Consider the following 57,671-nt stretch of genomic DNA (forward strand, 5'->3'; position numbering starts at 1 on the left):
CTGGTCGGCGGTGGCGATGCCTGGCGCTTTGCCGCCACGTTGAAATCACGCGACATCGCGGTCGTTCTGGGTTCGGCGCACAACGTGCCGATGCGCCGCTGGGAGGGTTACGACACCGTGTACTCGTCGGCCGGCAAGCTCGCCGCGGCCGGTGTTCGCCTCGTCATTGCCAATGATGGCGAAAGCATGGCCTCGTCGAACGAGCGCAACCTGCCCTATCAGGCGGCCAGCTACGCAACGTTCGGCCTCGGTGCCGAAGCGGCCCTGCGTGCAATCACGCTGACCCCGGCGGAAGTGCTCGGCGTGGCCGACCGCATCGGATCGCTCGACATCGGCAAGGATGCCACGCTGTTCGTCGCCGATGGTGACGTCCTCGATGGCCGCACGCGCGTCGAGCGCGCCTGGATCCGTGGGCGCGAAGTCGACCTGACCAGTCGGCACACACGGCTTCACGACAAGTACCAGCGCAAGTACCGCGGTGAAGCCAAGGACTAGGGATGCTCTGTGAGATTCCGACGACTCAGGCCGCGCATTCTTCGCGCGTGCACACGCGGCCGCGCAGCGAATTGCTCTTCGCCCCGGTAATTTCGACATCGATGAATTCGCCGACCAGGCGGGCCGGGCCAGCGAAGTTGACCTTGCGCATGTTTTCGGTCCGGCCGGTCAGTTCGTCGGCGTCGCGCCGGCTCGGACCTTCGACGAGGATTCGCTGCACGCTGCCGACCATGGCGGCGTTGATCGCGCGCGCATGGTTGTCGAGCAGGGCCTGCAGACGCGCAAGCCGATCCTTCTTTTCCTCGGCTGGGGTGTCGTCGGCGAGGTTTGCCGCCGGTGTGCCGGGCCGGGCCGAGTAGATGAAGCTGAAGCTCTGGTCGAAACCGATGTCGGCGACGAGCTTGAGGGTCTTGTCGAAATCGGCTTCGGTTTCCCCGGGAAAACCGACGATGAAGTCCGACGAGATGCAGATGTCCGGCCGCACCGCACGCAGCTTGCGGATGCGCTGCTTGAATTCGAGCACGGTGTAGCCCCGCTTCATCGCCGCCAGGATGCGATCCGAGCCCGACTGCACGGGCAGGTGCAGGAAGTTGGCGAGCTTCGGCACGTTGGCATAAGCCTCGATCAACGAGTCTCCGAATTCCATCGGATGCGAGGTGGTGAAGCGGATCCGGCCGATGCCGTCGATCTCGGCGATCGCGTGGATCAGCAGGCCAAGGTCGGCGCTGCCGCCGCCGTGCATCGCGCCGCGGTACGCATTGACGTTCTGGCCGAGCAGGGTCACTTCGCGCACGCCGCGCTCAGCGAGCAGGGCGACTTCGGTGACGACATCATCGAACGGCCGGCTGATCTCCTCGCCGCGCGTATAGGGCACGACGCAGTACGTGCAGTACTTCGAGCAGCCTTCCATGATCGACACGAAGGCCGTGGGGCCCTCGGCGCGCGGTTCGGGCAGGCGGTCGAACTTCTCGATCTCGGGGAAGCTGATGTCGACCTGCGGCTTGCCGGTCGCCTCACGGGCGGCGATCAGCTCGGGCAGGCGGTGCAGGGTCTGCGGGCCGAACACGAGGTCGACGAACGGGGCGCGCTTGATGATCGCCTCGCCTTCCTGACTGGCGACGCAGCCGCCGACTCCGATGACCACCGGCTTGTCCTTCTTGAGCTGCTTCCAGCGGCCGAGCTGGCTGAACACCTTCTCCTGTGCCTTCTCGCGGATCGAGCAGGTGTTGACCAGAATGACGTCGGCCTCGGCCTCGTTGTCGGTCAGTTCGAGTCCATGGGCGGCATGCAGCACGTCGGCCATCTTCGCCGAGTCGTACTCGTTCATCTGGCAACCGTGGGTCTTGATGTACAGCTTGCCGGCCATGGGGGTGGAGAATCGTGAGCGAACACAGTAGTTTACGCGCTGTCCCCCCGGGCCTGCCAGCGTGCCGTGAGCACCTGGGCGGACATGCAGTCAGCCACGGAACCCCGTCGCCGGATACCGATCCAACACAACCATGTCGCCTGCCACCATCCTGCGCATGATTGTCCTCGCCACCGTTGCACTCGGCGTGGCTGCCGCGCGCGCGGATGTGCTCTACAAGTGCGAAGGGCCCGGCGGCAGCGTTGCCTACACGAACAAGAAGGATTCGTTCCGCGGTTGCACCGCCTTGGGCAGCTATGCCGCGCCGAAGACGCCGGCGCCGCCGGCCAGGTCCGTCGCGGCCGTGCCTGCCAAGGCCTGGGACTACCGTGAGAGCATCGACCCCAAGGCACAGCGGTCCGGCGTGACTTCGACCGCGCCGATGCTGTCCGCGGCGACGTCCACGACGATGCCGGCGCAGCCGGTTGCCGCGGTCGCGCCGCTGGCTACCGGCGAATCCGGCTCGAAGGTCATGACCGGCCCCACCACCTCGAAGATTGCGCCGAAGGTGCTGCGCGGTGCGGTGTATCGCGTCGATCGTGCCAACGGCATCACCGAATACACGAATGTGCGCCCGCGTGACGGCCGCTACGCTCTGCTGTTCAGCTACATCTCGACCTGCGTTGCCTGCGACATCCATTCGAAGATCGACTTCGCCAGCACGCGCCTCAACCTCGAGGCCTACCGTGACGAGATCGCAGGGGCCGCGGCCGAGTTCGGCGTCGATCCCGCATTGTTGCGTGCGGTCATGCACGCGGAATCGGCGTTCAACCCGATGGCGCTGTCGGCCAAGGGCGCTCAGGGGCTCATGCAGCTGATGCCGGGCACGGCGACCGATCTCGGCGTCGATGACGCCTTTGACGTCAGCCAGAACATCCGTGGCGGGGCGATGTACATCGCGCAGATGCTGCGCAGTTTCAACGGCGACGAGCGGCTCGCCACGGCCGCCTATAACGCCGGCCCCGGCGCCGTGCAGAAGTATGGTGACGTGCCGCCGTATGCCGAGACCCAGGTCTATGTGCAGCGCGTGGCGACCCTTCGTGAGCGCTATCGCAAGGCGTTGTAGGGGCGTCGGGGCAGTGGCGGAAAGAAGGTTCTTGTAGGAAACGCCTTCAGGCGTGATTCTTTTTCGTTGTTGCGTTGTACGACCAAGGCATCACGGCTGAAGCCGTTTCCTGCAGCCGTTTCCCACGGTCGTTTCGTGCCGTCGCTGGCCCCCTAGCCCTCGGAGCGTGGCTGGCGTTGGCTGACGATCGCCTCGAAGTCGAACGGGATTCCTGCGCGCAAGCCTTCGACGCGCACGCGCGAGCCCGGTGCGAGTGCGGCCTCGCGGCCGATCAGGTCGGCGCGGTTGCGGATCTCGACGCCGTCGAGGCGCAGCAGGATGTCGCCGGGCTGGATGCCGGCATTGGTGCCGCCGCCTGGCCCGGCTTCGATCACGGTCACGCCGGAGGACATCGCCGCATTCGTCGGCACCAGAGCATTGTCGGCATATTCCAGGCCGAGCGAGCCGCGGATGACCATGCCATGCTCGACGATCTGTTCAAGCACGGTCTTGGCCGTGGCGACCGGAATGGCGAAGCCGATACCCTCGGAAGTCTGCACGGTGCCGCCACGCATGCCGGCGTTGCGGTAGTTCGAGGTGTTGATGCCGACGAGTTCGCCGAGGGCGTTGACCAAGGCGCCGCCTGAGTTGCCGAAGTTGATCGCGGCATCGGTTTGGATGAAGTCCTCGTACTCGGACAGGCGCAGCTGGCGGCCGGTGGCGCTGACAATGCCCATGGTCACGGTCTTGCCGATGCCGAACGGATTGCCGATGGCGAGCACGACGTCGCCGACGGTCACGGCGCCGCGGTCGGCAATGCTGATCGTCGGCAGGTCGCCGGCGTCGATCTTGAGCACGGCCAGGTCGGTCTCCTGGTCGGTGCCGATCACCCGGGCATGCGCGACGCGGTTGTCGAACAGAAGCACCTGGATATCGTCGGCACCGTTGATGACGTGGTTATTGGTCAGCACGTAACCGTCGGTGCTGAAGATGACCCCCGAGCCGAGGCTCTGCTCGCGTTGCGTATACGGCGGGCTGATCGCACGGAACAGCCGTTGGGTCAGCGGGTCAGGGACGATGCGCAGCTGGCGTACGGTGGTGAGCTTGTTGGCGTAGATGTTGACCACGGCCGGCGCGGCGCGGGCGACTGCGTCGGCATACGACACTGGCCCCACGGCGCGAGGCCCGGTCGGTGTCGATGCGGCATCGGTGGCGGTGCCGCGCAGGCGCCCGACCAGTTGCGGGAAGAAGATGCTCGCGACGAAGGCCAGGGCCAGCCCGAGGATGACGAATCGCAGGATGAAGGCGGCGGTTCCGCGGGGTGCGCGTGGCATGGGGAGCAGAGCGATGGCTGGCCGTACGGACGAGGGCGGCGGGTTTGATTGTGCGGTTCGGGGCCGTTCGTTAAACTAGCACGATTTTCGGGCCCGGCTGCCGATCGCCCGAACCGGGATCTTTCGCGAACAGCAACAGTGCTCTGGAGTGCCGGATGGCAAATGACGGCGTCGATAAGGGCCGCCGCAGATTCCTGACCGCGACGACAGCTGTCGTCGGCGGTGTGGGGGTCGTGGCTGCGGCCGTACCTTTCATCAAGTCCTGGCAGCCTAGCGCGCGCGCGCAAACGGCCGGTGCACCGGTCGAGGCGGACATCAGCAAGCTCGAAGACGGGCAGATGCTGATGACCGAATGGCGCGGCCAGCCGATCTGGATCATCCGCCGTACGAAGGCCCAGCTCGACGCCCTGCCGGGCCTCGATCCGCTGCTTCGGGATCCGAAGTCCGAGAATGCGGAGCAGCAGCCGGCCTTCGCGCAGAACGAATATCGTTCGCTGAAGCCGGAGGTCCTCGTCCTGGTCGGCCTGTGTACTCACCTCGGCTGTGCGCCGAAGCTGCATGCCGAGCTCAAGCCCGAGCCGTTCGACGCGGACTGGAAGGGCGGATTCTTCTGTCCATGCCACAAGTCGCGTTTCGACATGGCCGGGCGCGTCTACTCCGGCGTGCCGGCGCCGACGAACCTCGTCGTGCCGCCGTACAAGTTCGTCGATGATGACCACATCATCATCGGCATCAGCGAGGGGGCGGCCTGATCATGAACCGACTGACCCGCGCCATGACCGACCTGCAGGGCTGGTTCAACGACCGGGCGCCCTCGTTCGGTCCGTTCTACCGCAAGCACATGACGGAGTACTACGCTCCGAAGAACTTCAACATCTGGTACATCTTCGGCGTCCTGTCGATGGTGGTGCTGATCAACCAGATCGTCACCGGCATCTTCCTGACGATGCACTACAAGCCGAGCGCGGCGGAAGCCTTTGCATCGGTCGAGTACATCATGCGCGACGTCGACTGGGGCTGGTTGATCCGCTACATGCACTCGACGGGTGCATCGGCGTTCTTCGTGGTCGTCTACATCCACATGTTCCGCGGCGTCATGTACGGCTCGTACAAGAAGCCCCGTGAACTGGTGTGGGTGCTTGGCATGTTGATTTACCTGGTGTTGATGGCCGAAGCCTTCCTCGGCTACGTGTTGCCGTGGGGCCAGATGTCGTTCTGGGGCGCCAAGGTGATCATCTCGCTGTTCGGCGCCATTCCCTATGTCGGTGGGGCGCTGACCGAATGGATCATGGGTGACTACCTGCCTTCCGACGCCACTCTCAACCGCTTCTTCGCCCTGCACGTCGTCGCCCTGCCGCTGGTGCTCCTGCTGCTGGTTGTGCTGCACATCTTCGCCCTGCACGAGGTCGGCTCGAACAACCCCGACGGCGTCGAGATCAAGAAGGGCCCGAAGGGCAACCGCTGGTCGCCGACCGCGCCGGCCGACGGCGTGCCGTTCCACCCGTATTTCACGGTGAAGGACACGTTCTACACGGGCTTCTTCCTGATCATCTGTGCCTTCATCCTGTTCTTCGAGCCGACCGCGGGGGGCTGGTTCCTCGAGCACGACAACTTCGTCGAGGCCAACCGTCTGGTCACGCCCGAACACATCAAGCCGGTCTGGTACTACACGCCGTTCTACGCGATGTTGCGCGTCGTGCCGGACAAGCTGCTCGGTGTCCTGGTGATGTTTGGTGCCATCATCGTGCTGTTCTTCCTGCCTTGGCTCGACCGCGGCAAGGTGAAGTCCTGGCGCTATCGCGGCACCGGATTCCGCGTGGCGATCTTCGTGCTCGGCGTGTGCTTCGTCTGGCTCGGCAAGATCGGCGCCGGCCCAGGTACCGACCCGGTGGAGACGATCGTCGGGCGTGTCCTGACCGTGCTGTACTTCGGGTTCTTCGCCTTCCTGTGGGCCTATACCTATTTCGGCTGGGAGAAAACCAAGCCGGTGCCGGAGCGGGTGACTGGCCATGACTAACAAGACGAGCATGCGGCTGATGCGCCATTCCTTCCTCGCGCTCCTGTTCGTGCTGGCCATGGCGGTCGGTGTTCCGGTCATGGCAGCCTCCGGTGGCTCGCTGCAGCAGGCCAATGCCAGTCTGAGCGACCAGGGGTCGCTGCAGAACGGGGCCAAGCTCTACTTCAACTACTGTTCGGGTTGCCATTCGCTGAAGCTCATGCGCTACTCGCGTATTGCCAGCGACCTCGGTCTGACCGAACAGCAGGTCATGGACAACCTCAACTTCACCGGGGCGAAATTCGGCGATCAGGTGCCGCCGTCGATGGACGTCGAGGATGCCAAGCGTTGGTTCGGTGCCGCGCCGCCCGACCTTTCGCTGATGGCGCGCGCCAAGGGTGTCGACTACATCTACACCTACCTCAAGTCGTTCTACCTTGATCCTTCGCGGCCGCTTGGCTGGAACAACACGACCTTCCCGAACGCCTCCATGCCGAACGCGCTGTGGGAACTCCAGGGCGTGCAGACGGCCGTGTTCAAGCCCGGTGAGAAGGGCGGCGACCCGGTCTTCGAGAAGTTCGAGATGCACCAGCCCGGCCGCCTCGATCCGAAGGCCTTCGACGTCGTGGCTCGTGACATCGCCAATTTCCTGCAGTACGCGGCCGAGCCGGCTGGGCTGGTCCGCAAGCAGGTTGGCGTATGGGTCCTGTTGTTCCTTGGCGTGTTCACCCTGCTGGCCTGGCTGCTCAAGCAGGAATACTGGAAAGACGTTCACTGACAAGCACTTGGCCACGGGTGCAGGGCCGGTATCCGGTTCCCGGTGCATGGCCCGGCGCCCCCGTGTGCCGGCGGGCGCCTCGTGGCGCAAGCGCGCCGTGACGCCATTGCGGGATCGATCCGAGCATCCTAAAGTGTCGCGGAGCGGTGGGAGGGCCGGGGCGAACCCGGTTTCCGTGACGAGCGGCGGCATGACCCGCAGGGGAGAGGTGTTCCGAAATGGCCTTGAGTCAGCGTTCGCGCGCAGTCCTGACCTTGTTCTCGGCCCCGGATTGCGTGCATTGCCACCGGGTCAGGCTCGTGCTCGCCGCCAAGGGCGTCAGCTACGACCATGTGACGGTCGATCTCGACCGTCCACCGGCCGATCTGGTCGAGCTCAATCCGTACAACTCGGTGCCGACCCTGGTCGACCGCGATCTCGTCCTCTACGACACCAATGTCATTTGCGAGTACCTTGACGAGCGCTATCCGCACCCGCCGCTGATGCCGGTCGATCCCCTGTCCCGTGCGCGCCTGCGCCTTGCCGTGGTTCGCCTTGAGAACGACTGGCTGACCTTGGTCGACCAGATCGAGGCCGGTGGCCGTGGTGCCGAAACCGCGCGCAAGGCCTTGCGTGACGAGCTCGTGCGCAACGCCTCGGCATTTCGCGCCTCGAAGTTTTTCCTCAGCCCTGAGATGAGCCTGGCCGATTGCGCGCTTGCGCCGCTGATCTGGCGCTTCGAATCTCTCGGCATCCAGTTGCCGCGTGAAGCACAATCAATCCTCGATTACGGCGAGCGCATCTTCCGCAGTCAGGGTTTCACGCGTAGTCTCACTGCCGAAGAGCGCGCCTTGCGCCATTGAGGGTTTTGCGGTGTCCACGCCTGCCATGACGTCGAACCGCCCGTATCTGCTGCGGGCAATGTTCGACTGGATCAATGACAACGGCATGACGCCTTACATTCTCGTCGATGCCGGAATCGCCGGCGTGATCGTCCCGCAGACTGCGGTCAAGGACGGACGCATCGTCCTCAGCATCGCTCCACGTGCGGTGGCCAGGCTCGACATTGGCAACGAGCGCATCACCTTTCTCGCTCGCTTTGGTGGCGTGAGCCATGGCATCGAGGTGCCTGTGCATGCGGTGCTCGCGATCTACGCGCAGGAGAACGGCCAAGGCATGATGTTTCCGGCCGAGGCCCCGAGTCCGCCGGAACCGCCGCAGATGCCGGACGAAGCACCACCGGGCCGGCCGCGCCTTACCGTCGTCAAGTAGCCGTCGTTCAGGTTGGCGGAAACGCCTGTGATGCAGGGGGAGCCGGGCGTTCGGGTACGGTGTAACCCACCCGCCAGCGTCCGACGAAACTTATCGTGCCCGGATGGCGATCGGTGCCGTCCAGGCTGACCTCGAAGCCGTAGCGGCGAAGCAGGCCCACTCGGCCCTGCCAACGCTGCAACGAAATCCGCCGCAACGACACGGTATGGTCGAGCAGTTGCAACCCGGTTTCGTCGCAGAGGCGACGGCAATGCAGGATGGCCCGCTCGCGTGCGGCCTGTGCATCGAACCACAGTGCCAGCGCGACGCCGGCAGCGAGCATGAACGCCAAGGTCCCGGTCATCCGCCGAGTGTGGTGCCGACACCGTCCGGAGGCAAGGTCATTGCGGGTTCTGCGCGGCGCAGGCGCCACGATTCGATACAATCAGCGAGCAACCGACGGGGAGAGAGTCAGTGACGGCGATCGAGATCCCGGGATATCTGATCCGGCGCGAGATCGGCTCGGGCGGCATGGCCAGCGTCTATCTCGCGCTGCAGACCTCGCTGGAGCGTGATGTCGCACTCAAGGTCATGGCCCCCGCCCTGGCCGCCGATCCAGCCTTCTCGAAGCGCTTCCTGCAGGAAGCACGCATGCTCGCTTCGCTGGCGCATCCGAACATCGTGCAGGTATACGACGTCGGTGTGACCCAGAACCAGCTCAATTACTTCTCGATGCAGCACCTCCCGGGTGGCGATTTCGCCCTGCGCGTCAGGGGCGGCATCAGTGAGAAGGAGCTCGTGCGCATCCTCGAAGGCGTGGCCAACGCGCTCGGCTATGCGCACCAGCGCGGCTACGTGCACCGCGACGTCGCACCCGGCAACATCCTGTTCGATCTCAACGACACACCGGTGCTCACCGATTTCGGCATTGCCCGTGCGGTCAGCCAGGCGGCGCGCATCACCAGTGCGGGCATTTCGGTCGGCACCAGTCACTACATGAGCCCCGAGCAGGCGCGTGGCGGCGACGTCGATGCACGCTCGGACCTCTACGGTCTCGGTGTGCTGACCTGGTTCGGCCTGACCGGGAGGCCGCCATACGAAGGAGCCGACGGCTTCGCCGTCTCGTATGCGCACGTGTTCGAACCGATCCCGCGCCTGCCCGCTGCACAGGCGCATTGGCAGCCGCTGATCGACAAGGCGCTGGCGAAGGACCCCGCGGAGCGCTACCAGACGGCCGACGAATTCGTGCAGGCGCTCGCAGCGATCCAACCGCGTGCACCGACCAATGATGCGGAAGCGCCGACGCGTGTCATCCGGCGCGATGCGCTGGCAGCAGCCACTGCAGCCCGGCCGGCGGAGGCGGCAACGCAGATCGGTGTGCTGCCGACCATCGAGGAATCACGGCTTGCGGCAGGTGCGGGAGCTGGCGGTATGGCTGCACCGGCTGCCGGCCGCCGGTGGTTACCGTGGACGATTGCCGGGGTCGGAGTCCTGTTGGTCGGTCTGGTGCTATATGCCGTGGTCAGCTTGCGCAGCGGCGAACGCCCCGCAGTGGCTGCGACAACGGCGCGGGACGCCACCGTGGTCGCCCCGCCGCCGGCCCGTGAACCGCCAGCGCAGCCGTCAGTGCCAGTCGCCGAGAGTGGCGGGCGGGACTCCGTCGCAAGCGAGGCGTCGACCGGACAGGGCGAGGCCGAAGATGCAGCGGAGGTGCTGGAAAGTGGCCTGGGGACCGACGAAGCCGAGCCATTCGACCTGTCGAAGGTTCCGACCGTGGTCGATCCGGTGGTAGAGCTCGTGCGGTCCGGGCGCGCGGACCTGGCCGCCCAGCGCCTCACCAGCCCGCAGCGCAACAACGCTTTCGAGCGTTTCAGCGTGGCCTTGCGCATCGACGCCAAGTCGAAACCGGCGCGGCAGGGCATCGTCGACGTCGCCCAGGCGTATCTCGGCCTGGCCGAGAAAGCCTGGAAGGATGGCAATGTCCCCGAATTTGGCGGGTACGTGGACAAGGCCATCGAAGTGGCCGGTTCGATCCCCGAAGGCGCCGAGACGGTCGCCGCGGCGAGGGACCGGCGCCGTCGCGAGGTGGAGAAACTCGATGCCGAAGCCCAGGCCGCAGTCGCGAAATGGGACAAGGCGGCGGCACGCGGAGCCTATGAGCGACTGCTCGCCATCGACGCTGGCAATGCGCGTGCCCGAGAAGCACTCAAAGGTGTGGATCGCATCGGTATGCCGGGCTTCGTGTTCCGCGATTCGATGGGCAGCTCGCGTGGTCCGGAACTCATCGTCGTTGGCAGTGGCTGGGCTGTGGCGCGGCGCGAAACGACGAAGGCGGAGTTCGCGCAGTTTTGGCGCAGCGGTGGTGAACGCCAGTTCGCCTCGAAGCTCCCGTCATGCCGTGATCGCGAATCGGTGTTCCGCTCGTCGCGCAAGCGGACCTGGCAAGCCCCCGACATCGTGCAGGACGACACCCATCCTGTGGTCTGCGTGAGTTTTCAGCAGGCGCAGGCCTACGTCGACTGGCTCAGTCGCGAAACCGGCCAGCGCTATCGCCTGCCCAAGCCGAGCGAGTGGGAGCAGCTTGCTCGGCAGGTGCCGTCAGCGAGCTGCACGACGGCGAATCTTGCCGATGCGGCATTCAACCGAGCCTACGACACGCGCACAGGTGCCGACTGCGACGACGGCCACGCATCCACCGCGCCGGTCGGTCGTTTCGGCGCTGTGGCTGGCGTGTTCGACATCGACGGCAATGTGCGCGAATGGGTGGGTTCCTGCGGTGCCAGCGGTGCACTGGTCGCCGGTTGCCGCGAGCATGGTGTCCGTGGCCGCAGCTGGCTGTCGGTTGCGGACAAGGAAAATGTGGCGAAAGCCGACAGTTACGCCGAAGATGTCGCATTGAACAGCCTGGGTTTCCGCGTCGTTCGGGAACTCGCCCAATGACCGAGTTGCAGGGGATTCGAATGAAGCTCATTTTCCCGAATGGCGAACACGCTGAAGTGGTCTTGGGTGAAGGTGTCACACGGGTCGGATCGGGCAGCGATTGCCAGATCGTGCTGGTCGCCCCTGGAGTCGCCGTGGACCATTGCGAGATCGAGGTCGCCGGGGGGGCGGCGACGGTGCGCACGCGCGACCCAAGTGTCGCCACCGTGCTCAATGGCCGCCAGATCTCCCAGTCGGAACCGCTCAAGCCGGGCGATCTGCTCCTGTTCGGCCGCATCGGTTGCCGTGTCGTCGCCCAGGAGCGCAGCGCCGCGGCGTCACCGATGCCGCCACCTGCTCCCGCATTGACCGAAGACGGGCGTACGCGTATCCGCATGGCCTTGCCGAAGTTCATGCTGCGCGGGGTATCCGGAGCCACCTTCGGGCGCAATTTCGCCCTCAGTGGCTCGATGACGATGGGACGGCAGAACGATTGCGACATTCCGATCCAGGCCGACGAAATCTCGCGCCACCATGCCCGACTGCAAGTCACGGCCGAGGGCGTCATGGTCGAGGATCTCGGCTCTGCCAACGGCACCTGGATCAACGACAAGCGCATCCATACCGGCATGCTGCGACCCGGCGAGGAACTGCGCCTTGACACGATCCGCTTCCTGCTGCTTGCGCCAGGAGCGCAACCGTCGACGGCGGCGAAGGCCGTAACGAGTGAACCGGCGGCTGCTCCGGCAGGCAAGAGTGGCTCATCGGCAGTCGTATGGGTCGTGGTCGCCGTGGTGCTGCTGGCGGCCACCGCCTTCGGCGTGTTGCGCTATCTCGGCAAGATTTGACGCTGACCGAGTTCGACCCGCATCGACAGATCGATCGCCCTGACGTGCTTGGTCAGGGCGCCGACCGAGATGAAATCAACGCCAGTCTCGGCGATTGCACGGACACGGTCGAGCCCTACGCCTCCAGAAACCTCCAGAGGAATGCGTCCGTCGACCTCGGCGACTGCGCGCACGAGGTCCTGCAGCTCGAACTCATCGAGCATGATGCGATCGACGCGAGCATCGAGCGCCTCGCGCAGCTCGCCGAAGTTCTCGACCTCGACCTCGACCATGACTGTCGGATGCAGTGCGCGCGCGCGGGCCACGGCGGCAGCAAGCGAGCCGGCGGTGGCGATGTGGTTTTCCTTGATCAGAACCGCGTCGTAGAGTCCGATGCGGTGGTTCGTGCCACCACCGACCCGGACCGCGTACTTCTGCGCCTGACGCAATCCCGGCAGGGTCTTGCGCGTATCGAGTATGCGCGTGCGCGTGCCACGTACCGCCTCGACGTGCGCCGCCGTCACCGTCGCGGTCGCCGACAGCGTCTGCAGGAAATTGAGGGCGCTGCGTTCCGCGGTGACCAGCGCGCGCGCGCGGCCTTGCATCTGACAGAGTAGTTGCCCAGGCTCTGCGCGAGCCCCTTCCTCCACCTTCCATTCGAAGCGCAGATCCGGGTCGAGTTGGCGGAAACAGGCTTCGAACCAGTCACGGCCACACACGACCGCAGCCTCGCGCGTGATTACGCGCGCACGCGCCGGCATCAGCGCAGGCAGCAGGTCGGCGGTGACGTCGCCGGGGCCTATGTCTTCGGCAAGGGCACGCTCGACGTCGGCCAGGACGATGTCGACAGGGACGGCGTTCATGCCCGGGCAAAGCCTCCAAGGGGGCTGGCAGACTAGGGCATTCGGCTGCGCAGGGAAAGCGCCGCGCGGTCAGCCGGTGCCGGCGGGCGGTGGCTCAACCGAGGGCGGTTGCGTCTGACGCAGGCGCTCGACGATCGCATCGAGGGCACGGTCGAACAGCGGGACTTCCTCGAGGACGAGCGTCGAGCCGCGTCTCAATTCGACAGCAAGGGCCGCCACGCTCTTGTCGCAAACCTTCAGGCCACGCCGATTGACGAACAGGTACTTCGAGCTGATCGGGCTGATCCACGACAGCTTGGCGCGCTCGCGGTTGCCTGATTCATCGGTGAACTCGACCCAGGTGCCGACCTTGAGTTCCTTGGCCGTTCTCACGTATTCGTCGTCTTCGTCGACTTCGACAGTTTCGGGCTCGAGGGAGCCCGAGCTCAGCACGATTTCCTCGACCGGACTCTGCTTCGTCACAGCCGCACCACCTGCATCCACAGCGTTCGCGTCTGTCTCCTCCGCATGCGACGCGATCACTTCCTCTGCAGTCGTCAGCTCGAGGGCCTCGCCATTGATGACGCGCTGGTAGAACTGTGACAGCTGCTGCATGAGCAGGCGTACGTCACCCTCGTGGTAGGCCACCGTGCCAAGGCCGTGGCGCAGTGCTTTCTCGATGTGCGGCAACAGCGAGCGCAGGCGCGCACGCTCGGCGTCGCTCTGCTTGGGCAGCGCGCTCCAGACAAATTCGTCGGCGAAGCGCAAGGCATTCTTCCACTCGTCGGACGAGGTGCCATGGCGAAGCTCGGTAAGGACGAGGTAGTTCGCCCAGGGCCGCGACAGCACGTCGTGCACGACGGCTGGAAGTTCACGGTCTCCGATCCGCGCGAGGATCTCGCGTGCCGCGTTGCGCCGCGCAGTGTGCAGCTTCTCGCGACCGCGCGTGACCTCAGCGGCGCGCTGCTCGGCCAGTTCCGCGCGCTTGCGGTGCTGATGGATGAACTGGTCGAAGCTCGCATACTCGTGCTCGATGACGGCGAGATCGTCATCGAAGTCGGTCAGCACGGTCTCGATAACGGACTTGATGCGGTTGAACAACTTGTGGTCGGGATCGGATTCTTCCGTCCAGCTCTTGCCAGCCTCGGCGACCGCGTCGAGCAGGCGACGCGCCGGATGCGACTTCTGCGCGAACAGGTGTTTGTCGAGGATCGCGATCTTCAGGTACGGAATCTGCAGGCGACCGATCTGTGCCTGGATCTCCGAAGGCAGGTTGCGATCCTTCAGGATGTACTCGAACAGCATGCCGACGAGATCGATCGTGTCCTCGTCCGCAGTGGAGACATGGTGTCCGTGCGCTTCACCGCCCAGTTTTCCGACCTGATCGAGCAGCTCCTGCTTGATCTGGGTGACCGCCTGGGTGGCGTCGGCGATCGAATTGACCTGTGACTGCGCGGCGAGCGTCTGGCTCTGCAGGATGGTAAGCGCGCTCAGCAGGTCGGTCGGACTGAGGTTCGGGACCATCGGCGTCGTGCCGCGCCCGCCGAACTCGGCGGTATCGCTTGCGTACTCCATCTGCTGCGGGCGCCGGGCGGCCAGAAGGCTGCGCAGCTGGTTGTACAGTTCGGCCTGAAGTTCCGCAGCGGCGGGATCGTAAGTCGGGTTGTTCGAATAGGTGCTGGCCGGCGTGCCCGCGCCCGGTTCCTGCATCTCGCCCGGCGCAGGAGGCTGTGGTGGGTCCGACGCCCCCATTGGCTGTGAGCCCCTCAGTGGCGCCACCCGATGGCGGATCTGCGGCAGCACGCCCGCCTGGATCAGTTCGGCGTTGACTTCGTCATACAGCGACTCGAGCCCCGACATCACGTAGCGGTCGAACAGCTTGTAGATGATGAGCTTGACCTGCACGTTGAGGTCGAACTCGCGTACCGCCTGGCGGAAGGCGTTGCACAGCGGAGCGGGGCCGAGCGGGTTGCTCGAATCCTCGACGGGTGCGCCGCCGTTGATGACCGAGAGGCGCTGGTTGACCGCAAAGAGGGTACGCGAGAGGCGGTTCTCTGCTTTCGCCGCCATGCTCGAGATCGCCAGCGATTCCTCCAGTTCGACATCGTCGACCAGCGACAGGCCGGATGACGACTGTGGGGCAAGCTCCGGCTTGACCGGCTTGAGTTTGCCATCAGCGAAGTCGCTGAAGATCTTCGACAACTGCTCCTGGAAGATGCGTTCGACCAGCTGGCGCTTCTTGCGCACCTCGCGCATGCCGTCGAAGAACTGCACCTGCACGGCGTTGCTCTCGGCCCGCTCGGCAAGATGGAAGAGCGCGTCGTCGACGTTCTCGAACAAGGAGTTGACCAAGCCGTTCACGCGCTTGAGTGCGATGCCGCGCACGAGCTTGAGCAGTTCGCCGAGACGATCACCCGAGGCAGCCAGGCCGTGGCGCTGCGGGAAATCGAAGATCCTGCCCGGTTTGTCGTCTGGATTGCTCATGTTGCGTCGTTTCCCCTGCTGCCGTGCCGGGTGCAGAATCGCCCCGGCAACGGCTGCAAGCGCCTGTGAGGATCCCCTAGTGCTTGTTCATGTGAATGTGAAGTCTGTCACGCCCGCTTCACGGCGGCTTTGCGGCGACGAGCCCGGTGATGTCGCCGGCATCGATGCCGGCGCCGGCCAGCAGCACCGGGATATCGTCTTCGATCGGATAGGCGCGACGCCCGTCGTCGGTGACCAGCGCAGCAGTCCAGGCGACCGATGGTACGCCGCTGGCCGCACGCGCCTGGTTCAGGGCGCGCAGGCCATCCTTGTCGAGCAGACGCAACGGGCGCTGCGTCAGCGGGCAGCGGAGAATCTCGAGCAGGCGGGTGTCCACGGTGAACCCTTTCGGCAGATCGATGGCGCGCATGCGCGTACAATAGAGGCTTTCGCATGAACCGAACATGGGCGGAATGACGCTGGGTGACCCGCTGGTTGGCGTGGTGATGGGGTCGCGGTCCGACTGGGAGACGATGCGGCATGCCGCGGAAACGCTGGCTTGTCTCGGCATTGCCCACGAGGTGCGCGTCGTTTCCGCGCACCGCACGCCGGACGTGATGTTTGACTATGCCGCACAGGCGGTAGGGCGGGGCTTGCGCCTGATCATCGCCGGCGCCGGTGGCGCGGCGCACCTGCCGGGCATGCTGGCGGCGAAGACGCGCTTGCCGGTGCTTGGCGTACCGGTGCAATCGAAGGCGCTCAACGGGCTCGATTCGTTGCTTTCGATCGTGCAGATGCCTGCCGGAATTCCGGTCGCGACCTTCGCCATCGGTCGCGCCGGTGCAGTCAATGCAGCCCTCGCTGCTGCGGCCATGTTGGCCACCAGCGATCCCGTGCTGGCGGAGCGCCTCGATGCCTGGCGCCGTGAGCAGACGGCTGCGGTCGTCGCCGCCGACGATCCGCGCGCGGGTTAGTGGGTTAGCCATGGCCACGATCGGCATCCTCGGCGGCGGCCAGCTCGCGCGCATGCTTGCCCTGGCCGGTGCGCCGCTCGGGCATCGTTTCCTTGTCGTCGACAATGCCGAGGATCCATGCGCGGCCCAGGTGGCGCCGCTGCTGCATGCCGACTGGCGGGATCGGGATGCATTGGTCGAATTTGCCCGGCGTATCGACGTCGCCACCTTCGATTTCGAGAATGTGCCGGCCGAGACAGCCCACTGGTTGACCGGGCATGTTGCGGTGTTCCCGAACCCGGAGGCCCTGGCGACCGCCCAGGACCGGTTCCTCGAAAAGACCCTGTTCACCGGGGCGGGCATCGGCACCCCGGCCTTTGCCACCGTCGACAGTCTCGACGACCTGCGCGACGCCTGCGCGCGCATCGGCCTGCCCGCGGTGTTGAAGACGCGCCGGCTCGGGTATGACGGCAAGGGTCAATGTGTGCTGCGTGAACCAGCCGATATCGAGCGCGCCTGGCAACGCCTCGGCGGCGTGCCGCTGATCCTCGAAGCCTTCGTGCCGTTCGATTGTGAGGTTTCGGTCATCGCCGTGCGTTCGCGCAGCGGTGAGTTCCGCCACTACCCGCTGACGCGCAACTGGCATCGCGACGGCATCCTGTCCGCGAGCCTTGCGCCGCTGGAAGGCTTTGTCGAACTGGAGCAGCGCGCGATCGCGCATGCGCGTGAACTGGCAGAGCGGCTCGACTACGTCGGCGTGTTCGCCCTCGAACTGTTCGTGCACGGGGGGCAGCTGCTGGCCAACGAGATGGCGCCGCGCGTGCACAATTCCGGCCACTGGACGATTGAAGGCACTGCGTGCAGCCAGTTCGAGAATCACGTGCGCGCCGTGCTCGGGCAACCGCTCGGCGATACTGCCGCACGTGGTCACAGCGTCATGCTGAACTGGATCGGCGAACTGCCGGAAGCCGGACCGGTGCTCGCCGAGCCTGGCGCGCACTGGCACGACTACGGCAAGTCGCCGCGTGCGGGACGCAAGGTCGGTCATGCGACGCTGTGTGCGGACGATCCGGCCACCCTCGCCGCCATGCTCGAACGCGTCGGTCGTGCGCTCGGCCGCGCGGAGCAGGTTGCTCCTGTCATCGCGGCGCTCGGATAGCGCATAGCACGGGGCGTTCCGGTCGGTCTTCGGTAGGAGCGGCTTCAGCCGCTCCTACAGCCGCTCCTACAGCGCTCCCACAGAAGCGCCGCGATTCGTCACATCGGCCAATCTGCCGTCAGGCGAGCTGGCTGTCGACGAAATCCCAGTTGACGAGATTCCAGAACGCCTCGACGTACTTCGGCCGCGCATTGCGGTAGTCGATGTAGTAGGCGTGTTCCCAGACGTCGCAGGTCAGCAGGGCGCGGTCGCTGCCGGTCAGCGGCGTGCCGGCGTTCGAAGTGCTGGCAAGGGCGAGGCTGCCGTCCGGACGCTGCACCAGCCAGCCCCAGCCCGAGCCGAAGGTGCCGACCGAGGTCTTGCTGAACTCGTCCTTGAACTTTGCGAAATCACCGAAAGCCTTGTTGATCGCATCAGCCAGGCGTCCGCTCGGTTCGCCACCACCGGTCGGGGACAGGCAGTTCCAATAGAACGTGTGGTTCCAGATCTGCGCGGCGTTGTTGAACATGCCGCCACTGGACTTGCGGATGATCTCCTCAAGCGACAGGTTCTCGAACTCGGTGCCCGCGATCTGGTTGTTGAGGTTGGTGACGTAGGCCTGGTGGTGCTTGCCGTAGTGGTAGTCGATCGTCTCGGCCGAGATTTGCGGAGCGAGCGCGTCTCGCGCCCAGGGAAGCGGGGGAAGCTCGATAGCCATGGAGGAACTCCTTGCCGATGGGTAGGGCGGCACTGCGGCCGGGTGCGTATCTTCGCCGATGCCGGTTGCACGCGCGATGAAGCAGGCGCTCCGGCAGTCGGGGAACGGGCTGGCGAGGATAGGGACGCACGCCCGGGGGTTCAACCGAGTGCTACCATTCGCGGCCATTCCGGTGCGCTCTGCGCGCCACAGCCCCGGGTTTTCCGATGGACATCATCGACCGCATCAAGACGACAGTCGAGTCGTCGCCGATCGTGCTTTTCATGAAGGGCACGCCACAATTCCCAATGTGCGGTTTCTCCTCGCGCACGGTCAAGGTGCTCAAGACGATCGGTGCGCCGTTCGTCTCGGTGAACGTGCTGGAGGATCCCGAAGTGCGCGCGAACCTGCCGCGCTATTCGAACTGGCCGACCTTCCCGCAACTGTTCATCAACGGTGAGCTGATCGGCGGCTGCGACATCACCCTCGAGTTGTACGAAAGCGGTGAGCTTGAGCGCATCATCAAGGACATCCATCGCGCGTGAGCATGTTGCTGCCGCTCGAGCGGATCGACCATCCTGTTGCGGCTCCCGGCTCGCTGCAGGGGCGCGTGGTTCTCGTCACTGGCGCCAGCGGTGGACTCGGCCGCGCCACGGCGCTGGCCTGTGCGCGCGTCGGGGCGACTGTCGTCCTGGCGGGGCGCAAGGTTCGCGCACTCGAAGCGGTCTACGACGAGATCGAGGCGCTTGGCGGGCCACAGGCGGCGATCTATCCGGTCGATCTGGAAGGGGCAGGCCCTGGCGATCATGACGATATCGTCGACGCGGTGCGACTGCAGTGTGGTCGCCTCGATGGGCTTGTCCATGCTGCGGCTCATTTCGATGGCCTGCGGACCATCGATCAGACCAAGCCGCTCGACTGGCTGCGCGCACAGCAGGTGGGACTGAACGCACCGGTGTTGCTGACCCGCGCCTGCCTGCCGCTCCTGCGTGAAGCGGCCGACGCCGCCGTGGTCTTCGTGTTCGACGACCCGGCTCGCGTCGGCAAGGCCTACTGGGGCAGTTATGGCGTCAGCAAATTCGGCCTGGCTGGCTTCGCTTCGGTCCTGCACGACGAGCAGGCCAACGGCCCGTTGCGCGTGCACGGCCTGCTGCCGGCGCCTATGCGCACGACCCTGCGCCGCATGGCGTATTTCGGTGAAGATGCGACGACGCGTCCGACACCGGACCGGACTGGTGCGGCGGTGGCCTTCCTGCTCGGCGCGCAAGCCCACAGCCTGCGTGGCAAGACCCTCGACCTGCGCACGGCGCAGGCATCCTGACCCCAGAGGTGCGCGATGGAAAACGGCATGAGCACGGTATCTGCCGGCATCCTGCTGTTCCTCATCATGGATCCGCTCGGCAATATCCCCCTGTTCCTGAGTCTGCTGCGCAACGTCGCGCCGGCGCGACGGCGACTCGTCCTGGTGCGCGAATTGGCGATCGCTCTGGTTGTGCTGTTCGTCTTCCTGTTTGCCGGCAAGTACCTGCTCGAACTGCTTCAGCTCAAGCGTGAGTCTGTCGGCATTGCCGGCGGCATCGTCCTGTTCCTGATCGGCATCCGCATGATTTTTCCGCCCAAGGACGGCATCTTCGGCGACGCGGATGGTGAGCCCTTCATCGTGCCGATGGCGATCCCGGCGGTGGCCGGGCCTTCGACGATGGCGGCGGTCATGCTGCTCGCCAACAGCGATCCGGGGCGCACCGTCGACTGGAGCATCGCGCTGTCGCTGGCCTGGCTGGCGACCGCGCTGATCCTGGTTTCCTCGACCTACCTCTATCGCTGGCTCGGCCACAGCGTGCTGGTCGCGCTCGAGCGTCTGATGGGCATGCTCCTGGTCGCCCTGTCCGTGCAGATGTTCCTCGATGGCGTGGTCGCCTATGTGGCCCACGCTCCTTCTTGAGCTCAGGCGGTTTCGATGTTTCCTCGCGCAACCAATTGATTGGATTCATGGACTCTCGGAATTTCCGGGGCCCTGGCCAGGGTCGCCGGCTGGCGGCCGTCCGCGCCACCTGGTTTCGTTAGAAATCTGTCACAGAGTCGGGTTAAACTGCGGTTAATGCGCGCGCGCTTGCCGGCTGGGGAAGTCATCGGCGCACGCCCATTCAGAGCCTCAATCCGTATAACCGCCCGCAATCTGCAGCCGGCGCGCGCGTCGCGCGCGTCGTGTCCGGATTGCCGCACACCTGCTGCAAGCAACCGAGAGGATGGTAGTGATGATGAACAAGCGACTGACGATGCGGCTGCTGCCGCTGGTTCTTTCCTCGCTTTTCGCCGTGTCCGGCGCCTATGCGCAGAGCACGTCGGCAGGCCTCAATGGCGTGATCACCGACAGCAGCGGGCGCCCCGCCGCGTCGGCCGAGGTGGTCATCACCCATGACCTGTCCGGAACCGTCAGCCGTGTCGTCACGGACCAGTCGGGTCGCTACACGGTGCGCGGCCTGCGTGTCGGTGGCCCATACACGGTCGTCATCACCAAGGATGGCGTGACCGAGACTCGCGAGAACGTCTACCTCAAGCTCGGCGAGGCCAATACCGTCAGCGCGGCACTTGTCGACGCCGCGCAGCTCGACACGATCGTCGTGACCGGCAGTGCCGGCGGCGTCTTCGCGTCCGAGAACATGGGTACCGGCACGAGCATCTCCAACGCGCAGATCCAGGCTTTGCCCTCGATTGGCCGCAACATCCAGGACTACATGCGCCTCGATCCGCGCATCGCCCAGGTCAGCAAGGCCGACGGCGCGATCTCGGCGGGTGGCCAGAACACGCGCTTCAACGCGATCCGCATCGACGGCGTGTCGACCAACGACCCGTTCGGTCTCGAGAGCAACAACCTGCCGACCGAGCGCCAGCCGGTCTCGATGGATGCGATCGAGGAAATCAACATCGGCCTCGCCAACTACGACGTGACCACATCGGGTGGCAGCGGTGCCGTCGTCAACGCCGTCACCAAGTCGGGCACCAACGAGTTCCACGGCAGTGTCTACGGCGTGTATCGCAACGACGACATGGTCGGCGAAGACCGCAACGGCAAGGACTTCACGGGCTTCCGGGACGAAAAGACCTACGGCCTGACCCTGGGCGGCCCGATCATCAAGGACACCCTGTTCTTCTTCCTGAACTACGAAAAGTTCGAGCGCAAGGCGCCGGGCCCCGACATCCTCAATTCGCCGTACGGGCGCGGCGACATCACCGATGCCGACATTGCCACCGTGCAGCAGATCGCGCGTGACGTCTGGGGTTTCGACGCCGGCTCGCTCGACGGCGTGGACTCGCTCGGCACCGACATCGAGGAATACGCGGCCAAGATCGACTGGAACATCAACGAAGACCATCGCTTGAGCTTCCGCTACAGCAAGATGGCCCAGGACGTCGCCAAGCTGCCGCCGTCGAGCTGGAACACCTCCATTTCGCTGAATACCCACTGGTACAACCAGAACAAGACCTTCGAGAGCTATGTCGGCGAGCTCTTCAGCGACTGGAACGAGAACTTCTCGACCGAGATCAAGCTTTCCTATCGCGACTATGCGGCGATCGCCGAGCCGACCGCGAACCTCCCGCAGATCCGCATCGACTTCGGCAACAACGCCATCCTGCTCGGTACCGAGCAGAACCGCCACGTGAACATCGTCGAGACGAAGGAAAAGAGCGCCTTCTTCGCTGGTAACTATTTCGCTGGCGACCATACGGTCAAGTTTGGCTTCGACTGGTCGAACAACGAAATCTTCAACTACTACGGGCGCAACCAGAACGGCACATACCGTTTCGGCAGCGTCGATCTGTTCGCGCAGGGTATTCCGAGGCAGTACGACTATCGCGCGCCAGTGCCCGGCGGCAGCTACGCCGACATTCCGGCGCGGTTCGAGATCGAGAACGCCGCGCTGTTCCTGCAGGACAGCTGGGCGGCGACGTACAACCTGAATCTGACCTATGGCGTGCGCGTCGACCGGCCGGACTTCAAGAACAAGCCGATCTACAACGCGCGCATCGAGCAGCTCTACGGCTACGACAACACGAACCTGCCCAGCGGCACGATCATCCAGCCACGTTTCGGCTTCAACTACAACATCGAGGCCGAGCGTCCGACGCAGGTTCGCGGTGGCTTCGGCCTGTTCATGGGCTCGCCGCCCAACGTATGGATCTCCGGCGCCTACCAGAACACCGGTCGCAACTACGTCGAGTACAGCGCCAGCGGTTCGAACATCGGACCGATCTTCAATCCTGATCCGAACAACCAGCCGGTTTCGGGTTCGGTCGGTGCGCGTCAGAACGTCGACATCATCGAGCCTGGCTTCAAGATGCCGTCGGTGTGGAAGGCGAACCTCGCGTTCGACCATGAGCTGCCGTGGTGGGGCATGGTCGCGTCGGTCGAGTTCCTGACCTTCTGGAACAAGGACGGCATCTACATGGGCCGCCTGGACGTCGGTGCGCCGAACTACACCGGTCCGGATGGCCGCGCGATCTTCTGGAACGCCAACGGCATCGATCCGAGCCGCTGGCTGACGTCGCTGACCACGCCGACCGGTGGTGTCGCGCGCGCCAACCGCCCGTCGGACATTGGTGACGTCATGATCGTGCGCAACACCGACAAGGGTAACGGCAACCAGATCACCCTGAGCCTCGCCAAGCCGATGACGGATGCCGGCTGGTCCTGGTTGGCGGCCTACACGCACACGCAGGCCAAGGAAGTGAGCCCGATGACCAGTTCGCAGAACACCTCGAACTGGAACAACCAGCTTGCCTTCAACGCCAACGAGAACGTTGCCTACGACTCGCGCTATGCATTCAAGCATCGTTTGACCGCGCAACTGACGAAGGAATGGAAGTTCTTCGGTGACAACAAGACGACCGCGTCGATCGTCTACGAAGGGCGCACGGGTCGTCCGTACAGCGCGGTCTTCTACAACGACGTCAATGGCGACAGCCGTTCGTTCAACGACCTGTTCTACGTGCCTACGGGTCCGGGCGACGTGATCTTCACCAACCTGACGACCGGTGGCCGCACCTATACGGCAGCCGAACAGGAAGCGGCGTTCTTTGCCTGGCTTGCCGCCCATCCGAGCATCGGCAAGTACCGCGGCAAGGTTGTTCCGGCCAATGCGCTCCGCGCCGGCTGGCTGAACATGTTCGATGTCCGCCTGACCCAGGAACTCCCCGGTTTCATGGCGAACGACAAGCTCGAACTGACGCTCGACATCATGAACATCGGCAACCTCTTCAACAAGAAGTGGGGTCAGATCGAGGATGCGGGCTTCAACTCGAACCTCGGCATCGCCAACTTCGCTGGCATCGACCCGGCCACCGGCAAGTACGTGTACCACTTCACCGGCGCGCAGTCGTTCGCCATCCAGGAGAACAATGGCGACGGCGTGAACACGGGCGTGTCACGCTGGTCGGTCCAGGCGACGCTGCGTTATCGCTTCTGACGCTGACGATTCGATCGTCTGGCAATGCAACCGGCGCCTCGCAAGGGCGCCGGTTTTTTTTCCGGACATCGGACGCCAGTTGACCCCGGCTGCGGCGATCCCCGATCCTAGTCGGTCCACGACACTGGTCCGGCATGCATCGACGGATGCCAACGCCGCGAGCCGGGCGGGGCCAAGGAAACCCATACACCATGAATGCACCGCTTCACCCATTGCCGCGTCCCAGTACGGTCAGCGCGCGAATCGCGCCGGCGGCCGGTCTCGATGTCCTCTCGCGCCACGAAGTCGCGCGCTTGCGCGACGCCAGTTCCGGTGGTCTGCACCAGCTGTTGCGTCGCTGCGCGCTCGCCGTGCTGACCCAGGGCCATGTCAGCGATGATCCGCGCACCGTTGTCGAGCTGTATGCCGATTTCGAGATCAACGTCCTGCAGCAGGACCGCGGCGTGCGCCTCGAATTGATCAATGCACCGGCCCATGCCTTCGTCGATGGTCGCATCATCCGCGGCATCAACGAACTGCTGTTCGCCGTCGTGCGCGACATCGTGTTCGTCGCCACCCAGCTCGAAACGGCGGCCTTCGACCTCGACGAATCGAGTGGCATCACCCATGCGGTGTTCGACATCCTGCGCAACGCGCGCGTGCTGCGCGCCAACGTCGATCCGAACCTCGTCGTCTGCTGGGGTGGTCACTCGATCTCGCGCGACGAGTACGAGTACACCAAGCAGGTCGGCTACCAGCTCGGCCTGCGTGGCCACGACATCTGCACCGGCTGCGGTCCGGGTGCGATGAAGGGACCGATGAAGGGCGCGACGATCGCACATGCCAAGCAGCGCCGGCGCACGAACCGCTACATCGGCATCACCGAGCCCGGCATCATCGCTGCGGAATCGCCGAATCCGATCGTCAACAACCTCGTCATCATGCCGGACATCGAGAAGCGCCTCGAAGCCTTCGTGCGCACCGCCCACGCGATCATCGTGTTCCCGGGCGGCGTCGGCACGGCCGAGGAAATCCTCTACATGCTCGGCATCCTGCTGCATCCGGACAACGCCGGTATTCCGTTTCCGCTGATCTTCAGCGGCCCGCGAGGCTCAGCCGCGTATTTCGAGCAGATCGATCAGTTCCTGCGCCTCGCTCTCGGCGACGATGTGGCCAGGCACTACCAGATCATCATCGACGATCCGACCGAGGTCGCCCGTCAGGTCGGCAAGGGCATCGAGCGCGTGCGCCAGCATCGCCTCGACAACAAGGACGCATTCTTCTTCAACTGGGCACTCAACATCGACGAGGTGCTGCAGCGTCCGTTCCGCCCGACCCACGAGGGCATGGCCGGTCTCAACCTGCACCGCGACCAGCCGCAGCACCTGTTCGCCGCCGACCTGCGCCGTGCGTTTTCGGGCATCGTCGCCGGCAACGTCAAGATCGAAGGCATGCGCGCGATCGAGCAGCATGGTCCATTCACGATCCGCGGCGATGGCGAGGTCATGCGCGCCCTCGATGCCCTGCTCAAGAGCTTCGTCGAGCAGCAGCGCATGAAACTGCCGGGCGGATCCGCCTACGTGCCGTGCTACCGCGTGCTGGTCGACTGACGGCGGCGCGGAACCCGCAAACGAAAAGGGCCTGCATTGCTGCAGGCCCTTCGTTCATCTGGCGCCCGAAGTTGGACTCGAACCAACGACCCCCTGATTAACAGTCAAGTGCTCTAACCGGCTGAGCTATTCGGGCGGGGCCGCGTATTCTCGTGACCAACGCCGGGGCCGTCAAGTCTGCGTCGTGGATGCATTCAGGTATCGATCGCCGCGCACGCGGCGGCGGCCTGCGCGGCGCTTGGTGTACCGCTGCGCAGGCGCCCGCCGTTGTTCAGCACGAGGGTGCTTGCATGCGCGGGGCCGCGGCGGTCGCAGAAGGTCAGGGTGACGTTGCTGCCTTCGGCGGTGCCGTCGGCAAGGAAGCGCAGGCTGCGCCGGCCACCGGAGCTGACCACGGCGACACCGGACTTCTGCGCCTGGGCGACGGCGATGACGGTCTCGTCGGCATCGGGGCGGCGGTTGCGGTTGTGGTCGGCGAACACGATCCAGCCGTGGTGCCAGATCACACCGTCGGTGCAGTGGACACTGTCGTGCGAAGGGCAGGCGACCACGTCGCCGCCGCGCATGACCGCGTTGGCGCGAGCCTGGGCGAGGTCGACCGAGAGCAGGCTGCGCGCCGAGCGCGTGGCCATGCTTTGGCCAAGGTCGCCGAAAGCGGGCAGGGCGATGCCGGCGAGGATCGCGACGATGGCGATGACGACGACGAGTTCGATCAGGGTGATTCCGTTCGGTGTGTGCATGGCGGCGTTCCTGTGGCGTCGGGGTAGGGGCATGCTGGACCCGCCGGCGTGGCACGACGATGGCGACTTTCCCTTGCGCTTGTAGGAAATCGTCGATATGTGGAGAGTCCCGTGCGTGCACCTGCCGGGCGCGGCCTGCCGCGCCGCGGCGATGGAGACCTGCCGTGACTGACCGCTTCCAACTCGTGTCGCCGTATCACCCGGCAGGTGACCAGCCGCAGGCGATCGAGCGCCTGAGCGCCGGCTTCGAGGCGGGCCTGGCCCGGCAGACCCTGCTTGGCGTCACCGGGTCGGGCAAGACCTACACGATCGCCAATGTCATCCAGCGCGTGCAGCGGCCGACCCTCGTCCTGGCACCGAACAAGACGCTGGCCGCACAACTCTATGGCGAGTTCCGCGAGTTCTTCCCGCGCAACGCCGTCGAGTACTTCGTCAGCTACTACGACTACTACCAGCCCGAGGCCTACGTGGCGGCTTCGGATACCTACATCGAGAAGGATGCTTCGATCAACGAGCACATCGAGCAGATGCGCCTGTCGGCAACGAAGGCTCTGCTGTCGCGCTCCGATGCGCTGATCGTCGCCACGGTGTCGGCGATCTACGGCCTCGGCGACCCCGAAGACTACCTGCAGATGCGTCTGATCCTCGCCCGCGGCGAGCACACCGACCAGCGCAAGCTGATTCGTCATCTGACCGAGCTGCAATACACGCGTGGCGACATGGAACTGCGTCGCGGCAGCTATCGTGTGCGCGGCGAGACGATCGACGTGTTCCCGGCCGAGTCCGAGACCGAGGCGCTGCGCATCGAGTTGTTCGATGGCGACATCGAGAATCTGGCCATCTTCGATCCGTTGACCGGCGAGGTGCTGCGCAAGGTGCCGCGCTATACGGTGTATCCGAAGACCCACTATGCGACCACGCGCGAGGCCACGCTCAACGCGATCGAGACGATCAAGCTCGAACTGAAGGAGCGCCTGGAACAGCTGTATGCGGCGAACAAGCTGGTCGAGGCGCAGCGCCTGCAGCAGCGCACCCAGTTCGACCTCGAGATGATGGCCGAGATCGGCTACTGCCAGGGCATCGAGAACTATTCGCGCCACCTTACCGGCAGCGCCCCCGGCGAGCCGCCGCCGACGTTGTTCGACTACCTGCCGCCGGATGCCCTGCTGGTGGTCGACGAATCGCATGTGACGATTCCTCAGCTCGGTGGCATGTACAAGGGCGACCGCTCGCGCAAGGAGACCCTGGTCGAGTTCGGCTTCCGCCTGCCCTCGGCGCTCGACAACCGGCCGCTGCGTTTCGCCGAGTGGGAGCAGCGTGCGCCGCGCTCGATCTTCGTGTCGGCTACACCCGGCGCCTACGAGCTCGAGAAATCGGCCGGCAACATCGTCGAACTGGTGGTGCGTCCCACTGGCCTGGTCGATCCCGAGGTCGAGGTGCGGCCGGTGCGCACCCAGGTTGACGACCTCCTGTCGGAGGCCAATGCGCGCATCGCGCTCGGCGACCGCGTGCTGGTGACGACGTTGACCAAACGCATGGCCGAGAACCTCACCGAATACCTCGAGGAACACGGCGTGCGCGTGCGCTACCTGCACTCGGACATCGAGACGGTCGAGCGCGTCGAGATCATCCGCGACCTGCGCCTCGGCAGGTTCGACGTGCTGGTCGGCATCAACCTGCTGCGCGAGGGCCTGGATATGCCCGAAGTGTCGCTGGTGGCGATCCTCGATGCCGACAAGGAAGGTTTCCTGCGTTCGTCCGGCTCGCTGATCCAGACCATCGGCCGCGCCGCACGCAACCTGCGTGGCAAGGCGATCCTCTATGCCGACTCGATCACGCGTTCGATGCAGGTCGCCATGGACGAGACCAATCGGCGCCGGGCGAAGCAGGTCGAGTACAACCTCGTCCATGGCATCGAGCCACGAGGGGTCAGCAAGCGCATCACCGACATCATGGAGGGGGCTCGCCATGAGGCGCCTGGATCCGGTCGCCGCGACCGCCGTGGGCGCAATGCGGCCGATCGCCGCGTCGCCGAGGAGGTCGCCGCCTATGCCGTCCTGACCCCGGAACAGGCTGGCATGCGCATCCGCAAGCTCGAGGCGCAGATGTACAAGCACGCCCAGGACCTCGAGTTCGAGGATGCCGCTCGCGTGCGCGACGAGATCCGCAAGCTCCGCGAGCGCACCTTCGTCGGATGAGCCCATCAACGGGTCCGGCGCTTGTGCGCTGCCGCGGACTCGGTTAGTCTTCGCGCCCCGCTTTGCGGGCGCGTAGCTCAGCGGTAGAGCACTACCTTGACATGGTAGGGGTCACAGGTTCGATCCCTGTCGCGCCCACCACCGAAGTTGCTGACGAAAGATCGCACGGCGAAGGCAATACGGCAGTTTGGCTTCGGTACTTCAGGACAATGGACCGTCCACCAGCGGCAGCATCCCTCAGCCCCACCGGAGTCGTAGTTCCAGCGAACACGATCACCATGACGCGAGTGAACACCGCCAGCTGATCCTGCCGACGCGACTCGATATCCCGATGTTGGAACAATGGGCGCCTCGGCGCCCATTGGTTTTTGCGCTCGTCCATGATCGCTGCTTCGACCTCCTTTCACCGTGTGCGAAGCGGTTTGATCCCGGATTCCAGAAGCGGCCATCCATGGCCGCACTTTTCAACAAGCGCCACCCCCGAGGCTTACCATGATCAACATTACCCTTCCCGATGGCAGCGTGCGCAGTTTCGAAGCGCCGGTCAGCGTGCATGAGGTCGCTGCCTCGATCGGCGCCGGGCTGGCCAAGGCGACGGTGGCCGGCAAGGTCGACGGTCGTCTCGTCGACGCCAGCGACCGCATCAGTCACGACGCGAAGGTGCAGATCATCACGCCGAAGGACGATGAAGGCGTCGAGATCATCCGCCACTCCTGCGCGCACCTGGTCGGCCACGCGGTCAAGCAGCTCTACCCGACCGCGAAGATGGTGATCGGCCCGGTCATCGAGGAAGGCTTCTACTACGACATCTGGTACGAGCGCCCGTTCACGCCCGAAGACCTGGCCGCGATCGAGCAGCGCATGGTCGAGCTGATCGACAAGGACTACGACGTCGTCAAGAAGATGACCCCGCGCGACGAGGTCATCGCCGTGTTCAAGGCGCGTGGCGAGGACTACAAGTTGCGCCTGGTCGAGGACATGCCCGGCGAGAAGGCCATGGGCCTGTACTGGCATGAGGAATACGTCGACATGTGCCGTGGTCCGCATGTGCCGAACACGCGCTTCCTCAAAGCCTTCAAGCTGACCCGCATCTCCGGCGCCTACTGGCGCGGCGACGCCAAGAACGAGCAGCTGCAGCGCATCTACGGCACCGCTTGGGCCGACAGGAAGCAACTCGCCGCCTACATCACGCGCATCGAGGAGGCCGAGAAACGCGACCATCGCCGCCTCGGCAAGCAGCTCGACCTGTTTCATTTGCAGGAAGAGGCGCCCGGCCTGGTGTTCTGGCACCCGAAGGGCTGGCAGCTCTGGCAGGTCGTCGAGCAGTACATGCGCCAGGTCTACCGCGACGCCGGTTACCAGGAGATCCGCTGCCCGCAGATCCTCGACAAGTCGCTGTGGGAACGGACCGGCCACTGGGAGAACTACCGCGACAACATGTTCACCACGGCGTCGGAGAACCGCGACTACGCGCTCAAGCCGATGAACTGCCCCGGCCACGTGCTCGTCTACAACCACGGCCTGCACAGCTACCGCGAATTGCCGATCCGCTACGGCGAGTTCGGCTCGTGTACGCGCAACGAGCCCTCGGGCGCGCTGCATGGGCTCATGCGCGTGCGCGGCTTCGTCCAGGACGACGGCCACATCTTCTGCACCGAGGACCAGGTCGAGTCCGAGGTGGTCGCCTTCCACCGCCAGGCGATGGCGGTCTATGCGCACTTCGGCTTCAGCGAGATCGCCCTCAAGCTGGCCCTGCGCCCGGACAGCCGCATCGGCTCGGACGAGACCTGGGACCGGGCCGAGGACACCCTGCGCGCGGCCCTGCGCGCCTCCGGCGTCGAGTGGCAGGAGCTGCCCGGCGAGGGCGCCTTCTACGGCCCCAAGATCGAGTACCACATGCGCGACTCGCTCGGCCGGGCCTGGCAGGTCGGCACCATGCAGGTCGACTTCTCGATGCCGGGCCGGCTCGGCGCCGAGTACGTCGGCGAGGATTCGGCACGCCACGTCCCGGTCATGCTGCACCGGGCCATCGTCGGCTCGATGGAACGTTTCATAGGCATCCTGATCGAGCACCATGCCGGCCAGTTCCCGGTCTGGCTGGCCCCGGTCCAGGCGGTGGTCATGAACATCACCGACGCCCAGGCCGATTTCGCCCGGGAGGTCGTGCAAACCCTTGTGGCACAAGGCTTCCGCGTGCAGGCGGATTTGCGAAACGAAAAGATCGGCTATAAAATCCGCGAACACACGCTCGACAAGGTTCCCTATCTGCTGGTCATTGGTGACCGGGAAAAGGAGACGGGGGCCGTTTCCGTGCGTGCGCGATCGGGCGAAGACCTCGGCAGTTTCAAGGTCCCGGACTTCGCCGAACACTTGAGATCCGGGCTGGCCACGCACTGAGCGGGCCGGGCCGGGAGCCTAGAAACCTGGCGGGAGTACGAAGTATCGCAACCGAAAAGGCCAACCGCAGGAACCACGAGATCCGTGTCCCGCGGGTGCGTGTCATCGGCGCCGACGGAGAGCAGGTAGGTGTGCTCTCGCGCGACGAGGCCCTCAACATGGCGCAGGAGATCGGCTTGGACCTCGTCGAGATCCAGCCGACGGCCGATCCGCCCGTCTGCCGCATCATGGACTTCGGCAAGTTCAAGTTCGATGCGCAGAAGAAGGCCCACGCGGCGAAGAAGAAGCAGAAGCAGGTCGAGATCAAGGAACTGAAGTTCCGTCCGACCACCGATGTCGGCGACTACGCGATCAAGCTGCGCAACTTGCGCCGCTTCCTCGAGGAAGGCGACAAGGTCAAGATCACGGTCCGGTTCCGTGGGCGCGAGATGGCACACCAGGAGCTCGGTGATGCCATGGTCAAGAAGATCGCGGCCGACATCGCCGAGGAAGCCGTGATCGAGCAGTATCCGCGCATGGAAGGGCGCCTCATGGTCATGATGATCGCGCCGAAGAAGAAGCAGTAAACCTCTGCCGGCCGCAAGCCGGTGGTGGCGAGGAAATGGCCCGCTTGGCGGGTCGAAATCAGCCGGAACGAGCAGGATGGAAAGAGCAGGCATCGCCTGCCGCTCGCGCCAGTAACGAAAACAAACCAAGGAGCATGGGCCATGCCCAAGATGAAGACCAACCGGGCCGCTGCCAAGCGGTTCCGCAAGACCGCGTCCGGCAAGTTCAAGTGCGGACACGCGTTCAAGAGCCACATCCTCACCAAGAAGTCGACGAAGCGTAAGCGCAACCTCCGCGGGACGAACCATGTTCGTGCCGAGGATGCCGGCCGCGTCGCCCGCATGCTTCCGTACCTGTAAGGAGGACTGACCCATGGCACGAGTCAAGCGTGGCGTCACCGCCCACCGCAGGCACCGCAAGCTCATTTCGCGCGCAAAGGGCTATTACAACGCGCGTCGCAAGATCTACCGCGTCGCCAAGCAGGCCGTCATCAAGGCGCAGCAGTACGCCTACATCGGCCGCAAGCAGCGCAAGCGCCAATTCCGCGCGCTGTGGATCGTGCGCATCAACGCCGGTGCGCGCATGTACGGCCTGAGCTACAGCCGCCTGATGAACGGCCTCAAGAAGGCCGACATCACCGTCGACCGCAAGGTGCTCGCGGACATCGCCGTCCATGACATCAAGGCCTTCGGTGCCCTGGCTGAAAAAGCGAAGGCTGCTCTGGCTGCGTAAAAACCACGCCGGTGCCCGCACGGGCACTGGTCGTGAGGTTCGATCGACGTGGGGAGCGGGCGAAAGCCGCGCTCCCCATTTCATTTCCGGCCACGGGAGTCCCGGATGGAAGAGCTCAATCGTCGCCTCGCCGAGGCCCTGCAGGCGATCGCGGGCGCAGCCTCGCTCGAAGCGCTCGACGCCGTGCGCGTCGCCGCGATCGGCAAGGCCGGTTTCGTCACCGGGCAGCTGAAGCAACTCGGCACGCTGCCGGCCGAAGAACGCAAGGCTGCCGGTGAGCGCATCAACCTTGCCAAGGACGAACTGCTCGAGGCGATCGCCGCGCGCAAGAATGTGCTCGAACAGGCCGTGCTCGAGCATCGCCTGGCGTCCGAGCGCGTCGACGTGACCTTGCCCGGCCGGCGTGCTGAGCGCGGCAACCTGCATCCGCTGACACGTGCGCTCGACCGCATCGTCGAGATCTTCGCGCGTCTCGGCTACGACGTCGCCGACGGCCCGGAAATCGAGGACGACTGGCACAACTTCGGCGCGCTGAACTTCCCCGCCGATCATCCGGCGCGCACGATGCACGACACATTCTGGTTTCCGGACGGGCGCCTGCTGCGCACGCACACCTCGCCGGTGCAGATCCGTGCAGCCGGCGGACGCACGCCGCCGATCCGCGTGATCGCGCCGGGCAAGGTCTACCGCAGCGATTCGGACCAGACCCACTCGCCGATGTTCCACCAGGTCGAGGGCCTGCTGATCGACGAGACATCGACCATGGCCGACCTCAAGGGCACGTTGCGCGAGTTCCTGCGGGCGTTCTTTGGTCGCGATTTCCGCATGATGTTCAAGCCGACCTTCTTTCCCTTCGTCGAACCCGGCGCCGATGTGGTGATCCGCTGGGAGCTGCCGGACGGTGGCTCGCGCTGGCTTGAGGTGCTCGGCTGCGGCATGGTCCACCCGACCGTGCTGCGCAACTGCGGCATCGATCCCGAGCGCTACACCGGCTTCGCCTTTGGCATGGGCGTCGAACGCCTCGCCATGCTGCGCTACGGCGTCACCGACCTGCGCGCGTTCTTCGAGAACGACGTGAGGTTCCTGAAGCAGTTTGCCTGAGGAAGGGAGTGGGGAATCGGGAATGGGGAATGGTCAGGAGCACAGCCGATTCACGTGCTCGAGCCTTTCCCGATCAACCGACCCTTCTCACCGCTGTCCCCCATTCCCCATTCCCAATTCTCCATTCCCGGCTTTCACATGAAACTCAATGAAAACTGGTTGCTCGAACACGTCGCCATCGATATCGCTCGAGAGGCCTTGATCGAACGTTTCGACATGATCGGCCACGAGGTCGAAAGTGCCGAAGTGCTCGGTGGTGCGCTCGATGGCATCGTGGTTGCCGAGATCCTCGCCTGCGCCAGGCATCCCGAGGCGGATCGCCTGCAGGTCTGCGAAGTCGATGCCGGCGGCGAGCGCGTGCAGATCGTGTGCGGCGCGCCCAACGCACGCGCCGGCCTCAAGGCGCCACTGGCACGTATCGGTGCACGCGTCGGCGATCTGACCATCAAGGCCGCGAAGCTGCGTGGGGTCGAATCATTCGGAATGCTGTGTTCGGCCAAGGAGCTCGGCATCGATGCCGATGCCTCGGGGCTGCTCGAACTGGCTGCCGATGCGCCGGTCGGCAGGCCGCTGGCGCAGGTGCTCGGTCTGCCGGATACCGTTTTCGACCTCGGCCTGACTCCGAACCGCGCGGATTGCCTGTCGATCGAAGGCGTGGCGCGCGATCTCGCCGCGGCACTGGCCGTGCCGGTCAAGCCGCTCGTCGTCGAACCCGTGCCGGCCACGCTGGACCGCACGATCGCGATCACGCTCGACGCGCCGATCGACTGCCCGCGCTACTGCGGTCGCTATATCGAAGGCATCGACCCAGCCGCGGCAACGCCGGCCTGGATGCGCGAGCGCCTGCAGCGTTGCGGCCTGCGTCCGATCAGCCTGCTCGTCGACGTGACCAACTACGTCATGCTCGAACTCGGCCAGCCGCTGCATGCCTTCGATGCGGAAACCTTGCACGGACCTATTGGAGTGCGCCGCGCGCGCGCCGGCGAGACGCTGCGCCTGCTCGACGAGCGCGAGGTCGAACTCGATGGTGATTTCCTCGTCATCACCGATGCCGGCCGCGCAGTCGCTCTGGCTGGCCTGATGGGCGGTTGGGACACGCGCATCGGTGCGCAGACGCGCAATGTGTTCCTCGAAGCCGCCCATTTCGCCCCATCGGCCCTGGCCGGGCGTGCGCGCCGACTCGGCATGCATACCGATGCCGCGCACCGTTTCGAGCGCGGTGTCGATCCACTCTCGCCGCGGCGTGCGCTGGAGCGCGCCACGCGCCTGATCCTCGACATCGCCGGTGGTCGTGCCGGCACGATTGTCGAGGCGTTTGCGCAAGCGGACCTGCCCGTGCGCGCGCCAATCCGGTTGCGCCGCGCCAGGATTGCTCGCGTGCTTGGCATCGGCATTGCCGATGCCGACGTCGAACGCATCCTCACGGCGCTGGGCCTCGCGCTGGCCACCGATGCCGAGGGCTGGACTGCGACGCCGCCGACCTGGCGCTTCGACCTTGCCATCGAGGAAGATTTGATCGAAGAACTCGCTCGCATCCACGGCTACGAGCACATCCCGGACTGCGCACCGGCCGGACAGCTCGCCGGTCCACGGTTGCGCGAGGATCGCGTGCGCCTCGGACAGATGCGCGAACAACTCGCCGCACGCGGCTACCACGAAGCGATTACCTTCGCCTTCGTCGGCCGCGACGTGCTCGACGACTGGGGGCTCACCGACCGCGCGATCGCACTGTCGAATCCGCTGTCCGCCGACCTCGGCGTCATGCGGACGAGTCTGCTGCCGGGTCTCGTGCGTGCGCTCGACGCCAACTGCAAGCGCCAGCAGGCGCGCGTGCGCCTGTTCGAGACCGGGCGCGCCTATTTCGATGCGGCCGGACGAGACGAAGCGAACGTGCCGGTCGAGATCGACCGTATCGCCGGCGTTGCGGTTGGTGATGCAGTCGCCGAGCAATGGGGCGAAGCGGCGCGCGCGCTCGATTTCTTCGACATCAAGGGCGATGTCGAATCGTTGCTGGCCCTGAACGGCAGCGCGGCCACCGCCTTCAGCTTCGAGGCCGGGGGGCCCGCATGGCTGCATCCGGGGCGCTCTGCGACGATCCGTCGCGACGGAGCCGTGGTTGGCCATGTCGGCGCGCTCGACCCGCGCCTGTCCAGGCGCCTCGATGTCGACGGCGAAGTGTTCGTGTTCGAACTCGACCTTGATGCGACCGCCCGGCGCCCGGTGCCGGAGGCGTCCGAGGTGTCGCGCTACCCGGCTGTGCGCCGCGACATCGCCGTGGTGGTGCCGGCCGAGGTGCCGTTCGGCGCATTGCAGGCCTGTGTGCGCGAGGCGGTCGGCCCCCTGCTGCAGGAGGCCTTCCTGTTCGACCAGTATGTCGGCCCAAACCTCGGAATAGGTGTCAAGAGTCTCGCTATAGGCTTGATTTTGCAGGATGGTTCACGCACGCTAACCGATCAGGACGCAGATCGGTGCGTCGCGCTGGCGGTATCGGCGCTGGAGGTCGGTTACAAAGCAAAGCTGCGGGGGTAGGATGGCGCTGACGAAAGCGGAAATGGCGGAGCGGTTGTTCACGGACGTCGGTCTGAACAAGCGCGAGGCCAAGGAGTTCGTCGACGCCTTCTTCGAGGCGGTTCGCGATGCGCTGGAGAAGGGGGGGCAGGTGAAGCTTTCGGGTTTCGGGAACTTCGACCTGCGGTACAAGAATCAGCGTCCCGGGCGAAACCCCAAGACCGGCGAGGAGATTCCGATCTCCGCGCGGCGGGTGGTGACGTTCCGTCCGGGGCAAAAACTGAAGGTCCGGGTCGAAGCCTATGCTGGATCAGGGGAGCAATAGCGAACTGCCGGCCATTCCGGCGAAACGCTATTTCGCGATTGGCGAGGTCAGCGAGCTGTGTGGCGTGAAGCCCCACGTGCTGCGCTACTGGGAACAGGAGTTCCCGAACCTCAAGCCGGTCAAGCGGCGTGGCAATCGACGCTATTACCAGCGTCATGACGTGCTGATGATCCGGCAGATCCGCTCGTTGCTGTACGACCAGGGGTTCACCATCACTGGCGCGCGCCAGCGCCTTGAAGGTCCGCAGGCGCGCATGGAAGTCAGCATCTCCGGCCAGATCGCGCGCCAGATCCGCATGGAACTCGAAGAAGTGCTGCAGATCCTCAAGCGCTGAGCGGGCAGCGGCGCAGCGGGAAGTCGCCGGGGTTCCGTGACCGCGCCTGGCCGGCTACACTTCGCGCCCCCTGCGGCGACACATGCATGCATTCGGGGCGTAGCGCAGTCTGGTAGCGCACCTGCCTGGGGGGCAGGGGGTCGTCGGTTCAAATCCGGCCGTCCCGACCATTCCGCATGTGTCCACCGCCGCGCATCCGCCGGCTTGGGATGCCTGCGCTACAGAAGACACCGGGTTGCGACCTTCTCGCCTCGATTGCTCCTGCCGCGCAAGCTTCTGGCCGCCTACAATGCGCGTTTTCCCGATTGTGAGCCTCTCCGTGACGGCACGACGCGGCATCATCCTCGCCGGCGGCTCCGGTACACGCCTGTATCCGCTGACCCAGGCGATCAGCAAGCAGCTGCTGCCGGTCTATGACAAGCCGATGGTCTACTACCCGTTGAGCACGCTGATGCTCGCCGGCATCCGCGACGTGCTGGTCATCAACACGCCGCACGAGCAGGTGTTGTTCGAGCGCCTGCTCGGCGACGGCTCGCAGTGGGGCATGTCGATTCGCTACGCGGTGCAGCCTTCGCCGGACGGTCTTGCCCAGGCGTATCTGATCGGACGCGACTTCGTTGGTGGCGCGCCGAGCTGCCTGATTCTCGGCGACAACATCTTCTACGGCCATGGCCTGAACGAATTGCTGGCTTCGGCCGACGCACGCACGCGCGGCGCGACCGTGTTCGGCTATCGCGTGCGCGATCCCGAGCGCTACGGTGTTGCCGAGTTCGACCGCGACGGTCGCGTTGTCGGTCTCGAGGAGAAGCCCGCGCAGCCGAAATCGCACTGGGCGGTGACCGGCCTGTATTTCTATGACGGCCGCGCCAGCGATTTCGCCGCGGCACTCAAGCCCTCGCCGCGCGGTGAGCTCGAGATCACCGACCTCAACCGCTGTTATCTCGATGACGGCAGTCTCATGCTCGAGCGCATGGGGCGTGGCTTCGCCTGGCTCGATACCGGCACGCACGAATCGCTGGTCGAGGCGTCGAGCTACATCGAAACGATCGAGAACCGCCAGGGACTCAAGGTCTGCTGCCCCGAGGAGATCGCCTTCCAGAGTGGCTGGATCGACGCCGAGCAGTTGCTGCGCGTCGCTGCACCGCTGGCCAAGAACGCCTACGGCCAGTACCTGCAGCAGCTCGCGCGCGAAGGGCGTGGCAAATGAAGATCCAGCGTACTGTTCTCGAGGGCTGCCTCGTCATCGAACCGGTCGTGCACGGCGACGCGCGCGGCTTCTTCTACGAAAGCTTCAACGCGCGTCGCTTCGCCGAGGCCGGCCTCGACCTTGCCTTCGTGCAGACCAATGTCTCGCGTTCGGCACATGGCGTGTTGCGCGGCCTGCACTACCAGTGGCCCAACCCGCAGGGCAAGCTGGTCAGCGTGCTCGAGGGTGAGGTCTACGACGTCGCCGTGGACATCCGGCGTGGCTCGCCGAGCTTCGGCCGTTGGGTGGCGGCGATCCTCTCGGCCGACAACAAGCGGCATTTCTGGATACCGCCCGGCTTCGCGCACGGTTTCGCCGTGCTCTCGGAGCACGCCACCTTCGTTTACCAGTGCACGACACCGTACGAGCGCGCCGGCGATGCGGCGATCCGCTGGAACGATGCCGAGCTCGCGATCGACTGGCCGATCGCGCAGCCGTCGCTGTCCGACAAGGACGCGAAGGCGCCGTTCCTCGCCGAGGTGGCATCCGATCGGCTGCCCGTGTTCGCGTGAACATGGCCGGGTCGAACACCCGCACGAGGATTCTCGTGCTCGGCGCCAATGGCCAGGTCGGTCACGCCCTGCACGGTGTGCTGGCGCCCCTTGGCGAGGTCGTCGTGGCGACGCGTGATGGTCGCCTTGTCGATGGGCGTGCCGCTGCGGCGATCGATCTCGAAGACTCCGCGGCACTGGTTGGCGGGCTCGATGCAGTGGCTGCCGACGTCATCGTCAACGCGGCGGCCTGGACGGCCGTCGATCGCGCCGAAGACGAGCCGGAGCGCGCCGACCGCATCAACCATCGTGCGGTCGGCGAGATCGGCGGCTGGGCGCAACGACGCGGCGCGTTGGTGATCCACTATTCGACCGACTATGTGTTCGACGGCACTGCCAGGCGCCCGTATCGTGAGCAGGACCCGACCGCGCCGCTGGGTGCCTACGGGCGAAGCAAGCGCGATGGCGAGGAGGCCCTGCGCGCCAGCGGCGCCGCGCATGTCATCCTGCGCACGGCCTGGGTCTATGGGCCGCGTGGTGGCAACTTCCTGTGCACGATGCTGCGCCTGGCCGGCGAACGAGATCGCCTGCGAGTGGTCGCCGACCAGATCGGTTCGCCGACACCGGCACCGTGGATCGCTGACATCACGGCGCGCATCCTTGCCCACTGGTGCGGTCTCGCTGGCGCCGAGCGCGCGTCCGTCGAGGGCACCTATCATCTGACCACGGCATCCCACACGAGCTGGCACGGCTTCGCCGAATCGATCCTGCGTGGCGCCCTGCGACGTGGGTTGATCACCCGCATGCCGGTGGTCGAGGCCATTCCTGCGGCGGAGTATCCGACCCGCGCACGCCGCCCGGCCTGGTCGGTGCTCGACACCGGCAAGCTCGCCCTCGTGTTCGGGCTACACTTGCCGACCTGGGAGCGGGGATTGGACGCGGTGCTCGACGAGCTCGCACGAAATCGAGGAGAGACTGGATGATCGTTCCCGTGATTCTTTCCGGCGGCGCCGGCACGCGCCTGTGGCCGGTATCGCGCAGCGCCTATCCGAAGCCGTTCATGCGCATGGGCGACGGCCAGTCGCTGCTGTACAAGACGCTCGACCGTGCCCTGCGCGTCGCCGATGGCGCGCCGGTGCTGACCGTCACCGGGCGCGACTACTATTTCCTGACTCGCGACGAGTACGCCACCCACCCGACGGCCGATCTCGATCGCCTGCCGTTCCTGCTCGAGCCGGCCGGGCGCAATACCGCGCCGGCGATCGTGCTGGCTGCCCTGCACGCGCTCGATCAGGTCGGTGCCGATGCGACCTTGCTGGTGCTGCCGGCCGATCATCTGATCCGCGACCTCGATGCATTCGCCGCCGATGCGCGCCGCGCCGCGGCGCTGGCTGCCGATGGTTGGCTGGTCACCTTCGGGATCCGCCCGACCCATCCGGAGACCGGCTTCGGTTATGTGCGCATGGGTACGGCGATCGCCGGCCACGAAGGCCGCGAGGTCGGTGCCTTCGTCGAGAAACCCAACCGCGAGACTGCCGAGAGCTACGTCGCTTCGGGCAACTATGTGTGGAACTCGGGCATGTTCTGCTTCCGGGCCGACGCCCTCGTCGCAGCCGCCGCACAGACCTGTCCTGACGTGCTCGCCGCCGCACGTGTCTGCCATGCCGGCGAGAAGAGCCACACCAGCCCGGTCGAGTTCGCACGCGAGCTGTTTCTTGCCCAGCCCGACATCTCGATCGACTACGCGATCATGGAACGCGCGTCGCGCGTCGCCGTGGTGCCGGCCTCGTTCGACTGGAGCGACATCGGCTCGTGGAAGGCGATCAGCGATCTCGACAGCGAGGCCGACGCCGACGGCAACCGCGTGCAGGGCCAAGCGATCATCGTCGAGAGCCGCAACTGTTACGTGCAGTCCGATGCGCGCATGGTCGCCGCTGTCGGGGTGAATGACCTCGTCATTGTCGATACCGGCGATGCCGTGCTGGTCGCCGATCGCGAACGCGCACAGCAGGTCAAGCTCGTCGTCGACCGCCTGCGCGCGAGCAACCACCAGGCGGCCACTTTCCACACCACCGTGCACCGGCCGTGGGGCAGCTACACGATTCTCGAGGATGGCGACGACTGCAAGGTGAAGCGCCTCACCGTCAAACCGGGTCATGTCCTTTCGCTGCAGTTGCACCATCGCCGCAGCGAGCACTGGACCGTCGTGCGTGGCACCGCCAAGGTGCGCATCGGCGAGAACGAATTCCTGCTCGAGGCCAATGAATCGGCCTACATCCCGATGAACACCGTGCATCGTCTTGAGAACCCGACCACAGAAGACATCCATCTCATCGAAGTGCAATGTGGCGACTACTTCGGCGAGGACGACATCGTCCGCCTCGAAGACCGCTACGGCCGCGTGCCGAGCAAGGCCTGACAAGCCTGTTGTCGCGCAGCAGTTCCGGTTGATTCCGTGCTCGATAGACAACTTTGCAAGGACACCACCATGATCCGATCCCTGATCGCGGCCTTCGCGCTGGCCACACCTTTCACCGTCGTGGCCCAGCCGGTGCCGCTCGCCGAATTCGTCAAGCGGCCTGTCTACGAGACCATGGAAATCTCGCCGGACGGCAAGAGGCTGGCCGCGATGGCCTATCTCGAGGGCAGGCGCTACATTGCTTTCGTCAACCTCGAGGACATGAAGGTCAATGCGATCAGGGCTCCCGAGGGCAACGAGATCACCAGCTTTGCCTGGGTGGCGCCGAATCGCGTGGTGTACACCGTCGGCGAGAAAGTTGCCGGCATCGAGAAGCCGTTCGAAACAGGTGAGCTCTATGCGGTCAACGGCGATGGCAGCTCCAGCGCCATGCTGTACGGGTATCGCAAGGGCGGGATGCAGACGGGCTCGCGTGTCAAGCAGGCCACGGCCGAGCGCGGCAGTGCGCGGCTGGTCGACAGCCTGCGCGACGAGGACAATTTCATCCTTGTCGCAATCGACAGTTGGGACAGTGGCACCGAGGGCGCCTACAGCAAGGTTTCGCGCATGGACGTGCGCACCGGCAAGCGTGGCAACGTCATCGCCACCGCGCCGATGCGGGATGCGAACTTCCTGACCGACCACAAGGGCAATGTGCGCTTCGCCTGGGGTGACGACACCCAAGGCAAGCGGCAGGTCCACTACCGACCCGACGACAAGGCCAAGTGGGAGCTCGTGCTCGACGAACGCGCGACCGGCCAGCGTGCCGCTCCGCTCGGGTTCGCGCGTGACAACACGGTTGTGTACTGGGACTGTGGATCGACCGAGTCGCCGGGCGGCCTGTGCACCTGGACCGACAAGGAACGTGATTTCAAGCGTGTCTGGTCGAACAAGCATGTCTCGATGACAGGACTCGTGCGCAGCCTCGACGGTCTCGACGTGGTCGGCGTGCGCGCCATGCCGGGCCGGCCGAGCCTCGATCCGCTGGTGAAGGGTGACCCGACGATCAAGATCATCGTCTCGATGATGCAGCAGCTCCCGGGCGACGACGTCGATCTCGTCTCGTCGACACCGGACGGCAGCAAGGCGGTATTCCTCGTCGCCGCCGACGTCAATCCCGGCGCGTTCTACCTGTATGAAACCGCGACCCGGAAGGGGTCGGTGCTGGCCGAAGTCGTGCCGTCGATCAAGCCCGAGCAGCTTTCGCCCGTCGAGCCATTCGAGATCAAGGCACGTGACGGCCTGACCCTGCACGGCTATCTCACCCGCCCGCCCGGCAAGGAGTCCGCAAAGAATCTTCCCCTCGTCGTGCTTGTCCACGGTGGTCCGCGCGCGCGCGACGGCTGGTTCTACGACGAGGAGGTCCAGGCCCTGGCCAGTCGTGGCTATGCGGTGCTGCAGGTCAATTTCCGCGGCTCGACCGGTTATGGCTATGACTTTGTGCACGCCGGTGATCGCCAGTGGGGCCGCAAGATGCAGGATGACGTGACCGATGCGACGCGCTGGGCGATCGACACGGGTGTGGCTGATGCCAAGCGTGTCTGCATCTACGGTGGCAGCTACGGCGGCTATGCGGCGTTGATGGGTGCGGTGCGCGAGCCGGATCTCTACCGTTGTGCGATCGGCGCCTACGGCGTCTACGACCTGCCGATGATGTACACGCGGGGCGACATTCAGAAAAGCCTGTGGGGCGTCGAGATGGTCAAGGAGATGCTCGGCAACGACGAGGCCGAACTGGCCCAGTACTCGCCGGCCAACTTCGCCGACCGCATCAAGGCCAAGGTCATGCTGGTCGTTGGCGGCCAGGACGAGCGCGTGCCGCCGGCACATGCCGACAAGATGCGCGCCGCCCTGGTCAAGCATGGCAATGCGCCCGAGTGGTTGTACTACCGCAGCGAGGGTCACGGCATCCACAACGAGGACACGCGCCTCGAGATGCTGACCAAGGTCGTCGGCTTCCTCGACGCCAACATCGGCGCGGCGAAAAATTGACGTTATCAACCAGGTCAGCCGTGATTTTCTCCGCAGGAGCCAGTTCACGGGCGACGGCAGCGGTCGCGTGAAAAGGCATCGCCCCTGAAGAGGCTCCTACGGGGGCTCCTACGGGGGCTCCGGGGTTTCCATCAATCGAAGCCGGCGCCGAAGATGCCTTCGATGGCCGACTCGGCCACCTGGCAGGGCAGCTTGCCCGGCTGACCACACTCGCGCAGAGCCGCCAATGCGGCGCGCAGGGCCGGTGCCGATGCACCGCGATCGCCGATGCTGGCGATCTGCCACGGATCCTCGTCGAGTGCGTAGTGCTCGACGCCATGCTGCATGCCGTCGATGCGCCAGTCGATCCAGCTGCGCGAGCGCAGCAAGGGCGCATCATCGGCGCCGCTGCGCACGGCGAAGTAGTCGGCGAACGACACCGGCGCCCAATCGCCATCGCGGAAATGCTCGACGAGAAAGCGGCGGCGCCAGCCTTCCGGTCTCACGCCGTCGAACAGGACGCGCAGGTCCGCGCCGTCCATCGTGAACGTCGGTGTGGCGCCGCCAAGAGCGGCCAGGGTCGGTGCGAGGTCGTGATTGAGCACCAGGGCCCCGCTTCGTGAGCCTGCCGGAATGCCGGGCCCACGCATCAACAGCGGCACACGGATCGATTCCTCGTAGGCGAGCACCTTGCCCCACGCGCGATGTTCGCCGTTGAACCAGCCATTGTCCGAGGTCAACACCAGCACCGTGTTGCTCCAGGCGCGGACCAGCTGCAGCTGCGTGCGTAGCCTGGCGACAAGGTCGTCGAGTGCGCGCAGCGCTTCGAGGCGGTGGCGGAAGCCGCGCTGCAAGGCGTCGACGTCAGCCGGCATGAGTGGCGGATAGTGGGCGTCGTACCAGGCCGGCTTGTCGCCGACGTCGGCCTCGCCGAACGAAGGCTTGTACACATCGAGGCCGATCGACGGCGGCAAGCTGCCCAGATGGCGTGGCGCACCGCGCACGTCGCGTTCGAATTCGCTGGCGGCGGGCAGGCACAGCTCGAAATGCGGTGCGAGCGGCGCGAGCCAGAGAAAGAACGGTCGCGGGTCGGTGGCGTATCCTGCAACGAAACCCGCAGCGCGCGCGGCGATCACGTCGGTCTGGTAGTCGGCGTCGCTGCCGCCATGGCTGACCAGGTTGCCGTTGTCGTTGATCGTGTAGTGGTACATGCAATAGGCGCCGGCATAGCCGATGCCGGGCACGCCATTGTGTTCGCCGTAGTCGGGCAGCACCTGCCAGTCGTTCCAGCCTGGCGGGACATAACGCATCGGGTCGCATGCCGGACAGTTGCGTGGCGGCACGTAGCCGTAGCCGTTGAGGAACTTGCCGATCAGCCCGGTACGGTAGCCAGCGCGTTGCAACCAGGTGCCGATGTGCTCGCGGTCGTCGAATGCAGCGAACGACCCGGACGGATCTTCGCCCTTCCAGGTGATGTTGAGCACGCCGTGGTTGTGCGAATAGCGTCCGGTCAGGAATGTCGCGCGCGATGGGCAGCACAGGGGATTCGACACGAAGGACTCGTCGAAACGCAGGCCACCCGCGCGCAGGATCGAGTCGATCGCTGGCAGCAGGCCGAGTTCGAGCGCACGATTGAACGTCGTCTCGTCGAGGTCATCGGCCATCAGCACGACGAGGTTCGGTGGTGACGCCATGGCGGCGCCGAGGCCGAAGCCGAGTGCGAGCAACCCGGCGATCCCTGCCTGCCTCGCGCGACTCATCCGCGCAGCCGCTGCAGCAGGCCGGCGGTGGAGGCGTCGAGTCCGCCGGTGTCGCCCGAGGCCAGGCGAGGCAGCAGGTCGTCGCACAGCGCCTTGCCGAGTTCCACCCCCCATTGGTCGAAACTGTTGATCTTCCACAGCGCGCCACTGGCCCACACGCGGTGTTCGTACATCGCGACAAGCGCACCAAGTGCGCGCGGGGTCAGGCATTCGAGCAACAGGGTCGTGCTCGGCCGGTTGCCGGAAAACGTGCGATGGTGTGCGAGCACGTCGGCGTCGATCGTTGTCGAGGCGGTCGGTGCGCGCTCGGTCCTTGCCTGCGCCGTGCTCTTGCCGAGCATCAATGCCTGTGCCTGGGCCAGGCCGTTGGCGAGCAACTTGGCATGCAGGTCGGGGTAGGGATGGGTCGGCGTGCGCACGAGGATGAATTCCACCGGGATCACGTCGGTACCCTGGTGCAACATCTGGAAGAACGCATGCTGGCCGTTCGTCCCGGGTTCGCCCCAGATCACCGGGCTGGTCGCGAACGGCAGTGCTTCGCCATCGAGGTCGACGCGTTTGCCATTGCTCTCCATCTCCAGTTGCTGCAGATAGGCCGGCAGGCGCTTGAGGCCCTGGTGGTAGGGCGCGACGCTGCGGCTGGTGAAGCCGTGGAAGTTGCGGTTCCAAACGTCGACCAGGGCGAGCAGCACCGGCAGGTTGCGTTCGAGCGGGGTTTCGGCGAAATGGCGGTCCATCGCATGCGCGCCGGCGAGCAGCTCGCGGAAGTTCACGGCACCGATCGCGATCGCGATCGGCAGGCCGATCGCCGACCACAGCGAGTAGCGCCCGCCGACCCAGTCCCAGAAGCCGAATGTCGTGTCGATGCCGAACGCACCCGCGGCCTCGACATTCGTCGTCGTCGCGACGAAATGCCGGCGCGTGTCGCCGCCACCGTGGGCGAGAAACCAGTCACGCGCGACCGCCGCGTTCGCCATCGTCTCCTGCGTGGTGAACGTCTTCGAGGCGATTATGAAAAGCGTCGAGTGCGGATCGAGATTGCGCAGAACTGGCGCGAGGTCGTGGCCGTCGACATTCGACACGAAATGAAAGCGCAGGTCGCGCTGGACGAAGGCGTCGAGTGCCGGAACCACCATCTGCGGGCCGAGGTCGGAACCGCCGATGCCGATGTTGACGATGTCGCGGATGCCGCTGGTCGCGGTGTCGCGGATGCGCTCGGCAAAATCGAGCATGCGTTCGAGCACGCCATGGACCTCGGTCGAATGGGCCCCTTGCCCCGGCGGCGCGCGCAGGGCCGTGTGCAGCACCGCGCGACCCTCGGTGGCATTGACAGCGGCACCGCCTAGCATGGCGTCGCGACGGTCGTCCAGGCGGCACTCGCGCGCGAGTTCGATCAGCAGGGCCAGCGTGGTCACATCGAGGCGGTTCTTCGAGAGGTCGGCGAACACGCCAGGCGCCTCGAACGAGAAGCGCGTGTAGCGATCAGGGTCGGCGGTGAAGGCTTCGCGCAGGTCGAAGTCACGGGCACCGGAGGCGTAGTGGCCCGCGAGAGCGGTCCAGGCGCGGGTACGGTCGCAGCGGATGCTGGAACTCATCGGCAGACTCGGTGGATCGAAACGCCAAGCATAGCGAGTCGGCGTGCCGTAGCGTGCGTGCAATCGCGGGCGGGACGATCACGCATCGGGTGCGCTACGCGAAGATCTGGGATGTCGTAGGAACCCGTTCACGGGCGATCGGGTGGTGGCAGAGCATCGCGCCTGTAGGTGCTACGGAAGAATGGAATGCCGGAGTGCACCACCGGATCGAGTTCGGGGCGGGCTCTACGCGCGATCTGTGGCCGCCGCAAACAGCCCGACTGCCAGCGCATCGATCTCTTCGCGCGCATGCAATACCGCCAGCCAGTCCGCCGGGATGCCGCCGACGCCATAGTAGGCACCGGCAATCTGGCCAGTGATTGCCCCGGTGGTGTCGGCATCATCGCCGAGGTTGGCGGCGGCGAGCACGGCGCTCTCGAAGCTCGTCGTGTGGGCGAAGCACCATAGCGCGGCCTCGAGCGATTCGACTGCGTAGCCGCTGCCGCGGATCGCCTCGCGCGGCTTGCCGAGCCAGTTGCCTTCAGCGATCGCGCGCAGCTTCGGTTCGGCGAGGACGAGCTTGCCCACGTCGAGCACGTCCGCGCGCGCATGACCATCGAGTGCGCGCGTGAGCATGCATGCGAACAGGCGGCAGGCTTCGACGGCCTCCGCTGCCGCGTGCGTCGTGCGCGAACTGTCCGCGGCATAACGATCGATCGCGCCGGTATCGGGATGCCAGCGCAGCACGATCGGGGCGAGACGCATCAGCGAGCCGTTGCCGGCGCTCGTCGGATCGGTCGAGCCGGCATACGGTTCGCCGTCGCGCTCGAAGCGCGCCAGCGCGGCGCCGACGGTGCGGCCGATGTCGAAACACACGCCGGTCGACGAACGCAGCCCCTGTCGCCACCAGGCGTGGTAGCGGCGCATCTGGTCGAGCGCGTCGAAGCCGCCGCAGGCGAGCAGGCTGTCGGCCAGGCAGAGCGCCATCGAGGTGTCGTCGGTCCATTGGCCCGGCTGCAGTTTGAACGGGCCGCCGCCGTGCATGCCGGTGACTTCCGCGAACGAGCCACGCGGCATGAACTCGAGCGTCGTGCCTACCGCATCGCCACAGGCCAGGCCGAGCAGGCAGCCGCGGTAGCGTTGGGCAAGATCGATCGACATGCGGGTACTCCGTCCGGCGCCTGCGCGGGGAGCGCACGATGCGGGTGTGGGGGCTGGCGTGCAAGCTCCACAGGAACTCGTCCACGGGCGCTGCTCTTCGACACGGGCGCGGAAGGGCATCGCCCCCGAAGGGGCTCCCACGGGGGCTCCTGCAAGGGAGGTGCCTCAAGCGCATCGCAAGCCCCGCCGTGACCCTCTTCGCTTCCGCACCCAGCCGGTGGCGGGTACGATCGGCGGTCCGTCCCTGCCGGAACCGAATCGATGTCCCGACTTGCCGTTGCCGCCCTCGCGCTGGCCATCGCCGCGCCGCTCCACGCCGCTCCGCGCGCCTTCAGCGTGCAGGATCTCGTCATGTTCGATCGCGTCAGCGAAGCCGCGCTGTCGCCGGATGGCCGCCGTGTCGTGCTGCAACTGCGCGAGACCGACTACGCCGCGAACAAGGGCAAGAGCAGCCTGTGGACGCTGCCGGCCGCCGGCGGCAAGGCCACGCGCCTGCGCGATGGTGCGAACACGCCGCGCTGGTCGCACGATGGTGCGGCGATCTGGTTCCTTGCCGCGAAGGACGAAGTGCAGCAGATCTGGCGCATGCCCGCCGCCGGCGGCGAGGCCGAGGCCATCAGTGCGCTGCCGCTCGATGTCGGCAGCTACAAGCTGTCGCCGGATGGCAGCCGCATCGCCTTCACCGCCGAGATCTTCATCGACTGCTCCGACGATGCCTCGCCGCTGGCCTGCACGACGCAGCGCCTCGACAAGCCGGAAGATGCCAAGGCCAGCGGCCTGTTGTACGACCGCCTGTTCGTGCGCCACTGGGATACCTGGGGCGACGGCCGCCGCTCGCAGCTTTTCGTTGCCGCGCTTGATGACGATGGCCGGCTCGGCGAGCCCGTGCTGGTCAGCAAGGGCCTCGACGGCGATATCCCGTCCAAGCCATTCGGCGACGACAGCGAGTACGCGTTCTCCCCCGACGGCACGCAGATCTATTTCGGCGTGCGCACGGCCGGCGCCGAGGAAGCCTGGTCGACCAATTTCGACATCCATGTGGTACCGGTCGACGGCTCGGCCGCCGCACGGAACCTGACCGCCGATAACCCGGCCTGGGACGCCCACCCGCTGCCATCGGCGGACGGCAAGACGCTCTACTACCTCGCCATGAAGCGTCCCGGTTTCGAGGCCGACCGCTTCGGCATCCAGGCGCTCGACCTCGCCAGCGGCGAACGCCGCGAGATCGCCGCGGACTGGGACCGTTCGGCTGGCGCGATGAAGCTCTCCGCCGACGGCAGGACGCTCTACACCGCAGCCGACGACAAAGGCGAGCATCCGCTGTTCGCCATCGACATCGCCAGCGGCAAGGTGACGAAACTGGTCGGCAACGGCAGCGTGGCCGGCTTCGATATCGGCGCGAAGACCCTGCTCGTCGCGCGCAACGACCTCAAGACGCCGACCGCACTGTTCACGACCGACCTGCGTGGACGCAACCTCAAGCCGATCTCGCGCTTCAACGCCGAGCGCTACAGGGACCTGCGCACCGGCGACTACGAGTTCTTCACCTTCAAGGGCGCCAACGGCGCAACCGTGCAGGGCTACGTGGTCAAGCCGGTTGGCTTCCGCCCCGGCAGGCAGTACCCGGTCGCCTTCATCATCCACGGCGGTCCGCAGGGCGCGATGAACAACGGCTGGAGCTTCCGCTGGAATCCACAGACCTATGCGGGTCAGGGTTTCGCCGTCGTCACCATCAATTTCCACGGCTCGACCGGCTACGGCCAGGCCTTCACCGACTCGATCTCGCAGGACTGGGGCGGCAAACCGCTGGAAGACCTCAAGCTCGGCTGGGCCGCGGCGCTCAGGAAGTACCGGTTCCTCGACGCCGACCGCGCCTGCGCGCTCGGTGCCTCGTACGGCGGCTACATGATCAACTGGATCGCCGGCAACTGGAACGAGCCGTGGAAGTGCCTGGTCAACCACGACGGCGTGTTCGACACGCGTGCGATGGGCTACGAGACCGAGGAACTGTGGTTCACCGAGTGGGAAAACGGCGGCACCGTCTACGATGCCCCTGCCAACTACGAGAAGTTCAACCCGCTCAACCACGTCAAGGACTGGCGCGTGCCGATGCTCGTCATCCAGGGCGACAAGGATTTCCGCATCCCGACTGCACAGAGCCTTGCGACCTTCAGTGCCCTGCAGCGCCGCGGCATCCCGAGCCAGTTGCTGGTCTTCCCCGACGAGAACCACTGGGTGCTGAAGCCGCAGAACAGCGTGCAGTGGCACCAGACCGTCGAGGCGTGGCTGAAGCGCTGGACCAATCCCTGAGGATCCGATTCCACCGCTCGCTACCGGCGTTTGTGGGAGCGGCTTCAGCCGCGATCATTTCCAGTTTCCTGCCGACCTCGGCCATGGAACGTCGCGGCTGGATTCGCTCCCGCGGAATCCGCTCCCACGGGGCGCAGGCCCGTTGCAGCTTCGCCCCGGTCCGTGTAGGAATGTCGGTCGGGTTTTCGCAACGGGGCAATGGGGTACATGAGTCCAAGCAAGGTGGCACACGGAGATGAGCGCGGCTGGATCGTGCCGATCGGCGGAGCCGAGGAAAAACAGAACGATGCGCGCATCCTCGAGCGTTTCGTCGGCTTGTGCGGCGGGCGCGATGCCGACATCGTGGTGATCCCGACGGCAAGCCAGCTGGCTGACACCGGCTCACGCTACGAGGCGATCTTCAGCGAACTCGGCGCGCGCCGCGTCACCGCGATGGATTTCGACACGCGCCGCGATGCCGCCGAGGACAACCGCCTCGAGCGCATCGGCGAAGCCAGCGGCATCTTCTTCACCGGCGGCAACCAGTTGCGCATCTCGACCCTGCTCGGCGGCACGCCGGTGGCCAAGCTGATCCGCACGCTGAATGCGCAGGGCGTGCATGTCGGCGGCACCAGCGCCGGCGCCAGCATCCTCAGCGAGCACATGATCGCCTTCGGCAGGGAGGGCTCGTCGCCGACCGCCGGCAGTGTTCGCCTCGCGCCGGGGCTGGGCCTGACCAACCGCTTCGTCATCGACCAGCATTTCCGCCAGCGCGACCGCCTCGGTCGCCTGCTCGCCGCGCTCGCCTACAACCCGTTCGCGATCGGCATCGGCCTCGACGAGGACACGGCCGCCTTCATCCGTCCCGACAACACGCTCGAAGTCGAGGGCAGCGGGGCGGTCACCGTGGTCGATGCGAGCGAGCTCCAGTTTTCCTCGATGGACCAGGTCAGCGAGAACGAGCCCGTGTGCCTGCTCGGCCTGCGCATCCACATCCTCGTCGCCGGTGCGACCTTCAACCTGCATACGCGTGTCGCGTCGGCGGGATCGTTGATGGTCGACAAGTCGAAGCATTAGCGGCCAAGGCAAGCGGTGAGGGTGCGACGATCGCGTTACATCGATCGGTCGTGATCTCCGGAATCCGGGCCCTCGCCACGTACTCGATCTGCCACCCTTGGCCGGTCGCCAAACCCTCAACCAGGACCCACTCATGCGCATCCTCGATCGCTCCGTCTACGTCGGCCCGTCGCTGTATGCGCACTTTCCGGTCATCCGCCTCGAACTCGATCTCGGAGAACTCGAGCAGTGGCCGACCGCGCGCCTCGGCGATGCCTTCATCGACGGTCTGGTCGCCGCCTTGCCAGGCCTGGCCGAGCATGGCTGTTCGTATCGCGAGCCTGGAGGGTTCATCCGACGCATGCGCGAGGGCGAGGGCACCTGGCTCGGTCATGTGCTCGAGCACGCCGCCATCGAGTTGCAGAACGTTGCCGGCGAGGACGTGACCTTCGGCAAGACGCGCAGCATCGATGACAACCGGCCCGGCATCTACTCGGTCGTCTACGAGTATGCGCAGCGCGAGGAAGGCATCGCCGCCGGTGAACTGGCCCTGCGCCTGCTCGCATCGCTGCTGCCAGACAAGCTGCGTCCGGCCGGCAGCGTGCCGGAGGATTGGCAATGGGAGACCGCGCGCGACGAGTTCATCCGCTACGCACAGCGCCGCGCGCTCGGGCCCTCCACGGCCTCGCTGGTGCGCGCCGCCGAACAGCGCGGCATCCCGTGGCTGCGCATGAACGACCAATCCCTGGTACAGCTCGGTCACGGCAAGTACCAGCAACGCATCCAGGCCACGGTGACCGGCCGCACCCCGCATATCGCGGTGGAGCTGGCCAGCGACAAGGAGGAGACGAACAAGATCCTCGCCTCGCTCGGCCTGCCGGTGCCGCGGCAGGAACTCGTGCAGAGCGAGGACATGGCGGTGCGCGCCGCGCGGCGGCTCGGATTGCCTGTCGTCACCAAGCCGTACAACGGCAACCACGGCCGCGGCATCTCGATCAAGCTGTCCAGCGATGAAGAGATCCGTGCCGGCTTCGCCGCCGCGCGCGAGCATTCACGCTCGGTCATCGTCGAGAACTACGTCAGCGGCGATGACCACCGCCTGCTCGTCGTCAATGGCGAACTCGTCGCGGCGACGCGGCGCACACCCGGCCACGTCGTCGGTGACGGCGCGCGCACCATCGCCGAGCTGGTCGAGGTCGTCAATGCCGATCCGCGTCGTGGCGTCGGCCACGAGAAGGTGCTGACCAAGATCCAGCTCGATCGCGAGGCTGAAGTGATGCTGGAACGCGCCGGCTACACCGCGCAGTCCGTGCCACCGGCCGGTGAGGTCGTCTATCTGCGCTCGACCGCGAACCTGTCGACCGGCGGCACCGCCACCGATGTCACCGACATCATCCATCCGGACAATCGCGACATGGCCGTGCGCGCGATCCGCGCGATCGGCCTTGATGTCGGCGGTGTCGACTTCCTGTCGCCCAACATCGCCGAGAGCTACCGCAAGGTCGGTGGCGGCATCTGCGAAGTCAACGCCGCGCCGGGCTTCCGCATGCACGTCAGTCCGAGCGAAGGCACGCCGCGCGATGCCGCGGGTCCGGTCATCGACATGCTGTTTCCGCCCGGCTCACCCTCGCGCGTGCCGATCGCCGCAGTCACCGGCACCAACGGCAAGACCACCACCGCGCGCATGCTCGCCCATATCACCAAGATGGCCGGCTACACGCCGGGCCTGACCACAACCGACGGTGTCTACATCGACGGCCAGCGCACGGTCGAGGGTGACATGACCGGCCCGGTGTCGGCACGCATGGTGCTGTCCGATCCGCAGATCGACATTGCCGTGCTCGAGACCGCGCGTGGTGGCCTGCTGCGTGCCGGCATGGGGGTGCGCAAGGTCAATGTCGGTGCGGTCATCAATGTGCAGTCCGACCATCTCGGCATGAAGGGCATCGATACGCTCGAACAGCTTGCCGAGGTCAAGCGCATCGTCATCGAGGTTGCCGAGGACTGTGCCGTGCTCAACGCCGACGATCCGAACGTGTTGAGGATGTCTGGATACACCGAGGCGAAGACGATCTGCTACGTGACCATGAACCCCTCGCATGGCCTGGTGCGCGAGCACATCCGCGCCGGCGGCCGTGCTTGTGCCCTGGAGGGTGGTGTCAACGGCCAGATGATCACGCTGTACGACAAGGGCAGCCACATCCCGCTGCTGTGGACGCATCTGATTCCGGCTACGCTCGAAGGCCGCGCCATGCACAACGTGCAGAACGCCATGGTCGCGGCGGCGATGGCGTTCTCGCTCGGCATCAAGCTCGATGCGATCCGCCAGGGCCTGCGCACCTTCGACACCACGTTCTTCCAGGCACCGGGCCGCATGAACGTGTTCAACGAACATCCGTTCAAGGTGCTGTTCGACTACGGCCACAACGCGCACGCGGTCGGTGTGATGGCCGATCTTGCCCAGCGCCTCGACGTTACCGGCCGGCGCATCGTCGTGCTGGCAGGCCCCGGCGACCGGCGCGACGAGGATCTGCATGCGATCGCCGACGCCGTGGCCAACCGCTTCGACCACTACATCTGCCGGCGTGACGACAGCCTGCGCGGGCGCGACGGCGACGAGGTGCCGCTGATCATGTCGCGGCGTCTGCGCGAGGCCGGTGTTGCCGCCGAGGCGATCGCCATGATCCCCGACGAACAGGATGCGATCGACGCCGCCCTGCGCATGGCGCGGCCGGGTGACCTGCTGCTCGTGTTCGCCGATGCGCTGGTGCGCTCGTGGAAGCAGATCATCAAGTTCCGTCCGGAGGGTGCTCCCGAATCGAAGCCGGCACCGGCACCGGCATCGGCAGTCGCGGTGAGCGAGGCTGCCGAGCCGGCCTTCGACGAGGCGAGCTTCGCCGCTCTCGGCGGCGTGGTGCGCGACGAGCGCGGCATCCATCTGTCGCGGGAGGCCGAAGACTGAGCGCCGAACCGCGCCTCCCGTTCGAGGATTCGCGCCGCCTCACGGGAGCCAATCCACATTTCGCCGAAGCCGGCGCGGTGCTCGAAACCGTCGGGGCGATGCCGTCGTCCGCGATGCTCGATGCCTGGCGCGCGCGTGTTGGAGCGATGCGCGCGATGCTCGGCTGGCCGCAAGGCGCGGTCGTCGCGCGCGTGCATCGCGGCGGCGCCTCGCTCGCCTTCACGGCACCGATCGACCAGCTGCTGACGGCCACCGAGGTCAACGAATGGGCCTGGAACTCGCTCGTGTTCGAGACGGGAGCGGGGATCGATGACTTCGATTGGCAGCGCGCGCCCGGCCATCCGGCTGCATGGGATGCCGCCTCGGCACATGCGACCCTGTTGCGCCATGCGCATGCGGAACGCAATCCCGCCCTGCTCGCACTCGTTGCGGAAGCGCGTCGGCGCGGCCTGAACCTGCTCGTCGACGACACGGTCTCGATCGGCAGCGGCACGGGGGTTCTCCAGTGGCCGTGCGCTGCGCTGCCGGCGCCGCACGCCATCGACTGGCACGCCTGCCACGACATTCCCGTGGCGCTGGTCACCGGCTCGAACGGCAAGACCACGACGGTGCGCCTGCTCGCCACCATGGCGCGCGCGCATGGTTGGACGACCGCGCACAGTTGCACCGATGGCCTGTTTGTCGACGGTGAACCATTCGCTGCCGGCGACTATTCGGGCCCGGCCGGCGCACGCGCCGTGCTGCGCGTGCCGCGTGCACAGGCCGCCATCCTGGAAACCGCGCGCGGTGGCCTCCTGCGTCGCGGCATCGCCCCCAGCCATGCGCGTTGCGCTGTCGTCACCAACATCAGCGACGACCATTTCGGTGAGTACGGCGTGTATACGCTCGATGACCTCGCCGCGGTCAAGCTCACGGTCGCGCGCGTGGTCGATGCCGACGGCTTGCTCGTGCTCAATGCCGACGACGCCATGTTGGTGCGCCATGCGCCCGCAGGCGTGCCGCTCGGCTGGTTCGCCCTCGATGACGAGCATCCTCTGCTCGTCGCGCATCGCGGCAAGCGCGGCACGACATGCGGCGTGCGTGACGGACATCTCGTGCTCACGCGTGCCGGCGTCAGGCACGACCTCGGTGCGATTGCCGCGATGCCGCTGAGCCATGACGGCGCGGCACGCTACAACATCGCCAACATCGCCGCCGCCGCGCTCGCGGCCGATGCGCTCGGCATCGCCGCGACCACGATCGCCGGCGTGCTCGCACGCTTCGGTGCGCGACATGCGGACAACCCGGGTCGCCTGCAACGCTGGCGCATCGACGGCGCCACCGTGCTGGTCGACTATGCGCACAATCCGGACGGCCTGCGGGGCCTGCTCGCGGTCGCCGCCGGCCTGCGTGCTGGGCACGGGCGCCTCGTCCTCGTGTTCGGACAAGCAGGCAATCGCGGCGACGCCGAGATCGGCGAACTCGCCGCGGTCGCCGCCGCGGCCAGGCCCGACCGCATCGTGCTGAAGGACATGCCAAGCCTGCTGCGCGGACGCGCCCCAGGCGAAATGCCGACCCTGCTGCGTGCCGGTCTCGTCCGCGCTGGCTTCGACGCGACGCGCATCGTCGATGGCCTCGACGAAATAACCGCCGCGCATCGCGCCGTCGAAGGCGCCGGCGATGGCGATGTCGTCGTGTTGCCGATCCACACGCCGGAATCGCGTGCCGTGGTGTGTGCGTGGCTGGACGGCCGCTCCCAAGACATCCAGGCGCCGTAGGAAACGGTTTCAGCCGTGATGCCCTGCCTGGACAAGGCCGCAAGGAAGACGCATCACGGCTGAAGCCGTTTCCTACAGGGCAATGTGGGGCGCGCACATAGCCGGAGCGCGCACATAGCCGGAGCGCGCACATAGCCGGAGCGCGCACATAGCCGGAGCGCGCACATAGCCGGAGCGCGCACATAGCCGGAGCGCGCACATAGCCGGGGGCACGCGCATGGCCGGGGGCACGCGCATGGCCGGGGGCACGCGCATGGCCGGGGGCACGCGCATGGCCGGGCCAAGCGCATAGCCGAGGCACGCACATAGCCGGAGCATGCACATTGCTCCGGGAGCGACCCGGCGCGCATCATTCGTGCCATGGCCCTGCAGACCCCCCTCGTACCGAGCGCGCCCGCCGATGCCGGCGCCCCCATGGTGATCAATTGCGTGGCGTATTCGAGCCGTGGCGAGCGTATCGGCGACATCGGCGTCGATGCGATCAGTGACGTGCTCGACCAGCCCGATACCTTCGTCTGGGTCGGCCTGGTCGAACCCGACGAGGCGCTGCTGGAAAAACTGCAGGAGGAGTTCGGCCTGCATGACCTCGCCATCGAGGACGCCCACAAGGCACACCAGCGCCCGAAGATCGAGGCCTACGGCGATTCGCTGTTCATCGCCGCGCAGACCGCCCAGGTCGTCGCCGGCGCGATCGAGTTCGGCGAAACGCACATCTTCGTCGGTCGGCGCTACCTCGTCACCGTACGCCATGGTGCCTCGCTGTCGTACGCACCGGCGCGGCGCAGCTGCGAGCAGGCACCGGACATGCTCACGTACGGGCCGAGCTACGGGCTATACGCCGTGCTCGATTTCATCGTCGACAACTTCATGCCGATCGTGCGCAGCTTCAAGGAAGACCTGCAGGAACTCGAAGAAGACATCTTCGAGGACACCTTCAAGCGCGAGACGATCCGCCGGCTGTACGCGCTGAAGAAGGAACTGGTCACCCTGCGTCTTGCCATTGGCCCGCTGCAGGACATCCTCAACCAGCTCACCCGGCTCTACCCGGGCCTGGTGCGCGACGAGGTGCGGCCGTATTTCCGCGACGTCTACGACCATGCCGCTCGGATCAACGAATCGACCGACACGATGCGCGAGATGCTGACTGCGGCACTCAGCGTCAACCTCTCGCTGGTCACTGTCGCCCAGGGCGAAGTGGTCAAGCGCCTCGCCGGCTGGGCCGCCCTGCTCGCCGCACCGACCCTGATGACGAGCTGGTACGGCATGAACTTCCACCACATGCCGGAACTCGACAAGCCGTGGGGTTACCCGGCGATGATCGCGCTGACGATCGGCATCTGCGGCGGCCTCTACGCCCTGCTCAAGCGCGCGAAGTGGCTATAGGAGCCCGTTCAGGGAACCTCTAAAAACCGATCAATCTCCGTCGCTCCGGCGAAGGCTGGAGCCCAGTGCCTTTGCTTTCAAAGCTTTAAAGGCACTGGATCCCGGCCTTCGCCGGGATGACGAGAAAATGTGAGGTTATTCGAGGTTCCCTTCACGGGCGATCGGTGCGATTCTCACGGATCGAACCCATCCGCGAAGATCCTGTCCGAGCCGATGATGTCGAGGGTGATGCCGTCGAACCAGGTGTTCAATGTGCGCGGGTCGCCCGATGGACCGCTCTCCGTGCCGACCAGGGTGATCGTGATGGAACTGTTCGATGTCCACTCGGCGGCATTGACGGCGATCAGGGCCGGGTTGGCGGGGCGCCTCCAGCTGCCGGTGTTCGACAGGGTGTGGTAACCGTTGGCATCCGCCGCGCCCTGCGTGCAGGCTTCGCCGCCATCGCGTCGGTATTCCCAGAACAGTTGCGCGATGTCACCGGCCACGGTGATGTTGCCGGTGCCGCGCCCGAAGCCGTTGACGGTGTAGATGCCCGGGCCGGGCAGGTGCACGCACTGGGCGATCCCGCGGACGGCCTGGCCGAAGGCGATGTTGGTCTGCGACACCTTGGCCGATCCGGAACCGCTCGCGCCGGACGCATTGAACGTGGTGTCGCGCGTGGTGACGCCGGCCGTCACCGTCGACCACAGGTGGAGATCGGCATCGAAGTCGGCGTTGAGCACGAGCGGCAGCAGCGCCTGGCGTTCGTAGGCACCGAGATCGCGCACGCCGGGGACGACGATGGGCAGGTTGCGGTCGCGCTCGAGCCCCAGCGCATCGCGGTCGTCGCCGGCGACGGAAGGCGCGGCGTCCACCGCAGGCGAGGCAGCGCGCGGGCGGTAGTCGCCGCGCGCGGGGTCGATGAAGCGCGGGTCGCGGACGGAAACGTGGGGCGTCTGGCCACCATCGAGCGAACCGCGCTCGCTGGCGATCACCGACTCGAACTCCTTGCTGCAACCATTGCATTGCAGGATGGTTTTGCCGGGCTGCCAAAGGATCGAGCGACGCACGACGTAGCTCGGCGACGGGGCGCCGCCGCCCTTGACGAAGACGTGGCTGCCGCCGATGACATTGCCGGCCAGGCTGATGTCGGTCATGTGGAGGCGGCCGAGGTCATGCCGGATCAGCACGTCCGAGGTCTCGTTGTCCGCGATCAGGGCGTTGCGGATCGACATCCAGCCGTCATCGGCCTGGATCAGGCGACTCCCGCGATTGCCTTCGATGGCCCATCCGCCACGGATCGCGGGGCCGGCGTCCGGGTTGCCGGTGGCACTGACGACATTGATGCCGAGGTCGGTATTGCCTTCGAGATGGACCACCGCGCCGTTCGCCGGGGCGCCGTCGGGGGTCTGGGCGAGATTGTCGTACAGGCCGCCACAGAAGCGGCCGCTCTGGCAGGCACCGGCACCGCCGGGAAAACTGGAGGGGTCGTTGATGAGGATCGAGCTCGGGGCGTCGCCGCTCGAG

Annotated in this window: 47 protein-coding genes and 3 tRNA genes (2 of these 50 only partly in view); 37 read left to right on the forward strand and 13 right to left on the reverse strand. The window is 65.9% G+C overall.

All coding sequences use genetic code 11. The annotated features are described in order from the left end of the window. Positions 1-495: the 3' portion of an amidohydrolase family protein gene (locus KF907_RS07620; protein WP_291219473.1), read on the forward strand. Its footprint begins 807 nt before the window's first position; 495 of the gene's 1,302 nt are visible here — the last part of the coding sequence; the start codon falls outside the window, past its left edge; it ends in the stop codon at positions 493-495. Between the two features lie 25 nt (positions 496-520). Here the strand turns inward: KF907_RS07620 and miaB are convergent, their stop codons facing one another. After that, on the reverse strand, positions 521-1,861 hold the full coding sequence (gene miaB, locus KF907_RS07625) for a tRNA (N6-isopentenyl adenosine(37)-C2)-methylthiotransferase MiaB (RefSeq protein ID WP_291219475.1): 1,341 nt from the start codon (positions 1,859-1,861) through the stop codon (positions 521-523). Positions 1,862-1,994: 133 nt separating this feature from the next. Here miaB and KF907_RS07630 point away from each other — a divergent pair, with 133 nt between their 5' ends. Beyond that, positions 1,995-2,966 carry a lytic transglycosylase domain-containing protein gene (locus KF907_RS07630; RefSeq protein WP_291219477.1) on the forward strand — a complete coding sequence of 324 codons (972 nt, stop codon included), beginning with the start codon at positions 1,995-1,997 and terminating at the stop codon, positions 2,964-2,966. Positions 2,967-3,118: 152 nt separating this feature from the next. Here KF907_RS07630 and KF907_RS07635 read toward each other — a convergent pair whose 3' ends face one another. After that, positions 3,119-4,279, reverse strand: a complete 1,161-nt coding sequence (locus KF907_RS07635; protein WP_291219479.1) for a S1C family serine protease — start codon at positions 4,277-4,279, stop codon at positions 3,119-3,121. A 155-nt stretch (positions 4,280-4,434) separates the two neighbouring features. Here KF907_RS07635 and petA point away from each other — a divergent pair, with 155 nt between their 5' ends. The 5 genes from petA (at position 4,435) to KF907_RS07660 (ending at position 8,304) form a co-directional block, all read left to right on the forward strand. Then, a complete protein-coding gene (gene petA, locus KF907_RS07640) occupies positions 4,435-5,031 on the forward strand; it encodes a ubiquinol-cytochrome c reductase iron-sulfur subunit (RefSeq protein WP_291219480.1) in 597 nt (198 codons plus the stop codon). 2 nt (positions 5,032-5,033) lie between these two features. Continuing rightward, positions 5,034-6,296, forward strand: coding sequence for a cytochrome b (locus tag KF907_RS07645; RefSeq protein WP_472843830.1), 1,263 nt, complete (start codon positions 5,034-5,036; stop codon positions 6,294-6,296). Continuing rightward, complete coding sequence (locus KF907_RS07650) at positions 6,289-7,053, forward strand: cytochrome c1 (RefSeq protein ID WP_291219481.1); 765 nt, start codon at positions 6,289-6,291, stop codon at positions 7,051-7,053. The genes KF907_RS07645 and KF907_RS07650 overlap by 8 nt, the downstream gene beginning before the upstream one ends. Before the next feature lie 218 nt (positions 7,054-7,271). After that, the gene (locus KF907_RS07655) at positions 7,272-7,895 is read left to right on the forward strand and encodes a glutathione S-transferase N-terminal domain-containing protein (protein ID WP_291219482.1); all 624 of its coding nucleotides are present in this window, start codon (positions 7,272-7,274) and stop codon (positions 7,893-7,895) included. Positions 7,896-7,920: 25 nt separating this feature from the next. Then, a complete protein-coding gene (locus KF907_RS07660) occupies positions 7,921-8,304 on the forward strand; it encodes a ClpXP protease specificity-enhancing factor (protein WP_291219483.1) in 384 nt (127 codons plus the stop codon). Between the two features lie 7 nt (positions 8,305-8,311). Here KF907_RS07660 and KF907_RS07665 read toward each other — a convergent pair whose 3' ends face one another. Next, positions 8,312-8,626 carry a DUF3301 domain-containing protein gene (locus tag KF907_RS07665; protein WP_291219485.1) on the reverse strand — a complete coding sequence of 105 codons (315 nt, stop codon included), beginning with the start codon at positions 8,624-8,626 and terminating at the stop codon, positions 8,312-8,314. Between the two features lie 131 nt (positions 8,627-8,757). Between KF907_RS07665 and KF907_RS07670 the strand changes: the two genes are divergently transcribed. Together KF907_RS07670 and KF907_RS07675 are read left to right on the forward strand one after the other, a co-directional pair. Further along, on the forward strand, positions 8,758-11,223 hold the full coding sequence (locus KF907_RS07670; protein ID WP_291219487.1) for a bifunctional serine/threonine-protein kinase/formylglycine-generating enzyme family protein: 2,466 nt from the start codon (positions 8,758-8,760) through the stop codon (positions 11,221-11,223). Between the two features lie 20 nt (positions 11,224-11,243). Continuing rightward, on the forward strand, positions 11,244-12,050 hold the full coding sequence (locus KF907_RS07675; protein WP_291219489.1) for an FHA domain-containing protein: 807 nt from the start codon (positions 11,244-11,246) through the stop codon (positions 12,048-12,050). Here the strand turns inward: KF907_RS07675 and nadC are convergent. From nadC to KF907_RS07690, 3 genes are all read right to left on the reverse strand, one after another. Next, a complete protein-coding gene (gene nadC / locus KF907_RS07680; RefSeq protein WP_291219491.1) occupies positions 12,032-12,892 on the reverse strand; it encodes a carboxylating nicotinate-nucleotide diphosphorylase in 861 nt (286 codons plus the stop codon). The genes KF907_RS07675 and nadC overlap by 19 nt on opposite strands. A 69-nt stretch (positions 12,893-12,961) precedes the next feature. Next, a complete protein-coding gene (locus tag KF907_RS07685) occupies positions 12,962-15,355 on the reverse strand; it encodes a DUF1631 domain-containing protein (protein ID WP_291219493.1) in 2,394 nt (797 codons plus the stop codon). A 118-nt stretch (positions 15,356-15,473) separates the two neighbouring features. Continuing rightward, positions 15,474-15,764, reverse strand: a complete 291-nt coding sequence (locus KF907_RS07690; RefSeq protein WP_291219494.1) for a Trm112 family protein — start codon at positions 15,762-15,764, stop codon at positions 15,474-15,476. 43 nt (positions 15,765-15,807) lie between these two features. On the opposite strand from KF907_RS07690, the gene purE reads away from it, so the two are divergent. Continuing rightward, on the forward strand, positions 15,808-16,308 hold the full coding sequence (purE, locus tag KF907_RS07695) for a 5-(carboxyamino)imidazole ribonucleotide mutase (protein WP_291220276.1): 501 nt from the start codon (positions 15,808-15,810) through the stop codon (positions 16,306-16,308). A 10-nt stretch (positions 16,309-16,318) separates the two neighbouring features. Beyond that, positions 16,319-17,446 (forward strand): 5-(carboxyamino)imidazole ribonucleotide synthase, encoded by a 1,128-nt coding sequence (locus tag KF907_RS07700; protein WP_291219495.1) that lies wholly within the window; start codon positions 16,319-16,321, stop codon positions 17,444-17,446. Positions 17,447-17,564: 118 nt separating this feature from the next. Here the strand turns inward: KF907_RS07700 and KF907_RS07705 are convergent, their stop codons facing one another. Beyond that, entirely contained in the window at positions 17,565-18,143 is a 579-nt protein-coding gene (locus KF907_RS07705) for a superoxide dismutase (protein ID WP_291219497.1), read from the reverse strand. Between the two features lie 206 nt (positions 18,144-18,349). Between KF907_RS07705 and grxD the strand changes: the two genes are divergently transcribed. The 5 genes from grxD to ppnN all read left to right on the forward strand — a co-directional run bounded on the left by grxD (position 18,350) and on the right by ppnN (position 25,176). Further along, positions 18,350-18,667 (forward strand): Grx4 family monothiol glutaredoxin, encoded by a 318-nt coding sequence (grxD, locus tag KF907_RS07710; RefSeq protein ID WP_291219498.1) that lies wholly within the window; start codon positions 18,350-18,352, stop codon positions 18,665-18,667. A gap of 2 nt (positions 18,668-18,669) precedes the next feature. Next, a complete protein-coding gene (locus KF907_RS07715) occupies positions 18,670-19,443 on the forward strand; it encodes an SDR family NAD(P)-dependent oxidoreductase (RefSeq protein WP_291220278.1) in 774 nt (257 codons plus the stop codon). A 27-nt stretch (positions 19,444-19,470) separates the two neighbouring features. Further along, positions 19,471-20,064, forward strand: coding sequence for a YhgN family NAAT transporter (locus KF907_RS07720; protein WP_291219499.1), 594 nt, complete (start codon positions 19,471-19,473; stop codon positions 20,062-20,064). A 316-nt stretch (positions 20,065-20,380) separates the two neighbouring features. Further along, positions 20,381-23,587, forward strand: coding sequence for a TonB-dependent receptor (locus KF907_RS07725; RefSeq protein ID WP_291219501.1), 3,207 nt, complete (start codon positions 20,381-20,383; stop codon positions 23,585-23,587). 191 nt (positions 23,588-23,778) lie between these two features. Beyond that, positions 23,779-25,176, forward strand: a complete 1,398-nt coding sequence (ppnN, locus tag KF907_RS07730) for a nucleotide 5'-monophosphate nucleosidase PpnN (RefSeq protein WP_291219502.1) — start codon at positions 23,779-23,781, stop codon at positions 25,174-25,176. A 59-nt stretch (positions 25,177-25,235) separates the two neighbouring features. Here ppnN and KF907_RS07735 read toward each other — a convergent pair. Together KF907_RS07735 and KF907_RS07740 are read right to left on the reverse strand one after the other, a co-directional pair. Continuing rightward, positions 25,236-25,312 (reverse strand) — tRNA-Asn (locus KF907_RS07735). A gap of 58 nt (positions 25,313-25,370) precedes the next feature. Next, positions 25,371-25,916, reverse strand: coding sequence for a GspH/FimT family pseudopilin (locus tag KF907_RS07740; protein ID WP_291219504.1), 546 nt, complete (start codon positions 25,914-25,916; stop codon positions 25,371-25,373). 164 nt (positions 25,917-26,080) lie between these two features. Between KF907_RS07740 and uvrB the strand changes: the two genes are divergently transcribed. The 16 genes from uvrB (at position 26,081) to KF907_RS07820 (ending at position 42,244) form a co-directional block, all read left to right on the forward strand. Next, complete coding sequence (uvrB, locus tag KF907_RS07745; protein ID WP_291219505.1) at positions 26,081-28,114, forward strand: excinuclease ABC subunit UvrB; 2,034 nt, start codon at positions 26,081-26,083, stop codon at positions 28,112-28,114. 66 nt (positions 28,115-28,180) lie between these two features. Next, a tRNA-Val gene (locus tag KF907_RS07750) sits at positions 28,181-28,255 on the forward strand. Between the two features lie 351 nt (positions 28,256-28,606). Then, on the forward strand, positions 28,607-30,511 hold the full coding sequence (gene thrS / locus KF907_RS07755; protein WP_291219507.1) for a threonine--tRNA ligase: 1,905 nt from the start codon (positions 28,607-28,609) through the stop codon (positions 30,509-30,511). 44 nt (positions 30,512-30,555) lie between these two features. Further along, positions 30,556-31,077, forward strand: a complete 522-nt coding sequence (gene infC, locus KF907_RS07760) for a translation initiation factor IF-3 (protein ID WP_291220280.1) — start codon at positions 30,556-30,558, stop codon at positions 31,075-31,077. 141 nt (positions 31,078-31,218) lie between these two features. Next, positions 31,219-31,416: a 50S ribosomal protein L35 gene (gene rpmI, locus KF907_RS07765; protein ID WP_133819098.1), complete on the forward strand. Its 198-nt coding sequence runs from the start codon at positions 31,219-31,221 to the stop codon at positions 31,414-31,416. Positions 31,417-31,429: 13 nt separating this feature from the next. Continuing rightward, positions 31,430-31,789: a 50S ribosomal protein L20 gene (gene rplT, locus KF907_RS07770; protein ID WP_291219512.1), complete on the forward strand. Its 360-nt coding sequence runs from the start codon at positions 31,430-31,432 to the stop codon at positions 31,787-31,789. 105 nt (positions 31,790-31,894) lie between these two features. Continuing rightward, on the forward strand, positions 31,895-32,890 hold the full coding sequence (gene pheS / locus KF907_RS07775; protein ID WP_291219514.1) for a phenylalanine--tRNA ligase subunit alpha: 996 nt from the start codon (positions 31,895-31,897) through the stop codon (positions 32,888-32,890). 138 nt (positions 32,891-33,028) lie between these two features. After that, positions 33,029-35,419, forward strand: a complete 2,391-nt coding sequence (gene pheT, locus KF907_RS07780) for a phenylalanine--tRNA ligase subunit beta (RefSeq protein WP_291219516.1) — start codon at positions 33,029-33,031, stop codon at positions 35,417-35,419. Between the two features lies 1 nt (position 35,420). After that, positions 35,421-35,723 carry an integration host factor subunit alpha gene (gene ihfA / locus KF907_RS07785; protein WP_291219517.1) on the forward strand — a complete coding sequence of 101 codons (303 nt, stop codon included), beginning with the start codon at positions 35,421-35,423 and terminating at the stop codon, positions 35,721-35,723. Then, positions 35,701-36,057: a MerR family transcriptional regulator gene (locus KF907_RS07790; RefSeq protein WP_291219518.1), complete on the forward strand. Its 357-nt coding sequence runs from the start codon at positions 35,701-35,703 to the stop codon at positions 36,055-36,057. The genes ihfA and KF907_RS07790 overlap by 23 nt, the downstream gene beginning before the upstream one ends. A 93-nt stretch (positions 36,058-36,150) precedes the next feature. Beyond that, a tRNA-Pro gene (locus KF907_RS07795) sits at positions 36,151-36,227 on the forward strand. A 149-nt stretch (positions 36,228-36,376) separates the two neighbouring features. Continuing rightward, positions 36,377-37,264 carry a glucose-1-phosphate thymidylyltransferase RfbA gene (gene rfbA, locus KF907_RS07800; RefSeq protein WP_472843831.1) on the forward strand — a complete coding sequence of 296 codons (888 nt, stop codon included), beginning with the start codon at positions 36,377-36,379 and terminating at the stop codon, positions 37,262-37,264. Next, positions 37,261-37,815 carry a dTDP-4-dehydrorhamnose 3,5-epimerase gene (rfbC, locus tag KF907_RS07805; protein WP_291219522.1) on the forward strand — a complete coding sequence of 185 codons (555 nt, stop codon included), beginning with the start codon at positions 37,261-37,263 and terminating at the stop codon, positions 37,813-37,815. Before rfbA ends, rfbC begins: the two co-directional genes overlap by 4 nt. 2 nt (positions 37,816-37,817) lie before the next feature. After that, on the forward strand, positions 37,818-38,777 hold the full coding sequence (gene rfbD / locus KF907_RS07810) for a dTDP-4-dehydrorhamnose reductase (protein ID WP_291220282.1): 960 nt from the start codon (positions 37,818-37,820) through the stop codon (positions 38,775-38,777). Then, positions 38,774-40,213, forward strand: a complete 1,440-nt coding sequence (locus KF907_RS07815; protein ID WP_291219523.1) for a mannose-1-phosphate guanylyltransferase/mannose-6-phosphate isomerase — start codon at positions 38,774-38,776, stop codon at positions 40,211-40,213. Before rfbD ends, KF907_RS07815 begins: the two co-directional genes overlap by 4 nt. A gap of 69 nt (positions 40,214-40,282) precedes the next feature. Beyond that, positions 40,283-42,244: an alpha/beta hydrolase family protein gene (locus KF907_RS07820; protein ID WP_291219525.1), complete on the forward strand. Its 1,962-nt coding sequence runs from the start codon at positions 40,283-40,285 to the stop codon at positions 42,242-42,244. A 131-nt stretch (positions 42,245-42,375) separates the two neighbouring features. On the opposite strand, the gene KF907_RS07825 is transcribed toward KF907_RS07820, so the two are convergent. The 3 genes from KF907_RS07825 to KF907_RS07835 form a co-directional block, all read right to left on the reverse strand. Beyond that, positions 42,376-43,983 carry a sulfatase family protein gene (locus KF907_RS07825; protein WP_291219527.1) on the reverse strand — a complete coding sequence of 536 codons (1,608 nt, stop codon included), beginning with the start codon at positions 43,981-43,983 and terminating at the stop codon, positions 42,376-42,378. After that, positions 43,980-45,578 (reverse strand): glucose-6-phosphate isomerase, encoded by a 1,599-nt coding sequence (gene pgi, locus KF907_RS07830; protein ID WP_291219529.1) that lies wholly within the window; start codon positions 45,576-45,578, stop codon positions 43,980-43,982. Before pgi ends, KF907_RS07825 begins: the two co-directional genes overlap by 4 nt. Positions 45,579-45,803: 225 nt before the next feature. Then, positions 45,804-46,718, reverse strand: a complete 915-nt coding sequence (locus tag KF907_RS07835; RefSeq protein WP_291219531.1) for an ADP-ribosylglycohydrolase family protein — start codon at positions 46,716-46,718, stop codon at positions 45,804-45,806. A 261-nt stretch (positions 46,719-46,979) separates the two neighbouring features. Here KF907_RS07835 and KF907_RS07840 point away from each other — a divergent pair, with 261 nt between their 5' ends. The 5 genes from KF907_RS07840 (at position 46,980) to KF907_RS07860 (ending at position 56,165) form a co-directional block, all read left to right on the forward strand. Beyond that, positions 46,980-49,028, forward strand: a complete 2,049-nt coding sequence (locus tag KF907_RS07840; RefSeq protein WP_291219533.1) for an alpha/beta hydrolase family protein — start codon at positions 46,980-46,982, stop codon at positions 49,026-49,028. 207 nt (positions 49,029-49,235) lie between these two features. After that, entirely contained in the window at positions 49,236-50,084 is an 849-nt protein-coding gene (locus KF907_RS07845; RefSeq protein ID WP_291219534.1) for a cyanophycinase, read from the forward strand. 133 nt (positions 50,085-50,217) lie between these two features. Beyond that, positions 50,218-53,025, forward strand: a complete 2,808-nt coding sequence (gene cphA, locus KF907_RS07850) for a cyanophycin synthetase (protein WP_291219536.1) — start codon at positions 50,218-50,220, stop codon at positions 53,023-53,025. Between the two features lie 77 nt (positions 53,026-53,102). Continuing rightward, a complete protein-coding gene (locus KF907_RS07855) occupies positions 53,103-54,782 on the forward strand; it encodes a glutamate ligase domain-containing protein (protein ID WP_291219538.1) in 1,680 nt (559 codons plus the stop codon). A 360-nt stretch (positions 54,783-55,142) separates the two neighbouring features. Then, positions 55,143-56,165: a magnesium and cobalt transport protein CorA gene (locus KF907_RS07860; RefSeq protein WP_291219540.1), complete on the forward strand. Its 1,023-nt coding sequence runs from the start codon at positions 55,143-55,145 to the stop codon at positions 56,163-56,165. 173 nt (positions 56,166-56,338) lie between these two features. Here KF907_RS07860 and KF907_RS07865 read toward each other — a convergent pair whose 3' ends face one another. Further along, a protein-coding gene (locus KF907_RS07865) for a hypothetical protein (RefSeq protein WP_291219541.1) crosses the window boundary here: on the reverse strand, positions 56,339-57,671 show its 3' portion. The gene runs 1,046 nt beyond the window's last position; only the last 1,333 of its 2,379 coding nucleotides appear in the window; its start codon lies off the right edge, out of view; it ends in the stop codon at positions 56,339-56,341.

This window comes from Dokdonella sp. (genome assembly GCF_019634775.1).
Classification (GTDB): domain Bacteria; phylum Pseudomonadota; class Gammaproteobacteria; order Xanthomonadales; family Rhodanobacteraceae; genus Dokdonella.

Coding starts and splice junctions, on each gene's coding strand:
- KF907_RS07630 (WP_291219477.1), top strand. CDS start 1,995: ATGTCGCCTGCCACCATCCTGCGCATGATTGTCCTCGCCACCGTTGCA.
- KF907_RS07740 (WP_291219504.1), bottom strand. CDS start 25,916: ATGCACACACCGAACGGAATCACCCTGATCGAACTCGTCGTCGTCATC.
- ihfA (WP_291219517.1), top strand. CDS start 35,421: ATGGCGCTGACGAAAGCGGAAATGGCGGAGCGGTTGTTCACGGACGTC.
- KF907_RS07705 (WP_291219497.1), bottom strand. CDS start 18,143: ATGGCTATCGAGCTTCCCCCGCTTCCCTGGGCGCGAGACGCGCTCGCT.
- KF907_RS07635 (WP_291219479.1), bottom strand. CDS start 4,279: ATGCCACGCGCACCCCGCGGAACCGCCGCCTTCATCCTGCGATTCGTC.
- rplT (WP_291219512.1), top strand. CDS start 31,430: ATGGCACGAGTCAAGCGTGGCGTCACCGCCCACCGCAGGCACCGCAAG.
- KF907_RS07645 (WP_472843830.1), top strand. CDS start 5,034: ATGAACCGACTGACCCGCGCCATGACCGACCTGCAGGGCTGGTTCAAC.
- cphA (WP_291219536.1), top strand. CDS start 50,218: ATGCGCATCCTCGATCGCTCCGTCTACGTCGGCCCGTCGCTGTATGCG.
- KF907_RS07660 (WP_291219483.1), top strand. CDS start 7,921: ATGACGTCGAACCGCCCGTATCTGCTGCGGGCAATGTTCGACTGGATC.
- miaB (WP_291219475.1), bottom strand. CDS start 1,861: ATGGCCGGCAAGCTGTACATCAAGACCCACGGTTGCCAGATGAACGAG.
- KF907_RS07820 (WP_291219525.1), top strand. CDS start 40,283: ATGATCCGATCCCTGATCGCGGCCTTCGCGCTGGCCACACCTTTCACC.
- thrS (WP_291219507.1), top strand. CDS start 28,607: ATGATCAACATTACCCTTCCCGATGGCAGCGTGCGCAGTTTCGAAGCG.
- pheT (WP_291219516.1), top strand. CDS start 33,029: ATGAAACTCAATGAAAACTGGTTGCTCGAACACGTCGCCATCGATATC.
- pheS (WP_291219514.1), top strand. CDS start 31,895: ATGGAAGAGCTCAATCGTCGCCTCGCCGAGGCCCTGCAGGCGATCGCG.
- KF907_RS07700 (WP_291219495.1), top strand. CDS start 16,319: ATGGCCACGATCGGCATCCTCGGCGGCGGCCAGCTCGCGCGCATGCTT.
- KF907_RS07790 (WP_291219518.1), top strand. CDS start 35,701: ATGCTGGATCAGGGGAGCAATAGCGAACTGCCGGCCATTCCGGCGAAA.
- grxD (WP_291219498.1), top strand. CDS start 18,350: ATGGACATCATCGACCGCATCAAGACGACAGTCGAGTCGTCGCCGATC.
- KF907_RS07720 (WP_291219499.1), top strand. CDS start 19,471: ATGAGCACGGTATCTGCCGGCATCCTGCTGTTCCTCATCATGGATCCG.
- KF907_RS07685 (WP_291219493.1), bottom strand. CDS start 15,355: ATGAGCAATCCAGACGACAAACCGGGCAGGATCTTCGATTTCCCGCAG.
- pgi (WP_291219529.1), bottom strand. CDS start 45,578: ATGAGTTCCAGCATCCGCTGCGACCGTACCCGCGCCTGGACCGCTCTC.
- ppnN (WP_291219502.1), top strand. CDS start 23,779: ATGAATGCACCGCTTCACCCATTGCCGCGTCCCAGTACGGTCAGCGCG.
- KF907_RS07840 (WP_291219533.1), top strand. CDS start 46,980: ATGTCCCGACTTGCCGTTGCCGCCCTCGCGCTGGCCATCGCCGCGCCG.
- KF907_RS07715 (WP_291220278.1), top strand. CDS start 18,670: ATGTTGCTGCCGCTCGAGCGGATCGACCATCCTGTTGCGGCTCCCGGC.
- petA (WP_291219480.1), top strand. CDS start 4,435: ATGGCAAATGACGGCGTCGATAAGGGCCGCCGCAGATTCCTGACCGCG.
- KF907_RS07650 (WP_291219481.1), top strand. CDS start 6,289: ATGACTAACAAGACGAGCATGCGGCTGATGCGCCATTCCTTCCTCGCG.
- KF907_RS07725 (WP_291219501.1), top strand. CDS start 20,381: ATGAACAAGCGACTGACGATGCGGCTGCTGCCGCTGGTTCTTTCCTCG.
- KF907_RS07675 (WP_291219489.1), top strand. CDS start 11,244: ATGAAGCTCATTTTCCCGAATGGCGAACACGCTGAAGTGGTCTTGGGT.
- KF907_RS07655 (WP_291219482.1), top strand. CDS start 7,272: ATGGCCTTGAGTCAGCGTTCGCGCGCAGTCCTGACCTTGTTCTCGGCC.
- rpmI (WP_133819098.1), top strand. CDS start 31,219: ATGCCCAAGATGAAGACCAACCGGGCCGCTGCCAAGCGGTTCCGCAAG.
- KF907_RS07665 (WP_291219485.1), bottom strand. CDS start 8,626: ATGCTCGCTGCCGGCGTCGCGCTGGCACTGTGGTTCGATGCACAGGCC.
- rfbC (WP_291219522.1), top strand. CDS start 37,261: ATGAAGATCCAGCGTACTGTTCTCGAGGGCTGCCTCGTCATCGAACCG.
- KF907_RS07815 (WP_291219523.1), top strand. CDS start 38,774: ATGATCGTTCCCGTGATTCTTTCCGGCGGCGCCGGCACGCGCCTGTGG.
- nadC (WP_291219491.1), bottom strand. CDS start 12,892: ATGAACGCCGTCCCTGTCGACATCGTCCTGGCCGACGTCGAGCGTGCC.
- rfbD (WP_291220282.1), top strand. CDS start 37,818: ATGGCCGGGTCGAACACCCGCACGAGGATTCTCGTGCTCGGCGCCAAT.
- KF907_RS07835 (WP_291219531.1), bottom strand. CDS start 46,718: ATGTCGATCGATCTTGCCCAACGCTACCGCGGCTGCCTGCTCGGCCTG.
- KF907_RS07860 (WP_291219540.1), top strand. CDS start 55,143: ATGGCCCTGCAGACCCCCCTCGTACCGAGCGCGCCCGCCGATGCCGGC.
- KF907_RS07825 (WP_291219527.1), bottom strand. CDS start 43,983: ATGAGTCGCGCGAGGCAGGCAGGGATCGCCGGGTTGCTCGCACTCGGC.
- KF907_RS07845 (WP_291219534.1), top strand. CDS start 49,236: ATGAGTCCAAGCAAGGTGGCACACGGAGATGAGCGCGGCTGGATCGTG.
- purE (WP_291220276.1), top strand. CDS start 15,808: ATGACGCTGGGTGACCCGCTGGTTGGCGTGGTGATGGGGTCGCGGTCC.
- KF907_RS07690 (WP_291219494.1), bottom strand. CDS start 15,764: ATGCGCGCCATCGATCTGCCGAAAGGGTTCACCGTGGACACCCGCCTG.